We start from the raw sequence: 56,382 nt of genomic DNA, 5'->3' as shown, positions 1-56,382 counted from the left end.
CGCGGTGGCGATCGCGCTGCTGACGTCGCAGATCCTGGCGCACGGCATGACGCGGCCGCTGCGCGAGATGACCGCGGCCGCGCGGGCGATGGCGAAAGGCGACTACACCCGCCGGATCCGCGCCACCGCCCGCGACGAGGTCGGCTCGCTGGCCGCGGCGTTCAACCAGATGGCCGCCGACCTGTCCACCGCGGACCGGCAGCGCCGGGAACTGATCGCGAACGTCTCGCACGAACTGCGGACGCCGATCACCGCGCTGAACGCCGTGCTGGAGAACCTGGTGGACGGCGTCGCCTCGCCGGACCCCGCGACGCTCCGGACGGCGTTGCACCAGACCGAACGCCTGGGCCGGTTGGTCGCCGAACTGCTGGACCTGTCGCAGATCGACGCCGGGACTCTGCCGCTGGACCGCTCGCCGGTCGACCTGGCGGACCTGCTGGCCGAGGTCGCCGCCGAGGCGGAGGCGATGGCCGCGGCCGCCGGTCGCGGGGTCCGGTTCGCCGTCTCGGTGACCCCGCCGGGCGCGACCGTGCCCGCCGATCGCGAACGGCTGTACCAGGTGGTGCTGAACCTGCTGGAGAACGCCGCCCGGCACGGCCCGGCCGGGGGAGAGGTGGCGGTGCTGGCGCGGGTCGAGGCCGGGGAAGCGCGGATCGAGGTGCACGACCAGGGCCCGGGGATTCCGGAAGCCGACCGGGACCGGGTGTTCGAACGGTTCACCCGGGGAGAACGCGCCGGGGGCGGCGGGACCGGCCTTGGTCTGGCGATCGTGCGGTGGGTGGTGGAACTGCACGGCGGGACGGTCGCGGTGGTCGGCTCCGAGCCGGTCGCGGCGGCGCCCGGGGGAGAGACGGCGGCTGGCGGCGGCGGGCCGGGGTGCCGGATCCGGGTGACCTTGCCTGCTTGAGATGCGATGCCCGGAACCTACGGCTGCGTCGCCGGTGCCGGGGCGCCGGATTTGCGGTCCGTGAGGGGACCCCTGAAGCAATCTGATTCCCTCTGGGGTCCCCTCACGGACCTGAAGATGCGGTCAGGCGAGCCGAGCGGACTCGGCTCAAGTTTCTGGTCCGGCACCGATGCTTGCCCGCGGTGGTGCTCCGGCCGCTCCCCGGCCCGGCGCGTCCTTGACTGCCCGTCATCCGCCTGGTCCTAGCTCGCCCTGCCCGTCTCCGCTCATCGGGAACGGCGATCCGTTGCGTGTTTGCTATCGCGAAGAGAGAGGTTTCATGTCCGAGCACGTCGAGGTCCGGCCCGCACACGCTGTTCCGCCCGGGATCGTGGTGATCGACCAGCGGCGTCCGGGACCGCGGCCGTTGTTCGCCAGGGCCGAGGCGGCGGTGCCCGCCGGGGCAAGGCTGGCGGCAGTGGCTGTCGCAGTGGCCGCCGCGACGTTCGTGCCACTGGACCGCCCGGGGATCGGCTGGGTGCTGGCGGCGGCGTCGGCGGGCATCGCGGTGCTGGTCGTGCAGGCGGGACCGGGGCTGCGGTGGCGGCGCGCGGCGTGGGGTGTGCTGGCGATCGCGTTGCTGAGCGTCGGAGCGGTGCGGGCGGCCGACTGGTTGTTCGTGCTGTGCGTGCTGGCAGCGGGAATCGCGGCGTCGCTCGCGGTAGTCGGTCGGCGAACCGTGCACGGCACCACCTACGACGCTCTCGCGATTCCCCTCGAAGCCTTCCGCGCGGTGCCGTGGCTGCTTCGCCGGGTGCGCCGTTCAGGGGGAAGTCAGACGCGGGTCTTCGCGGCGGTACTGGTCTCCGCGCTGGTGGTGGTCGTGTTCCTCCCGCTGCTGATCAGCGCGGATGCGAACTTCGCGCACTTCGTCGGCGATCTCGTCCCGACCGTGCGACCCGATTCCGCCTTCCAATGGGCCTTGGTGTTCGCCGTGGCCTTCGGGGGCACTGCCGGTGTCTTCCTGATCTCCGCGGATCCCTTGCCGGAACGGGAAAACCGGACGGCCACCGCAGGCGACCGGCTACTGTGGACGTCGGCATTGGCCACGCTGGCGGCCCTGTTCACCGTCTACGTCCTGGTGCAGGCGGTAGCCCTCTTCGGTGGCACGGACTACGTCCTCCGCACGGACGGCCTCACCTCGGCGGACTACGCCCGCGGCGGTTTCTGGCAGCTTTGCGCCTGCACGGTCCTGACCCTCGGCATCGTCGCCGCGGCGCTGCGCTGGGCTCCGAAAGCCAGCCGTGCCGACCGGGTCCTGGTGCGGGTGCTGCTCGGCGCCTTGGCGGTGCTGAGCCTGGTGCTGGTGCTGTCGGCGTTGAGTCGCATGTGGACTTACCAGCAGGCTTACGGGTTCACCGTGCTGCGCCTGCTGGTGGAGGTCTGCGAGATCTGGCTCGGCGTGGTGTTTCTCCTGGCGGGCGCGACGCTGGGCACGCTCCGCGCGGCCTGGCTGCCCCGCGCGGCGATCGCGACCGGGGCGCTGGCGCTGCTGGGGCTGGCTGCGGCGAACCCGGAAGCCCTGATCGCCGACGCGAACCTGGACCGGGCGGCGCACGGCAAACCGCTGGACATCCGTTATCTGTCCCGGTTTTCCGCCGACGTCGTCCCGGTGGTGACCGAACGTCGTCCCGACGCGGCCTGCATCCTGCGCCCGGTGCTCAACGCTCTGCCCGACGACGCCTGGCCAGCCTGGAACCTCAGCCGCGCCCGAGCCCGGGAAACCGTCCGCACCGGAACGCCGTGCGATTGAGCACCGCGACTGTGCCGACTGTGTCGGCTGAGTCGGCGGGAACTCGAGCGGCTGTCCTGTCGAGCACCGGCGGCGGGACCGCACCGCCGGCACCCGACGCCGCGAAACCCTGGCCTAGAGCGCGAACACCCCGCTCGACTGGCTGTCCGCCACGCACTTGTTCGGGTAGGTCGCGCGGTACGTCACCCGCGTGCCCCGCCAGTTGCCCAGCGCTGTGACGTCCACCGGGGAGTAGATCATCGTGCACTTCTGCCGATGCGGGGCGATGCGGTCGAAATCGCCGCTGGCCGCGGCGAGCGTCGCGCACGCGGCGTCGCGGTGGCGGTGCGTGCCGCCGGTGGGGTCGCAGGTCAGGGACGCGCTCGTGACGCGGCCGGAGGTCTCGTGCATGGTCAGCTGCATCGCGGACTCCGGGACGTGCGGCGCGGCCAGGCCGCCGAACCCGATCAGGCAAGCGGCGACCGGGGCGAAGGAAGAGAACACCATACGAGGGATATCGGCGCGCCGGACCCGATCACTGTGCTCCACGTCCGGGTGGGTTTTCCTCGCTCGGACGGGTGGCGGCGCCGAGGTCGTGGGCGAGCAATGCCACGTACAGCGACAGCATCGACTCCGGATCTTCCAATCGCACTCCCAGCACCTGTTCGATGCGAGCGAGTTGCTGGTAGTACGCCGTCCGCGAGGTGTGGGCGGCGACGGCTGCGGCGGACTTGTTGCCGCCGTGTGCGCAGTAGTGCCGCAGTGCTGGAACGAGACGGCTGCCTGAAGCGGCGTCTCGTTCCAGGAGCGGGCCCAGCTCTCGGGCGGCGAAGGCGTGTACGCGCTCGTCGTCGGCGAGAAGGTGCAGCAGGCCGCGAAGCCGAACATCCTTGAGACGGTGCAACGGTTGGCCGTCGTCCTCGTCGAGGGCGGCGGCAGCGACGTGCGCGGCTTCGACCAGAGTTCGTTGTGCCTCAGCGGGTCCCGTGACAGTCGTGCCTACGCCGAGGGCGGCGGGAGCGGAAGCACGGGCGTCGTGGATGTCGGTAGCTAGACGTTGGAGTACAGCGTCCGCGTTGGCTTCCGGCGAGAGTGCGAGAAGCGCGCGTACGGCGGTCTCGTCCGTCGACACCAGCGCGGACACTTTCGCCCGGCGCGTCGCGAGTGCGGTGGCCTCAGCCAGTTCGCGCAACAGCGGCGGCGTGGACAGCGTCGGTCGCGTAGTGCTGGTGATGCGCGGCCGTACGGCGAGGCCGACCAGCTGTCGTCCGGTCAGTGGCACAGCGAGCGCGGAAGAGCGGGCGAGGATTTCCGCTGTCGGCGCAGGGGAGTTGAGCAGTTCGGTGATGAGCGCGCGGTGCGCTTGTCGTTCGAGGGTGTCGGAGTCGCGCGCGACGAGGCGGTGCAATGCGAGCGCGGACGCTGCTCGTTCGGCGACCACTTGATACCGGTGCGGCGGGGGCTCGGCGCAGACCAGCACCAGCCGTCCCCAGTCGTGCCCGCGCGCACCGACGACGGTGACCAGCCAGCCCGCCGCCGAGTGGTATCCGGTGCGTTCGCCGACCTGCACCACCCGGGACCGCGCTGGCCAGCCGATCAACAGCTCGCCCGGGTCCGTGCCCGCCGTGTCGTAGGCGAGGACTTCGTGTTCCAGGGTTTCCAGCACGACTGGCTGTTCGGTCAACCGCGCCACCTCGGCCAGCACCGCAGCGGGTTCGGCACCGGCGACAGTCAGCGACGTGAACGTTTCGTGCACCCGTTCCGCCGCCCGAAGCTCGGCGAGCTGCGCGTCCACGATCATTCCGTTCACGGCCTCGGTCACCGCGACATAACGCGTTTCGCGCGACAGCGTCACCAGCGGCAATCCGCGCTGCTCGGCCGCCGCGACGAGGGCACGCGGCAGCCGGTCGTTCCAGTGCCGCACCAGCTCGACCACCAGGCCCGCGGCACCCACTTCGGCGAGATCGGTGACGTACCGGGTCAGCGTCGCGTCGTCATCGGGGAGCGCGACACCGGTGGTGAGCACGAGTTCTCCGCCGCGCAGCAGGTGTGCGATGTCGGCGACCTCGGCCGCGTGCGCCCATCGCACCCGCCGTTCGAGCCCGGTGCTGCCCGCGACCACCCGCGGGCAGCCCTGGCGCAGCACCGGCAACGCGAGCGCCTCGGCGACGGTCGGGTACATCGGTTCCCCCTTGCTGGCCGACAGGGCACAGACTGTACGGCGGAGAGGGGTAGTCCGTACACGTTGTCGATGGCGGACCCGGGCTCCTCGCCCGGAGACTCGTGAGCACCCGACCGGAAGGAGCGGACGTCGTGACCGACCGCATCAGCCATTGGATCGACGGCAAGCCGGTCGTCGGCACTGGACGCACCGGCGACGTGTACGACCCGGCTACCGGCCAGGTCAGCGCGCAGGTGGACTTCGCCGGGCCGGCCGAGGTGGACCAAGCCGTGGCCGCCGCGGCCGCTGCGTTGCCAGGCTGGCGCGGGACGTCGCTCGCCGGGCGCACGCGGGTGCTGTTCGCCTTCCGCGAGCTGCTTCAGGCACGCAAGCACGAGCTGGCGAAGATCGTGACGAGCGAGCACGGCAAAGTCGAGTCGGACGCGGCGGGCGAGGTCGCGCGCGCGATCGAGAACGTCGAGTACGCGTGCGGTGCGGCGCAAATGCTCAAGGGCGGCTTCAGCGAGAACGCTTCCACCGGCGTCGATGTGTACTCGATCGCGCAGCCGCTCGGCGTGGTCGGCGTGATCTCGCCGTTCAACTTCCCCGCGATGGTGCCGCTCTGGTTCGTGCCGAACGCGCTGGCGTGCGGCAACACCGTCGTGCTCAAGCCGAGCGAGAAGGATCCCTCCGCGGCGCTGTTCATCGCCGAACTGCTCGCCGAAGCAGGCTTGCCGGCCGGGGCGTTCAACGTGCTGCAGGGCGACAAAGTCGCGGTCGACGGGCTGCTCGCGCACCCGGACGTCAAGGCGATCTCCTTCGTCGGCTCGACCCCGATCGCCCGCTACGTCTACGAAACCGGCACCAGTCACGGAAAGCGCGTCCAGGCGCTCGGCGGGGCGAAGAACCACATGGTCGTGCTGCCGGACGCCGACCTCGACCTTGCCGCGGACGCCGCTGTGTCGGCCGGTTTCGGGTCGGCGGGGGAGCGGTGCATGGCGGTGTCGGTGGTGGTCGCCGTCGAGCCGATCGCGGACGAACTGGTGGCCAAAATCGTTGACCGGATGCGGAAACTGCGCGTCGGCGACGGGCGCAAGCCGTCGTCGGAGATGGGACCGCTCGTCACGAGGGCGCACCACGAGCGAGTTTCGTCCTATCTGGACACTGGCGTGGCCGAAGGCGCGGAGCTGGTGATGGACGGCCGGGGCGTGGAAGCGGACGGCGCGGACGACGGATTTTGGCTTGGTCCCACGCTTTTCGACCGCGTCACCCCCAGCATGGCGGTGTACACCGACGAAATCTTCGGCCCCGTGCTGTCCGTCGCGCGAACGACGAGCTTCGACGACGCGCTCGCGCTGGTCAACGCCAACCCGTACGGCAACGGAACCGCCATCTTCACCGGCGACGGACGCGCGGCGCGCCGCTTCCAGAGCGAGGTGGAGGTGGGCATGGTGGGCGTCAACGTGCCGATCCCCGTGCCCGTCGGCTACTACTCCTTCGGCGGCTGGAAGGACTCGCTGTTCGGCGACACGCACGCGTACGGGCCGGAGGGATTCCACTTCTTCACGCGGACGAAGGTGGTCACTTCCCGTTGGCCGGACACTTCGCACGCGGGGGTGAACCTGGGGTTCCCGAAGAACTCGTAGACCACGGTCAGGCAGTCACCGGGCACCGCCGTCGAGGACGATGTTGACCAGCTGCCGCCTGTTCTCCAGGACGCAGACGGCAGTGATCCGCTCCGCGACCATGCGGTCCCACTGCGCGCGCTGGATGGGATAAGTGCGCCCGCCCGCGCGCAACTGCCATCGCTCGATCTCGCCGGGTCCGCGCGGGGTGTGCTTGAGCCCGATCGGGTAGTCGTCGGTGATCGGACCGGAGCCGAAGTCGTGTGCTGGCCCGGTGATCACCGTCAGCGGCTCGCGGAACTCGGCGCAGCGCCGCACGCTGAACCGGATCGCGCCCGCGATCGTCACCGCCGCGACCGCCGCCGCCACCAGCGCGGAGGTGGTGAACCCGGATTTGGCCACTGCCACGACCCCGACGGCGCCGATCGCCGCGGCGAACACCCAGATCGCCCAGAACAGCCCGTCGAGGACCACCCCGCGCTGGCTGCGGTGCAGCCGACCGGCGAGATTGGCGGCGGCCACCTCGCCGGGACCGGCCTTCGCGCTCATGCCGCGACCACGTTGACCAGGATCTTGCTCCGGGGCGTGAAGAACGCGGCGTTGGTGCGCCCGCCGAGCACTCGCTGCCGCAGGTCGTGGTCGAGCCGGTAGGTCTTGCCGTGCACGACGAGATAGGTGAACGTCATCCGGTCAGTCATCTCGTACAGGTACATCGCGTGCTGTCCCCGGGCCGGGACTTTGGTGACGTGCCCGTAGTCGTGCGTCCAGCCGGCTACTGCGTCGACCTTGCCGCCGCGCACCTCCGCCAGCCGCCGCCAGGCGACCCGCGCGGGGAACACCGCGAGCGCGAGGAAGAACACCGTCAGCAGGTACACCGGCCAGTTCATCGACCAATACGACACCGGCGCGGTGCCGACGTCGGCGTGGACCGCGTTCAGGCTGCGCAATTCTTCGCCGCTCACGCCGATTCCGAGCGGAGCCGCGACCGCGGCGGCGGCGAACAGCACGATCCACAGGACCGCCATCGAGAAACCGGCGTTCAAGACCGTCGTCCGCTGGGACGGGTGCAGGCGGCCCTCCCGGTTGGCCTGGTCGGCGGCCGCCTGCACGGTTTCGCTGCTCACTCGCCAGCGCCGCCTTCTCCGCCTTCGGCTTTCTCGTGCTCTTTTTCGTAGGCTTCGGAGCCTTCGGCATACCGGTCGTACTGCTCGTTCTCCTGCCGCCGGGCTTCGGTGCCGAGCCCGGCACCGTCAGCCATGGTGAACGGCGGACGGCCGCCCTCCTTTTGCCATTCCTGGAGCTTGAAGAACTTGCGCCCGTCCTCCGAGTAGGTCTCTCCGGCGTGTTCGAAGTGCTCGCGGCCCGGCACCTTCTCCTTGGCCGAGTTGGTCCAGCGCTCGGCCTTCTCCGCGGCGCTCTCCGCCCGGCCCGCCTCCTTCAGGTCGCCCGCCTTCTTCTCCAGGCTGGCAGCGATGTCGACGCTCTTGTCGGTGACCTTTCCCGCCGCCTTGCCGACCTTCCGCAACGCGTTCGCCGCCTGCTCGATCGCGGCCTTCGACTTGCCCGCGCTCTCCGCGAGCTTGTCCAGCTTCTCCACGACCTTCGCGATCCGGGTGCCGATCTTCTCCGCGAGGATTCCGCCTTCGACGACCGTGTCGGCGATGAACGCGGCCACCGTGCCGCCGAAGGTGCACCACGACGACGCGAGCGCGGCGAGGCCCTTGATGATCAGCTCGCCGACGAACGACGAGATCATGTCGCGGATCAGCCCGCGCTCGGTGCCGACCAGCGCGGCGGCGATGTTCATCCCGGTGGACGCGCTGCTCGCGTGCCCGGCCGCGCCCCGCAGCGTGTCCGCGTAGCCCTTCGCGGCCTTCTGGTACGCCTCGCCGCCCTGGCCCTGGAAGCTCGGCGCGACCTTGCCCGCCGCCTGCTCGTACTGGTCCGCGCTTTCGTTCAGCTGCTTCGAGATGTTCGACCAGGTCACCGCCTTGGCCGTGACCGCCTCCGGATTGCCCGCGAGCTGGTCGAGGCCCTCTTTGAGGAAGCTGATGTGCTCGATCAGCCAGCCGACGCCCGCGCTGGCCAGCGTGCCGAGCGGGTCCATCGCCGCGCCGAGCAGGTCGAGGCCGTCGGTGGCGACGTCCACGCCGAAGTTGCCCCAGTCGCCTTTGCGGGCGTCGGTGAGCGTCGCCGCGACGTCGTTGAGCATGCCGGAGCCGGACGTCTGGGCGTTGAGGTTGTCCAGCTCGTTCGGGGACGACCCCATGTTCGCGGTCAGGCCGCTCGGCGCCTCCGCCTTCGCGACCAGCGGGTTCTCCTGGGTCTCGGTCATTCCGGCAGCTCCTTGCCGAGACCGTTGATGTGGCCGACGGTCTGCTTCTCGTGGTTGTCGTAGTGATCGTGCGCCTGCTGCAGCCGGTCCGCGATGTCGTCGGCCGCGCCCGCCACGTCCTGGACGAACGACGTCGCCACCGACATCCAGATCTGCAGCGGTGCCGCGAACACCTGGCCGACGAGGCCGAACGCGTCGTCGCCGAACGACTGGCCGGACTCGGTCGCCTGCGCCGCGGTGTGCACCCCGGCTGCGATGTCCTCGACCTCGCCCTTGTGCGCGCGCAGCGCCGGGAGGTCGACCTTCGATCCGTTCGCCATCAGTCCCTCCCCAGTACCGGGCCGCCGTAGTAGTCGTCGTCGTCCGCCGGGTCCGGAGCCGGGCGCGACGGGCGCGCGGGCCGGGCGGGCGGCGGTGCGGCGGAATCTTCCTGATTTTCCTGAGCGTCGAAGAATTGCGGCTGCGGCGGCGAGGGCGGTGCCGTTTCCTCCGGAATTTCCGGTTCCGGAATCTGTTCTTCGAGGAATTTCATCGCGTCGCTGTGCTCGCCGATCACCGGTGCCATGATCGCGGTCAGCTGCTGCGCCGCCTGGGCCTGGGCGCGCCGCGCGGTGGCCAGCACGGCGGCCGCGAGGGCGGCCCGCGGCATCTCGTCCGCGCGGGAGCCGAACTGGAGTTCCTGCAGCGCACCGGCGGTGTTGACGGTCGCGGTGACCGCGCCGTCCTGGCTCGTCGCGGTCGCCGACACGTGTTTCAGCCGTTCCTGTGCCTCCGCGGCCCGCTGCCGGATTTCGGCGATTTCGGGAGAAAGTGCGTTCATGTCGGACACTGCTTTCGGAGGGAGTGGTTCACGGGTGTTCCGAGGCAGAAAACCGGGTTCCGGTTCCCGGTGCAAGCGAAGTTCCGAGTTGCCCGGTTCGTCGCTATTAAAAATTGTTTGCCTGTGTTTTACCCGGGGGCGGCGGGACCGGAGGGGGCGCCGGGCACTGCCGGGTCCGTAAACTCGTTGTGAGTAGCAGGAGGACCGCGAAGGAGGTGCCGGTGGCGAACACGGACGAGCGTCGCTTCGAGGTGCTGCGCGCGATCGTCGCCGACTATGTTTCGAACCAGGAGCCGGTCGGCTCGAAGAGCATCGTCGAGCGGCACAATCTCGGCGTTTCCAGCGCCACTGTGCGCAACGACATGGCTGCCCTGGAGGAAGAGGGGTACATCGCCCAGCCGCACACCAGCGCCGGGCGGATCCCCACCGACAAGGGGTACCGGCTGTTCGTCGACCGGCTCGCGGAGATCAAGCCGCTGTCGAGCGCCGAACGCCGCGCGATCACCAGCTTCCTCGACTCCGGCACCGACCTCGACGACGTGCTGCGCCGGTCGGTCCGGCTGCTCGCGCAGCTCACCCGCCAGGTCGCGGTGGTGCAGTACCCGATGCTCACCAACACCGTGGCGCGCCACCTCGAAGTGGTCCCGCTCACGCCCGCGCGGCTCATGCTCGTGCTGATCACCGACTCCGGCCGGGTCGACCAGCGCACCGTCGACCTCGGCGACGTCGTCACCGAGGAGAACGTGCTGCGGCTGCGCACCGTGCTCAACGGCGCGCTCGCCGGGCGGCGGCTGGCCGACGCGGCGGCGAACGTGGCGGAGCTGCCCGAAGCCGCCCCCGCGGACCTGCGCGACCACCTGACCCGGATCTGCACCACCCTGGTCGAATCGCTGGTCGAGCACCCGGAAGAGCGGATCGTGCTCGGCGGCACCGGCAACCTCACGCGCAACGTCGCGGACTTCCCCGGATCGCTGCGCCAGGTGCTCGAAGCGCTCGAGGAACAGGTGGTGGTGCTGAAGCTGCTCGCCGCCGCCCGCAACCCCGGTGCGGTCACCGTGCTCATCGGTGAGGAAAATGAAGACGAGCAGATGCGCAGCACCTCGGTCGTGTCCATCGGCTACGGCCGGGACGACATGCTGCTCGGGGGGATGGGCGTCGTCGGGCCGACCAGGATGGACTACCCGGGCACGATCGCGGCGGTCCGAGCGGTCGCCAACTACGTGGGGCAGATCCTGTCCGGCCGCTGACCGGCGGCAGGCCGGGGACGCGGCGGAACACGAAGGAGAAGGCAGAGCAACGTGGCGAGGGACTACTACGGGATCCTCGGGGTGGCCAAGAACGCGAGCGATCAGGAGATCAAGCGCGCGTACCGCAAGCTGGCCCGTGAGCTGCACCCCGACGTGAACCCGTCGGAGGACGCCCAGCACCGCTTCGGCGAGGTGACCACCGCGTACGAGGTGCTCTCCGACCCGCAGAAGCGCAAGATCGTCGACCTCGGCGGCGACCCGATGGACGCGAGCGGCCGCGGCGGCGGGGGCGGCGACCCGTTCGCCGGCTTCGGCGGGCTGGGCGACATCATGGACGCCTTCTTCGGCGCCGCCGGCGGGGGCGGCGGACGGGGCCGCGGGCCGCGCAGCCGCGTGCAGCCCGGCTCCGACGCGCTGATCCGGCTCGGCCTCACCCTCGAGGAGTGCGCGACCGGCGTCGACCGCGAGATCACCGTCGACACCGCCATCGTCTGCGACCTGTGCCGGGGCGCGGGAACAGCCGAGGGCACGAGCACCAAGACCTGCGACACCTGCGGCGGGGCCGGCGAGGTCCAGTCCGTGCAGCGGTCGTTCCTCGGCCAGGTCGTCACCGCGCGCCCGTGCCCGGTGTGCCGCGGCTTCGGCGAGGTCATCCCCGACCCGTGCCGCCAGTGCGGCGGCGACGGCCGGATCCGGTCGCGGCGCGGCGTCACCGCGAAGATCCCGCCCGGCGTCGGCGACGGCATGCGGATCCGGCTGTCCGGCCAGGGCGAGGTCGGCCCCGGCGGCGGCCCGGCCGGCGACCTCTACGTCGAGATCGACGAGGCCCCGCACGAGGTGTTCGTCCGCGAGGGCAACGACCTGCACTGCAACTTCCGCATCCCGATGACCACCGCGGCGCTCGGCGCGACGGTGCCGATCGCCACGCTCGTCGACGGCGACTACGAACTCGACATCGAACCCGGCACCCAGCCCAACACCGAACTGGTGCTCACCGGCAAGGGCATGCCGCGGCTGCGCTCGTCCGGCCGCGTCGACGGCCGCGGCGACCTGCACGTGCACATCGACGTCGTGGTCCCCACCAAACTCGACGAGGCCCAGCGCGAACTGCTCGTCGACCTCGCCCAGCAGCGCGGCGAAGAAGTCCCGACGCTCGCCGCCAACGGCAGCAAGCACGGCGGCCTGTTCTCCAAGCTGCGCGCGAAGAACCGCTGACTGTGCCGGACACCACACTGCCGGTCTTCCTCGCCCCGGACGTGCCCGCCGAAGGCCGGGCGCTGCTCGACGGCGAGGAAGCCCGGCACGCGGCCACCGTGCGCCGGCTGCGCGTCGGGGAGCAGCTCGTGCTCTCCGACGGCGCCGGCGCGATGGCCCGCTGCGCCGTCGACGCCGTCGAAGCGGGCCGGGCCGCGTCGGTCACCCTCACCGTTCTCGAACGCTGGCAAGAGGAACCGCCCGCACTACGCGTCCACGTCGCCCAGGCGCTCGCCAAAGGCGACCGCGGAGAATTGGCAGTCGAACTGGCCACCGAAGCCGGCGCGGACGCGATCGTGCCCTGGCGCGCCGCCCGCAGCGTCGCCCGCTGGGACGACGGACCCCGCGGCGAAAAAGCACTCGCCCGCTGGCGCGCGACCGCCCGCTCCGCCGCGAAACAAGCCCGCCGCGCCCACGTGCCCGCCGTCGCCGAACCAGTCGGCACCCGCGAACTCGCGCAACTCGCCGGCACCATGTCCGCGACACTCGTCCTCGAATCCGGCGTGACCAGCAAACTCACCGACCTCGACCTCCCCGACGGCGGCGACCTCCTCCTCGTCGTAGGCCCCGAAGGCGGCATCACCGACGACGAACTCGCCACCCTCGAAAACGCCGGAGCCACCACCATCCGCCTCGGCCCCACCGTCCTCCGCACCTCCACCGCGGCCGCCGTCGCACTCGGCGCACTCGGCGCCCTCACCGGCCGCTGGCACTGACCCGAACCCGGAAAACCCGGCAGAACCCCTCAACATCCGCACCAGGTGATGGCGCACCGCACCCCCGCCAGCTACTCTGCTCGGCAACGTGCGAACGCGAGGGTTTCAACCCGCCCCCAACCGGGCATTACCCTCGAGTACGAACCAGAACCCCGCCGGGCACCTCCCCCCTCGGTCCGGCGGAGCCGCGGCGGCGGTGGAGCGACCCCCAGGCTCCACCGCGCCGCGGCGTCTTCGTATCGCCTGGCGGCGATCCTTCGCCGCCGCTGGTTCCGCCATTACTCCCGGGGGGCCGAGCCCCCCGGACCCCCACGGTGCGGTGGTTGCGTGTGGTGCGTCGGTCGCCTGAGTGCCGTGGTGGGTTGCGTGTAGTGCGTCGGTCGCCTGGGTGCCGTGGTGGGTTGCGTGTGGTGGGGCGGTTGCCTGAGTGTCGTGGTGGGTTGCGGTGCGTGGGTTCGTCGCCTGGGTGTGTCTCCCTTTGTAGGGTGTCGTCTATGAGCGATGCGGCGGAGACGTTGTTTGAGCGGATTGTTGCTGGGGAGATTCCGGCGGACGTGGTGTATCAGGACGACACCACGTTCGCGTTTCGGGACATCAATCCGCAGGCGCGGGTGCATGTGCTCGTGGTGCCTCGGAAGAGGTATCGCAATGTGGGGGAGTTGGCGGAAGCCGATCCGCAGTTGTTGAGCGACGTGCTGCTGGCGGCGCGGAAGGTGGCGGAGATCGAGGGGATCGCCGAGAGCGGGTATCGGGTGGTGTTCAACACTGACGGTGACGCTGGGCAGACGGTGTTTCATGTGCACGCGCACGTGTTGGGCGGGGAGCAGCTGGGGTTGTTCGGGCGGCCGCAGGACTAGGGGCGCTGAAACCGGGCTGCGGGCCAGGGATCAGGACAAGTAGCATCTGTGGGGTCCCTGTACGTTGACTTGCGAAGTGCGCAGAAAGCAGGACCGAGGCCACGTGGCCGGAACTGAGACGGGTGGAGCCGCCCGACCTGACAATCGGGTATCGGCCGAGGCAACTGCTGCCGGAACGGCACAGGTCCGATTCCCGATCCCGGAGGCGGCTCAGCTGAGCCTGCTCGGATCCCGGGACGAGAACTTGCGAGTGGCCGAGGAACTGCTGGCCGCGGACGTGCATGTGCGCGGCAACGAGGTCACGCTGACCGGGACCGCCGCGGACGTGGCGTTCGCGGAGCGCGTGTTCACCGAGCTGGTGCAGCTCGCCGGCGGCGGGCAGCAGGTCGGGCCGGACACGGTGCGGCGGACCGTGGGAATGCTGTCCAGCGGGGACGCGTCGCCCGCGGAGGTGTTGAGTCTCAACATCGTTTCGCGGCGCGGCAAGACCATCCGGCCCAAGACGCTGAACCAGAAGCGGTACGTGGACGCGATCGACAAGCACACGATTGTGTTCGGGATCGGGCCCGCGGGCACCGGCAAGACGTATCTGGCGATGGCGAAAGCCGTACAGGCGTTGCAGGCCAAGCAGGTCACGCGGATCGTGCTGACCCGTCCCGCGGTCGAGGCGGGCGAGCGGCTCGGATATTTGCCGGGAACGCTGAACGAGAAGATCGACCCGTATCTGCGGCCGCTCTACGACGCCCTGCACGACATGGTCGAGCCGGAGTCGATTCCGCGGCTCATGCAGGCGGGGACGATCGAAATCGCACCGCTCGCGTACATGCGCGGCCGGACGCTGAACGACGCCTTCATCATCCTCGACGAGGCGCAGAACACCACGCCCGAGCAGATGAAGATGTTCCTCACCCGGCTCGGGTTCGGCGCCAAGATCGTCGTCACCGGCGACATCACCCAGATCGACCTCCCCGGCGGCCAGCGCAGCGGGCTCCGCGTCGTGCGCGACATCCTCGGCGGCGTCGAGGACCTGCACTTCGCCGAACTCACCAGCCAGGACGTCGTCCGGCACAGACTGGTCGGCGACATCGTCGACGCGTACGAGAAGTGGCAGGCCGTGCAGGACGCGCAAGAGCAGCAGGCCGGCGGCTGGAAAGGCACCCGCCGATGAGCATCGAGATCGCCAACGAATCCGGCGTCGACGTCGACGAGGCGTCCATCGTCTCCGCCGCGCGCTACACCCTCGAGAAAATGGAGGTCAGCCCGCTCGCCGAGCTGTCCATCCTGTGCGTCACCCTCGAGGTGATGGAAGACCTCCACGAACGCTGGATGGACCTGCCCGGGCCCACCGACGTCATGGCCTTCCCGATGGACGAGTTCGACTCCTCCCGCCGCCCCGACGCGCCCGACGCGTCCCCGGCGCTGCTCGGCGACATCGTGCTCTGCCCAGCCTTCGCGAAAGACCAGGCCAAAACCGCCGGCCACCGGCTGATCGACGAACTGCACCTGCTCACCGTCCACGGCTGCCTCCACCTGCTGGGCTACGACCACGCCGAACCCGCCGAGGAACGCGAGATGTTCGGGCTGCAGAAGCGGATCCTCGGCGAATACCAGGCCGCGGTCGCCGCGCACGAGGCCCGCCACGCGCAACGCGACGTCGACGACCGCGTGCTCGGCATCGCCGGGCTCGACGCGCCGCGGCCCGGGGAAACTCCCTAGGCTCCGACCATGGGAAACCCCCCGGCACAGGTCGTCATCGCGGTGACGCTGGTGCTGCTCGCGGGCGTGTTCGCCGCCGCGGACGCCGCGGTCGGCACAGTGTCGCAAGCACGGGTCGACGGCCTCGTCCGCAACGGCCGCGTCGGAGCCCGCCAGCTCGCCGCGGTCGTCGCCGAACGCCGCAGGCACATCAACCTGCTGCTCCTGCTGCGGCTGGCCTGCGAAATCACCGCCACGGTGCTCGTCACCGTGTCCTTCGTCGCCTGGTTCGACCGGCTGTGGCTCGCGATCCTGGTGTCCGCGGTCGTCATGGTCGTGGTCAGCTACGTGATCATCGGCGTCGGCCCGCGCACCATCGGCCGCCAGCACCCGTACCGCGTCGGCACGATCGTCGCCGGGCCCGTCCGCGCCCTCGGCACGGTCCTCGGCCCGCTGTCGCGGCTGCTGATCGTGCTCGGCAACGCGATCACCCCCGGCCGCGGCTTCCGCGAAGGCCCGTTCACCTCCGAAGTCGAACTGCGCGAACTGGTCGACCTCGCCCAGGAACGCGGCGTCGTGGAGGACTCCGAACGCGAGATGATCCACTCGGTGTTCGAACTCGGCGACACCGTCGCCCGCGAAGTCATGGTGCCGCGCACGGAAATCGTGTGGATCGAGCGCACCAAGACCGTCCGCCAGGCTCTCGCGCTCGCCCTGCGCACCGGCTTCACCCGAGTCCCGGTGATCGACGATTCGGTGGACGACATCGTCGGCGTGGTCAACATCAAAGACCTCATGCCCGAGTACATGGGCCCGGACGGGCCGAGCACCGCGGTCGGCGCCGTGATGAACCCGGCGAGCTTCGTGCCCGACTCCAAGCGGCTCGACGAGCTGCTCAAGGAAATGCAGCGCACGCACAACCACATGGCGATCGCGGTGGACGAGTACGGCGGCACCGCCGGCCTGCTCACCATCGAGGACATCCTCGAGGAGATCGTCGGCGAGATCACCGACGAATCCGACGCCGACGAGCGCCCCGAGGTCGAGGAGCTCGAGGACGGCTCGGTCCGGGTCTCGTCCCGGCTCGGCGTCGACGACCTCGGCGAACTGTTCGGCATCGACCTCGAAGACCACGACGTGGAGACCGTGGGCGGGCTGCTCGCCGAGCGACTGGGTAGGGTCCCGCTGCCGGGGGCCGAAGCCGAGGTCGCCGGTCTTCGGCTGTTCGCCGAAGGGGGCAAGGACCGCCGCGGCCGGATGCGCATCACCTCCGTGGTCGTCCGGCCGTCGTCGGCGCGCCCGCGCACCCGCCCGCCCCAGCCCGAAGAGCACGACAGGAGAGTCGAACATGCCTGACCTCGACGCCGAGGACCAGAAACTGGTCACGCTGGCCCGTTCGGCCCGCGCGCGCACCGGCGCGGACGAAGGCGCCGCGGTCCGCGACACCGACGGCCGCACCTACGCCGCGACCACCGTCGACCAGCCGTCGTTCCAGCTCACCGCGCTGCAGGCGGCCGTCGCCGCCGCTGTGTCCAGCGGTGCCGAAGGACTCGAAGCCGCCGCTGTGGTCACCGCCGACGCGCTGGTCGCCGAGGCGTCCGTGCAAGCGGTCCGCGACGTCGCGAAGACGGCGCCGATCGTCCGCGCCGACCCGTCCGGTGCCGTCGTCGAGGTGCAACGCCCGTGACCGAGCCGCACCGTTCCGGTTTCGCCTGCTTCGTCGGCCGCCCCAACGCGGGCAAATCGACCCTCACCAACGCGCTCGTCGGCACGAAGGTCGCGATCACCTCCAGCAAACCGCAGACCACGCGGCACGCCATTCGCGGGATCGTGCACCGCGAGGACGCGCAGCTGGTGATCATCGACACCCCCGGCCTGCACCGTCCGCGCACGCTGCTCGGCCAGCGGCTCAACGACATCGTGCACGAGACCTGGTCCGAAGTGGACGTCGTCGGGTTCTGCGTGCCCGCCAACGAGAAAATCGGCCCCGGCGACCGGTTCATCGCCGCCGAGCTGAAGAAGATCGCCCGGCGCACCCCGGTGATCGGCGTCGTCACCAAAACCGACCTGGTGAAACCGGAGCAGATCGCCGAGCAGCTGGTCGCGCTGCAAGAGGTGATGGAGTTCGCCGACCTCGTGCCGGTGTCCGCTGTGGACGGTTTCCAGGTGCGGACGGTCGCCGACCTGCTGGTGAAGCGGCTGCCCGAAGGGCCGCAGCTGTACCCGGGCGGCGAACTCACCGACGAGCCCGAGCAGACGCTGGTCGCCGAGCTGATCCGCGAAGCCGCGCTCGAAGGCGTCCGCGACGAACTGCCGCACTCCATCGCGGTGACCGTCGAGGAGATGCTCCCGCGCGAAGACCGCGACGACCTCATCGACATCCACGCGCTGCTGTACGTGGAACGGCCCAGCCAGAAGGGGATCATCCTCGGGCACAAGGGCGAACGGCTGCGGGAGGTCGGCGCGACCGCGCGCAAGCACATCGAACGGCTGCTCGGCACGAAGGTGTATCTCGATCTGCACATCAAAGTGGCCAAGGACTGGCAGCGGGACCCGAAACAGCTGCGCCGGCTGGGTTTCTGACCGGTCGCGGCACGCCCGGCGGCACGGGCGGGTAGCGTCAGGCCGAACCGTATCCGATTTGTCCAGGGGGATCCCATGTCCGGCCCGTATCCGCCGCAGGACCCGCAACCTCCTTCGTACGGGTACCCGCCGCAGTACCCGCCGCCGCCGGACAGCAACCTGGTGTGGGCGATCCTCGCCACGGTGTTTTGCTGCCTGCCGCTGGGGATCGTCGCGATCGTCAAAGCCAGCCAGGTGAACACGTTGTGGTATCAGGGATACGCGGCCGAGGCGCACCGCGCGGCGGACGAGGCGCGCAAATGGGCGATGTGGTCGGCGCTCGCCGTGGTCATCCTGATCGGGCTGGGCATGATCGTCGGGCTCCTCGTGCCGCTGATCGCCGGAGGAGCGATCTGGTGGCTGCGTTGAGCACCGTCTACACCGGACTGCCGGCGCGCGGAACCCGTGCGGTGGCAAGGGCTCTCGCCGGTCCGGCGGCCGCGGCCGGAGGGATCGGCCTCGCGTGCGTCGCGGTGTGGTTCGGCGATCCGACCACCCCCGGCGGCCCGCTCCCGGTGTGCCCGACGAAGCTGCTCTTCGGGATCGACTGCCCCGGCTGCGGCGGGCTGCGGATGGCCTACAGCGTGCTGCACGGCGATTTTCCCGCGGCAGTGCACTACAACGCGGTGGCTTTGGTGTTCGTCGCGCTCTTCGCGTGGAGCGGCCTCGCCTGGACGCTGGGACGGCTGCGCGGCCGGACGATGCGGTCCTGGCTGCACTGGCGCTGGACGCCGCACGTCGTCGCGGTCGTGTTCGTCTTCTGGTTCGTGGTGCGCAACATTCCGTTCGCCCCGTTCACCAGCCTGTCCGTCTGAGTTAGCCCCGTTTTCGCAGTCCCGGAACCGGTCCGGCGGCGGTCGCGTCCAACGCGTGGCCCAATGCGGACACCTGCGCGGCCCCTCCCCGCCGCACGAGGTACGCTCCCGCGCACCGACGTGTCCGCAAAGGCCACGATTTTGCTCGCCCGCCGAGCCCGCGAACGAGGGGACACCCGATGACCTATCCCTACGGCCAGCCCGGGGGCACGCCGCAAGGCGGACCGTCGTTCGGCGCGCCGCTGGGACAGGTGCCGGGCGGCTACCCCCAGCCCGCCGGATACGGCGGTTTCGGCCAGCCGAACCCCTACGGCCCTGGCCCGGTCTACGCGGACTGGGGCAAGCGCGCCGGCGCCTACCTCATCGACTTCGCCCCGCTGCTGGCCGGGCTGCTGCTCTCCGTGCTCCTGTCGCTGGCGTCGGGGGTCGCGGGCACGATCGTCCTTCTCCTCGCGATCCTCGGCAATCTCGCCTGGACGGTCTTCAACCGCTGGATCAACGGCGGCGGCACCGGACAGTCGCTCGGCAAGCGGATCGTTGGCATCAAACTCGTCAGCGAGGCCACCGGCGAGCCGATCGGAGCGGGGACGGCGTTCGTCCGCGACGTCGCGCACGCGTTGGACAGCGCCGCGTTCGCCCTCGGCTTCCTGTGGCCGCTGTGGGACGACAAAGCGCAGACGTTCTCGGACAAGATCCTGAGCACGATCGTGGTGCCCGCTGATCCGGCGCCCGCGGTTGTGCCGGGCGCGGGATTCGGGCAGCCGGGCGGATTTCCCGGTCAGCCCGGCGGTTTCGGGCAGCCGGGCGGATTTCCGGGGCAGCCGGGCGGTTTCGGCCAGCCGGGGCCCGCGCCGCAGCCGGTTTTCGGGCAGCCGGGCGGGTTTCCCGCACCACCGCCGCCGAACGCCGGACCTCTCGGATTCGGGGCTCCGCAACCGGGATTCGGCCAGCCGCCGGTCCCGGGAACCCCGCCGCGGCAAGGATTCGCCCAGCCGGGCGCCGCGCCGCAGCCCGCCTTCGGGCAGCCGGGCCCCACGGCGTTCGACCAGCCCGAGCCCACCCAGGTCGTGCGCCCTCCCGCACCCCAGCAGCCACCGTCCGAAGCGTTCGGCTCCGCCGAGCGCACCCAGGTCGTGAAGCCGGCGCTCGAGCCGGAAGCGACGCAGATGATCAAGCCGGAAACACCGAAGCCCGATCCGGCACAGTCCTGATCCGCACCGGATCACAGCAAGTAACGAGGAACTCGGGGGAACCCAGATGACCAACCCTTACGGCCAGCCCCAGCAGCCTTACGGCGGCCAGCCGCAGCAGCCCTACGGCCAGCAGCCGTACCCGCAGTCCGGTGCGACGCCGGCGCAGCCGTACCCGCAGCAGCCCTACGGCCAGCCCGCGCCTTACGGCCAGCCCGGCTTCGGCGGCGCGCCCGGCGGCGACATGAGCGCCATCAAGGACTACAAGGGCTGGGCGATCGGCTGCATCTTCCTGATGTGGATCCTCGCGATCTTCGCGATCATGAAGTCGAACGAAGTCCAGACGTACAAGATGCAGGGCAACTACGCGATGGCCCAGCAGGCGTCGCAGACGACGAAGACCCTGTGCCTCATCGCCACCATCCTCGGGGCGCTCGGCTGGGTCGTGGCGATCATCCTGATCATCGTCAGCCTCGTGGCCGCGTCCGAGGTGCACAGCTACTACTGCACCGGCAGCTACTGCTGAACCGGGGAGTCCCGCCCCGGCATCGTCTCCGAAGTGGGACGATGTCGGGGTGGTGAACCTCTACCGCGACACCGGGGTGGTGCTGCGCACGCACAAGCTGGGCGAGGCCGACCGGATCGTCACCCTGCTCACGAGGCGGCACGGCAAGGTCCGGGCCGTCGCGAAGGGCGTGCGGCGCACGTCGTCGCGGTTCGGGGCGCGGCTGGAGCCGTTCGGGCACGTGGACGTGCAGTTCTACCCCGGCCGGTCGCTCGACGTCATCACCCAGGTCGAGACCGTCGACGCGTTCGCCCTTCCGCTGGTGGCCGACTACCAGCGCTACACCGCGGCGAGTGCGATCGCCGAAACCGCGGACCGGCTGTCCGCTGAAGAGGGCGAACCGGTCCTGAAGCTGTACCTGCTGGTCGTGGGCGCGTTGCGGGCACTGGCCGGCGGACAGCGGGACGCGTCGCTGGTGCTCGACGCGTTTTTCCTCCGGGCCATGTCCTACGCGGGCTGGGCCCCGGCGATCACCGAATGCGCCCGCTGCGGGCTGCCCGGCCCGCACGCCGCGTTCAACGTCGCCGCGGGCGGCTCGATGTGCCCGGACTGCCGCATCGCCGGTTCGGTGCATCCCGCGCCCGAGGTGCTGACCCTGCTGGACGCGCTGCTGCAGGGGGAGTGGACGGTCGCCGAATCGGCTCCCGGGATCACCCGCCGGGACGCGTCCGGCCTGGTCGCGGCGCATCTTCAATGGCATCTGGAGCGGCAGCTGCGGTCGCTTCCGCTCGTGGAGCGGCGTGCCCGGGAGACCGCCGGGCCGGGCCCAGTAGGGTCGGCCGGGTAGGAAATCCATTCTTCAGGAGGCCGAGAGTGCTGCGCAGGGGACGGGAGACCCGCTCGGCGGGGTACGAGCTGCGGGCTCCGGAGCCGCACGTCTCCGGGGCGAAACCGCCGGACATCCCGTTGGACCTGCTGCCGAAGCACGTCGCGCTCGTCATGGACGGCAATGGCCGCTGGGCCAACCAGCGCGGCCTGCCGCGGATCGAGGGCCACAAACGCGGCGAGGCCGTGATGATCGACGTCGCGAGCGGCGCGGTCGAGATCGGCGTGAAATGGCTGTCGGTGTACGCCTTTTCGACGGAGAACTGGAAGCGCAGCCCCGAGGAAGTGCGCTTCCTGATGGGCTTCAACCGCGACACCATCCGCCGCCAGGTCGACTACCTCGGCTCGATCGGCGTGCGCATCCGCTGGGCAGGGCGGCGGCCGAAGCTGTGGGCGAGCGTGATCAAGGAACTGCAGGTCGCCGAAGAGAAGACCAAGAACAACACCAAGCTCAACATGACGATGTGCGTCAACTACGGCGGCCGCGCCGAACTGGGCGACGCGATGCGCCGGATCGGCCAGGACGTCGCGGCCGGGAAGATCAACCCGGACAAGATCGACGAGCGCACCATCGGGAAGTACCTGTACCAGCCGGAAATGCCGGACGTCGACCTCTTCCTGCGGCCGTCGGGGGAACAGCGGACGTCGAACTTCCTGCTGTGGCAGTCGGCATACGCGGAGATGGTCTACCAGGACACGCTGTTCCCGGACTTCGACCGGACCCACCTGTGGCAGGCCTGCCTCGACTTCGCGAAGCGCGACCGCCGGTTCGGCGGCGCGGTGGACCAGGCAGGGAGCACGAAATGAGCACCGCGGAAGCCGCCGAGACCGGCGCACTGCTCACCCGGGCGCGCGAAGCGCTGGAACGCTACCTGGAAGTCCACGTCGACGACGACGGCGCGATCACCTTCTCCCACGCGGACGTCCCGTGCGTCGTCCAGGCGACCCGCCTCGCGGACGGCCTGACGGTGCTCAGCCTGACCTGCGTGGTGGCCTGGGACCTGCCCGACGACCCGGCCTTGGCGGTGGCGGTCGCGGAGCGGGCCGGACAGGGCCTGTTCGGGACGCTGGGCGTCGGCCACACGGAGCGCGGGATGGACGTGACGCTGCGGTACGCGTTCCCGGCGGAGGGGATGGACCCGTCGCCGCTGGGGACGTTGCTGATGCTGGTGGTTTCGACTGCTTCGCAGCTGCGGACGGAACTGCCTGGCGTGGAGGCTTGAGCCGGGTTTCTTCGCGGCTGTCGGGGTTTTGCCTGGCTTGGGCCTGCGGCGGCGTCGCCGGGCGGTGGTGATTTCGCCGGTCCTGATGGTTCGCGCTGTGGCGTCGAATGCTCTGTGGCTGTTCGCGGGGATCCACAGTGGCCTCACCGAGCGGTGGCGATTCCGGGGATCTTGGCCGTCTGCGTTGCTGCCTCGGCTGCTTGACGATCCCGCCGCAAGCGAGTGCGGTCACTCACTGCCTTCGCCTCGGCGTTGGGCGGTCGCCGGTGAGTTTTCCTTCCTCCTCGGCTGATTCGCCGGAGTCGTGCCGGGTTCGCCGCTGTCCACGCATCACGCCGCCCCTGCGGATCCGGGTCGCACCCACCTCGGCCGAAAGCGTCTCCGATCGCCGCTGTCGCTCCTTCGCCAGGCACCCCTCCCGGCCAAACCGCCCCATCGCCCCCGCCGCTCCCACTCCCCGTCCCACGCGCCTCCACCTGCCCGATCCCCCCGCTTCCTCCCTCCCAATCGGGTGACATTCCGGCAAAACCGGCGCGAGAGGTCCCCTCGCGACACCGGCGGCTGGGGTTCTGTCGGACCCGGCTGGCATCATCGCCGTCGTGGAAACCCTTTCCAACAACGCCGCCGAGGAGCGCCCCCGCACTCGGCGGTTCCGGATCAGCTCCATCGAGATCCTGTGCGCCGTGCTGCTCGTCGCTGTCCTCGCGCAGAGCCGGCTCCAGGACCTCTTCGACGTGCCCGCGCTGCGCACCGGATCCACTGTCTTCGTCGCGGTGTGCGTGCAGGCGCTGCCGTTTCTCGTGCTCGGCGTGCTGATCAGCGGCGCGATCGCCGCGTTCGTGCCCGCCCGCGCGCTGGAACGGGTTCTGCCGAAGAAAGCGTCGGCCGCGGTCGGCGTCGCCGGGCTGGCCGGAGTCGCCTTGCCCGGCTGCGAATGCGCGTCGGTTCCCGTCGCGCGGCGGTTGATCGGCCAAGGCGTCGCACCCGCCGCCGCGCTCACCTTCCTGCTCGCCGCGCCCGCGGTGAACCCGGTGGTGCTGGTGGCCACCGCCGTCGCGTTCCCCGGCCGTCCGGAAATGGTGTTCGCCCGGTTCGCCGGTTCGCTCGCCACCGCGATGGCGATGGGCTGGATCTGGGCCCGCTGGGGCAAACTCTCCTGGATCACCGAGCGGGCGCTGCGCCGCTTGCCCGATGTCCAACCGGGACAGCGATGGCGCGTGTTCGCCGAAACCGCCCGCACCGATCTCGTGGAAGCCGGTGGGTTTCTGGTGCTGGGCGCGCTGATTTCCGCGTCCCTCAACGTTCTCGTGCCGGCGAAGTGGTTCGAAGTGCTGTCCGGGCAGATCATCGTCGGCGTCGTGGTGATGGCGGTCCTGGCCGTGGTCCTCGCGCTGTGCAGCGAGGCCGACGCGTTCGTCGCCGCTTCCCTCACCGCTGTGCCGTTGCTGCCGAAACTGGTGTTCCTGGTGGTCGGCCCAGCTGTCGACGTCAAGCTTTTCGCTCTGCAGACAGGAACTTTCGGCCGCTCCTTCGCCGCCCGGTTCGCCCCGGTCACCTTCGTGGTGGCGATCGCCTGCGGCACTGTAGCGGGCCTGATCTTCCTGGGAGGCGTCCGATGAGGCGCGAAACCCAGAACGTGCTGTTGATCCTGCTGGGCGGCGCGCTGGTGAAGATCGCGCTCAACGGCGACTACCTGCGCTACGTAAAACCAGCCCAGCAACCATGGATCATCGCGGGCGGCGCGGTGATGCTGCTGCTGGGCGCGACAGCCATCGTCCGAGACATCGTGTCCGCGCGCGCCGCAGCTAAAGCCGCCCAAGAAACCGAAGCGCACGCCGGACATCCAGACGCACACGGCCACCATCATCACCCCGCGCGTTCAGCCTGGTTGCTGGTCGTCCCAGTGCTCGCGGTGTTCCTGGTCGCCCCGCCCGCACTCGGCGCGGATTCGGTCACCCGCACCGAAGCACGCCTGCCCGCCAGCGCCGCGACCACGTCGGCAGCCGCGTTCCCGCCGCTCCCCGCCGGAGCAGTGGTTCCGATGGCGATGAACGAGGTCGTCACGCGCGCGGGCTGGGACGCCAACGGCACGATGAACGGGCGCACCGTTGAAGTCTCCGGCTTCGTCGTGCACACCGGAGGCCAAACCCTGTTGGCCCGTTTGGTGATCAGCTGCTGCGCGGCCGACGCGGCCCCCGTCACCGTGCACCTCAAGGGCGGCGGCGCCGACCGCTTCCCGAGCGATACCTGGCTGCGGGTCGCCGGTCAGATCGTCCCCGGCACCGCGACCGAGGCCAACGGCTACACGCCGGACCTGGTCCCGGCGACGGTCGAGCGGATCACCGCGCCGAAGGATCCGTATGAATACTGAACGGAGCGACGCCCCCGGCTCCGCGGCCTCGACCGCGTCGGAACGCGGACCGCCGCGGCCGCCCGCCCGGTGCACCTGAGTTTCGTCGGCAGGCCCCGGCGTTCTGCTTCGGCTGCTCGCTCAAGCCCCGCGACTTGAGACAGCTCCCGAACAGTTCCTGACCGCGATCGGTTCCACGGTGCTCAGCGTTGCGAAACCCAGCGGCCCGACGGCCTCGCTGCGGCTCCGCCTGCCCGAAGCCCTCTCCGCCCCGCGACGAACCCGCCGCGCCTGCCCGCCCCGGAACGATTCCGCCGCCGGATCGAGGCGGTTCACCTGCTCAGCGGACCGAGGTGCTCCAGCCGCCCGAGACGGAGGGTCACGGCGGCCCATCTGCTCAGCGAGCCGGAGCCGCCGCGGACCTCCGCGGAGCCTTTGCCGTCCGGGCGAGGTCAGCTCGCGTGCTCGGCGCAGGTGCCGGTGATCTCCACGGTGTGGCTGATCTCGGTGAACCCGTGGTCCGCCGCGATTTTCTCCGCCCAGCGTTCCACCGCGGGACCCTCGACCTCCACCGTGCGCCCGCACACGCGGCACACGAGGTGATGGTGGTGGTGCGACGAGCACCGCCGGTAGATCGCCTCGCCGGAGTCGGTGCGCAGCACGTCGATCTCGCCCGCCTCGGAGAGCGACTGCAGCGTCCGGTAGACCGTGGTCAGGCCGATGCCGTCGCCGCGTTTGCGGAGTTCGTCGTGCAGCTCCTGGGCCGAGCGGAAGTCGTCGACGGTGCTGAGCAGGTCTACCACCGCCGCACGCTGCTTCGTGGAACGCCGGCCGGGCACCGGGGCCGGTTTGGGGGCCGGGGACGCCGGGGACATCGTCACTTCCCTTCCTGCACGTGGGCGACCGCGTCGACGACGATGTGCGCCAGGTGATCGTCCACCAGCCGGTAGACGACCTCGCGGCCGCGCCGCTCGCCCTGGACCACCCCCGCGGTCTTGAGAACGCGGAGGTGCTGGCTGATCAACGGCTGGGCGACGTCGAGTTCGTCCACGAGTTCGTGCACGCACCGGTCCGCCTCCCGCAACTGCAGCACGATAGCGATCCGCACTGGAGCAGCGAGCGCCCGGAGCAGTTCGCCCGCGTCGGCGAGCACGCCCGGGGGCAGCACCGCCGGTCCGGACCCGGCGGGCCGGTCTGCCGGGCCGCCCGCGTCGACGGGGTGCGGCGGGTCCGCGGGCAGCTCCGCCTGCGCGTCGCCGGCGATCGGCTCGGCCGCGGCGGAAGCGAGCTCCGGAGACGTCCCGGGGTTCCAGTCCGCGGCCGTGCTCGCTGCGGCCGACTCGTCCGAGGCGGGGTTCTTCACTGAGGCCTCGATGTTCCTGGTAGTTGCCGGATCCGGGGCGGCCGAGCTTGCCCCTGCCGGAGCGATTCGTTCAGAGGAAGCCCCTGCCGGGCCGGTGTCTTTCGCGGAAGTCTCCGCCGTCGTGGAGCGCGGCGCGGCCGAGCTTGCTGCGGCTGCCCTTGCTGGGCTGATGTGTTCTGCGGAAGTCTCCGCCGTCGTGGAGCGCGGCGCGGCCGAACCTGCTGCGGCTGCTCCTGCCGGGCCGGTGTGTTCCGCAGAAGTCTCCGCCATCGCGGTGCGCGGCGCGGCCGAACCTGCCGCGACTGCCCCTGCCGGGCCGATGTTTTCCGCAGAAGCCTCTGCCATCGCGGAGCGCCGAACGGCCGAACCCGCTACGGACTCCCCACCTGCCGCACCGCCGCCGGTCACCGCCGAAACTGGCGCGGCCGCCCCGGCAGCCGCCAGGCCAGCGTGGCCCCCGGCCGCAGCCGAGCCCGAACTTCCCGCCGACGAGCCGTCCAGACCCGCCGCGGCCGGGCCCGGGGACCCGGCCCCCGAACCGGTGGACAGGGCGCTCGAAGGTGCCGATGTCATCGCTGCCTCCACTCGCGTCCCGTCGTCCTGCCTCGTCCCGTCGCCGTCCGCAGCCCGCTCGACCAGGGGGCGGCGTTTCCGAAGCCGGATGTCATTGCCGATAACCTTCGCCGCCATCGTAGTGTTCCCTTCCCCGGCCGCGGCGATCACCGGGTCCCGGGGGACCCGCGTTCCGGATTGACCCGATCGGGTGAGTTCGTGAAGATTTGGCTTGTCGGCTTCGCAAGTCGTGGCGGACGGTGCAAGGTTGTCGCGGGGGCGTTTCGTCGCGTCTCGTACAGTGGCGGATCGCTCGGGGTTGCCGGAGGGCAGTGGGGAGACATGACTCGTTTCGTGACGAAGGCCGCGGTGGCGGTCCTGGCGGCACTTCCGGCGCTGGCTCCGGCCGCCGCGGCGCAGACCTCGGCCGCGCAGGCCGTCGACGAGAAGACCGGGCCGGTGTCGTTCGCCAACGTGGCGTCGATCCGGCTCGGCGGCGACCCCCAGCACGGCGGCGCGTTGATCACCGAGACCCAGCGGTCCCCGCTCACCCCCGGCCAGTCGCAGCTCGGCACGGACCGGGTGGCGGTGCCGAAGAACGACGGCGAGCGCAACACCTTCGGCCCGCATTACGAGATCGACCTCGGCAAGTACGCGGACGCCACGGCCAGCCCGTACCCGGCGGGCATCGCGAGCCGCGACCACCAGGTCGTCGCCGCGCTGCAGACCACCCAGGTGCCCACTGCCGTCGCGGAGACCAACTACGCGCTGCGCGACAACGGCCGCAACAAGCCCAAGGCGCTCGACAACACGATGCTGGTCCTCGAAGGCGCGCGCAGCTCGGTCGACTGCGCCGGTCCCGGCAAGGTCGCCGGCGCCACCACCGCCGCCCGTGTCTGGGTGCGCGGGGAGGACGACGCGCTGAAGCAGGTCGCGATGCCCGCCAGCGGGACGCTCAGCGTGACCGGCCTCAAGATGGGCGCGCCCACGGACGTGCCGCAGACCGACCCGGCGAAGACCACCTCGGACCTCGTCGTGTCCCGCGTTTCGGCGTTCGACCAGCTGATCAAGCAGGACGGCTGGCGCTCCGGCGACGTCACCGCGCAGGCGGGCTGGCGCGTCGAAATCACCACGCACGCGCGCGACGCCAAGGACACCAAGCTGAGCGACGTCCAGACCACCATGGTGCTCGGCGGCGTCAGCTGCTCGATCCCGAAGAACTTCGCCGCCGCGGCCGGCAACGGCTCGGGCAGCGGGGGCACGGTGCAGCAGCCGTCGGTGCCCACCGAGGTCCCGGCCGGCTACCTCGGCGCCGCGGCCGCCGCGCAGCCGGACGATGTGCGCCTGCCGCTCGGCTTCGGGCTGCTCGGCGGCGGCCTGCTCTTCGGCGCGGCCGCGATCGTGCTCGGCCGGCGCCGCGCGGCGCGGGTCGTCCGCTCCCGCGGCGAATAGGCCGTGCCGCGCACCGTGCTGACGGTCGCGTCAGCGGTGATCGCCGTCCTGGCGATCGCGGCCGGCGTGATCGTCCTGACCTGGGTGCCCGCCCCGGTCCCGGTCGCCGTCGCCGATCCGCCGCCCGGTTCGCTGCCGGGCGAGGACGGCGCGCCCGCCGAACTGCCCTCGGACGGCCAGGCGATCGGCCTGCAGCGCCCCGGCAGCATCCGGCTGCCGGACGGCTCCGAGGCCCGGCTCAAACGCACCGAGATCACCCAGAAAGGCATCCTGCCGATCCCGCGCGGCCTCGGCGACGCGGCGTGGTGGGGCGCCCGCCTCGGCGCGAAACAGGGCGCGGCGGTGCTGTCCGGCCACGTCAACTGGGCCGGCGCGAAGGGGCCCTTCGACGACCTGTGGCACGTCCGCACCGGCGACAACGTCAGCATCGTCGACGCTTCCGGCGGCCGCTGGCTCTACCGCGTCACCGGCGCGACCACGATCCCGAAGGAGCAGCTGCCCGCGCAGGCCCCCGGCTGGTTCGCCCAGACCGGCCCGCACCGGCTGGTCCTGGTCACCTGCGGCGGCGACTACGTCGGCGGCACCGAGGGCTACGACGAGAACCGGATCGTCACGGCGGACCTGGTTTCCCGGCCGGACTGAGCCGGCCGCGAAAACCCCCGCCCGGCGGAAAAAAATCCGTGCAACCCCGGCTCGCCCCCACCGCATGTCTCCCCAGAGAAACCTCCGGACCAGGGAGCACGATGCAGGGGACACAAGCACAACCAGCACGCAAACGCGGCGCAGTGATCGTCGTGGCTGCCGTCGTAGTGGCAGCCGTCGTCGCCGCGGTGCTGGTTTTCTTCACCGGCAAGGACACCGCCGATTCGGCGCAGCCGCAGCAGCAGACCGGCACCTCGCAGGTCGGCACTGGCCAGGCGGGAAGCAGCCAAGCCGGAAACACCCAGCCCGACCCCGGGCAGACCCCCGGCACCGTCAAGCTGCCCGGCGGCGGGCAGGCGAAGCTGATCCCCGAGGAAGTCGGCGCGGACGGCGCGCTGCCGATCCCGAAGAGCCTCGGCGAGGCGGCCTGGTGGGGATCCGGCGTCGGGGCCGCGCAGGGCGTCACGCTGCTGTCCGGGCACGTCAACTGGGCGGGCAAAACCGGGCCGTTCCAGGAACTCTGGCGGATGAAACCCGGCCAGGTCGTCACCGTCACCGACGCCGCGGGCAAGCAGTGGGAGTACAAGATCGACGAGGCGCGCACGATCCACAAAACGGACCTGGCCGCCGAATCCGCGAAACTGTTCGACCCCGACGGCCCGCACCGGCTGGTGCTCGTCACGTGCGGCGGCGATTACGTGGGCGGCCAGGAGGGCTACGACGACAACCGGGTCGTCACGGCGTCGCCGGTCACCCGTTCGTGACCTCCGACCTGCGCGGAGGCCCCGGGGACCGGCCGGATACGCTGGACCTTCAAGTCCGATAACCGTCCCCGCATGCGTCCGGAGCGTGGAGTGCCCGCCAATACCATCGAAACCGTCGTCAGTCTGTGCAAGCGCCGTGGCTTCGTCTTCCCGTCGGGAGAGATCTACGGCGGCACCAGGTCGGCGTGGGACTACGGGCCGCTCGGCGTTGAGCTGAAGGACAACATCAAGCGCCAGTGGTGGAAGACCGTCGTGCAGGGCCGCGAGGACGTGGTCGGCATCGACTCCTCGGTCATCCTGCCGCGCCAGGTGTGGGTCGCCTCGGGGCACGTGAACGTGTTCACCGACCCGCTGATCGAGTGCCTTTCGTGCCACAAGCGGTTCCGTGCCGACCAGCTCGCCGAGGACTTCGAGGCGCGCACCGGCAAGACCACCACCGAGGACGACCTGTCCGAGGTGCCGTGCCCGAACTGCGGCACCCGCGGCAAGTACACCGAGCCGCGCGACTTCAACATGATGCTGAAGACGCACCTCGGCCCGGTCGAGACCGAGGAAGGCCTGCACTACCTCCGCCCGGAGACCGCGCAGGGCATCTTCGTGAACTTCCTCAACGTGCAGACCGCCTCGCGCAAGAAGCCGCCGTTCGGCATCGGCCAGATCGGCAAGTCCTTCCGCAACGAGATCACGCCGGGCAACTTCATCTTCCGCACGCGCGAGTTCGAGCAGATGGAGATGGAGTTCTTCGTCGAGCCGGGCGAGGACGAGACCTGGCACCAGTACTGGATCGACGCGCGCACCGAGTGGTACAAGGACCTTGGCATCAAACCGGAGAACCTGCGCCACTTCGAGCACCCGAAGGAAAAGCTCTCGCACTACGCGAAGCGCACCGTCGACATCGAGTACCGGTTCGCGTTCAACGCCGGGCAGGAGTGGGGCGAGCTGGAAGGCATCGCCAACCGCACCGATTTCGACCTGACCACGCACTCGAACCACTCGGGCGTGGACCTGTCGTTCTTCGACCAGGCCTCGGGCCAGCGCTACCGGCCGTTCGTGATCGAACCGGCCGCCGGCGTCGGCCGGTCGATGATGGCGTTCCTGGTCGACGCGTACGACGAGGAGGAGGTGCCGAACGCCAAGGGCGGCACCGACAAGCGCACCGTGCTGCACCTCGACCCGCGGCTCGCGCCGTTCAAGGCCGCGGTGCTTCCGCTGTCGCGCAACGCCGACCTGTCGCCGAAGGCGCGCGACCTGGCCGCGCGGCTGCGCAAGCACTGGAACGTCGACTTCGACGACGCCCAGGCGATCGGCCGCCGGTACCGCCGCCAGGACGAGATCGGCACGCCGTACTGCGTCACGGTCGACTTCGACACGCTCGAGGACAACGCCGTGACGGTTCGCGAGCGCGACAGCATGAGCCAGGAGCGCATCTCGATCGACCAGGTCGAGTCGTACCTGGCCGGGCGCCTGCTCGGCTGCTGACCGACGCGGAAACCCTTTCCGGACGGCCCTTTCCCGCACTGCGGGGGAGGGCCGTCCGGCGTTTCCGTCCCGGATACCCCTGACACCTGTCATGGCCGGGTCGTGACGCTCGGCCTGCGTCTCGGTCCCTGCGGCGCGGCACGCTTCAACGCATGGACAACACACAGGAAATCGCGGCGGGGGCGGCGATCCGGCTGGGCGGGATCGCCAAGCGCTACGGGGACGTGCGCGCGGTCGGCCACGTCGACCTGACCATCGCTCCGGGGGAAGTGGTGGCGCTGCTCGGGCCCAACGGGGCGGGCAAATCGACCACGGTCGACATGATCCTGGGGCTCACCGAACCCGACGAGGGCGCCGTTTCGGTGTTCGGCCGGACGCCCTCCGACGCGGTGCGCGCCGGGATGATCGGGGCGATGCTGCAGGGCGGCACGCTGCTGGACGACCTGACCGTGCGCGAAACCGTCGGTCTCGTCGCGAACCTGCACCGCCGTCCGATGCCGGTGCGGGACGCGCTGCGCGCCGCCGGGGTGGAGGACATCGCCGACCGGCGGGCCAACAAGCTTTCCGGCGGGCAGAAGCAGCGCGTGCGGTTCGCGGTCGCGCTCGTGTCGGACCCCGATCTGCTGGTGCTCGACGAGCCGACCGCGGCGATGGACGTCGGCAGCAGGCGCGAGTTCTGGAAGTCGATGTACTCGTTCACCGAGACCGGCCGCACTGTGCTGTTCGCGACCCACTATCTCGAAGAGGCCGAGGAATTCGCCGACCGGGTCGTGCTGATGCGGGCCGGGGAGATCGTCGCCGACGGGTCCGTCGCGCAGGTCCGCGCCCTGGCCGGCGGCCGCACCATCCGCGCGGTGCTGCCCGCCGGGGTCGACGACCAGCTGGTCTCGACGCTGCCCGCGGTCACTTCCTTCGAACTGCGCGGCGAGCGCGTCGCACTGTCCAGTTCGGACTCCGACACCACCCTGCGCGCGCTGCTCGCCGCTGTCCCGGCTGTGCACGACATCGAGATCGGCGCCGTCGGCCTCGAAGGCGCGTTCCTTTCCCTGACCTCCGACGAAACGGAAGAAGCAGTCCGATGAACCCCGCCTACCTGGTCGTCGAAACCCGCAGGCTGTTCCGTTCGCCGCGGTTCCTGATCTTCGTCGTGGCCTTCCCCGTCTTGATGTTTTTGTTGCAGGCCACGGTGTTCACCAATCAGTCCGCGCCGGACCACGTCGCCGTCGCGGGCGTGCTCATGGTCAACATGATGACGTTCGGCACCTTCGCCGCGGCCACCACGAACGGCGCCCGGCTCGCCATCGAGCGGGCGTCCGGCTGGCAGCGGCAGCTGCGGCTGACCCCGCTGTCCGGCGCGGGCTACCTCGGCGGCAAGGCACTGTCCGGGATGCTCGCCGGGCTGCCCGCGCTGATCCTGGTGCCGGTCATCGCGGCCTTTTCCCAGGGCGTCCACCTCGACCCGGCGGGCTGGCTCCGGATCTTCCTCGGGATTTTCCTCGGCACGATTCCGCTGGTGCTGCTCGGACTGCTGCTGGGCCAGTTCGGCACGCCGGAGTCGATGCAGCCGATCAGCATGATCGTCACCCTCGGCGTGGGGTTCCTCGGCGGGCTCTGGATCCCGCTGGAGGGCATGCCGTCCTGGATGCACGACGTCGCGCAGCTCATGCCGACCTACTGGGTCCTCGGGCTGGTCCGCCCGGTGGTGGCGAACCAGCTGCTGGTGAGCTTCCCGGTCGCGGCGGGCGTGCTCGGCGCGTGGACGCTGGCGCTCGGGATTGTCGTGGTCAGGCGTTACCGTAAGGACAGCGCCCGGGTTTGACCGGGCGGGGAGGGGACAAGGACGTGTGGCCACTCGGCCGTGAGGCGACGACCGGCAAGCCGGCCCCGCGCCGGTACTCGCTCACCGACCGGGCGGCGTGGTGGGACGACCCGTTCCCGGAAACGCGGCGCGGGCCGAGCAAACCCGGCTGGGTGTTCTTCTCGGCGGCGTTCCTGCTGCCCTTCCTGATCCCGGCGACCCGCGGGCTTATCGAGGGCTCCGCACCGCTGTGGGCCCGGATTCCGCTCGGGGCGGTGGTTTACGCCTACGCCGTCTGCTACGCGGTGTTCCCCGCGGTCTTCGGCAAGTCGCGGCGGGTGAAGCTCCAGTTCGGCGGGGCGATGCTCGTGCTGGGCCTGTTGTGCGCGCTGTTCACCGACTCGAGTCCGTACATCCTGCTCTACGCCACCGCGACGCTGGCCTTCCTGTTCCCGGCGGCCTGGGCGGTCATCTTCGACGGGTCGGCTTTGGCCCTGCTGGTGCTGGTGCTGCACCTGCGGGGCGAGCTGGCGGACCGGATCAGCGACGTGATCACGGTCGCCTCGGTCACGCTGGCGATGTTCTTCATGTCCAACCTGATCCGCACGATCCGCAGGCTGGAGCTGGCGAACCAGGAGATCGCGACGCTCGCGGTCGCGAGCGAACGGGAACGGGTCGCCCGCGATCTGCACGATCTGCTCGGGCACAGCCTCACCACGATCACGGTCAAGTCCGGTCTGGCGCGCCGGGTGCTGGAAAGCTCCGGCGACATCGACCGGGCGGTGCGGGAGATCCACGAGGTCGAGGGCCTGAGCCGCTCGGCGCTGTCGGACGTGCGGGCGACCGTCACGGAGTACCGGGAGGTGTCGCTGCCCGCGGAGATCGCGGGGGCGCGGGCGGCCCTGCGCGCGGCCGAGATCGACGCCGAGCTGCCGCACGCGGTGGACACCGTGCGCGCGGAGCTGCACAGCACGTTCGGTTACGTGCTGCGCGAGGCGATCACCAACGTGCTGCGGCATTCCGGCGCGAAGCAGGTGCAGGTGCGGATGGGCCGCGACTGGCTGGAGATCGCGGACGACGGCCGTGCCGCGGAGGACGTCGTCGCGGGCAACGGTTTGCGGGGATTGTCCGAACGGCTGGCCGCGGTCGGGGGCACGTTGACGACGCGCGTGCGGCCCGGGGGAGGATGGGTGGTCCGGGCCGAGGTCCCGGAGCCGAGCCCGGACGGATCCGCCGTCGCGGTGCGGGCCGAACCCGCTGGAGGACTGGCGTGATCCGGGTGCTGCTGGCCGACGACCAGGCGATGGTGCGCGGGGCGCTGGCCACCGTGCTCGGCCTGGAAGCCGACATCGAGGTGGTGGCCCAGGTCGGCGCCGGCGACGAGGTGGTGGCCGCGGCGAAGGAAACGAAGCCGGATGTCGCGCTGCTCGACGTGCAGATGCCCGGCATGGACGGGCTCACCGCGGCGGCCGAGCTGAAGACCGCGCTGCCGGGATGCCGGGTGATCATCTGCACCACCTTCGGCCGCCCCGGCTACCTCGCGCGGGCGATGGCCGCGGGTGCGGCGGGGTTCGTGGTGAAGGACGCGCCGCCGGAACAGCTCGTCGAGGCCGTGCGCCGGGTCCACAGTGGACTGCGCGTGGTCGATCCGGCGCTGGCCGCGGAATCGCTCGCCACCGGAACGAGCCCGCTGACCGCCCGGGAACGCGACGTGCTGAGCGCGGCGAAGGACGGCAGCACCGTCGCGGACATCGCGAAATCCCTTTTCCTGTCCGACGGAACGGTGCGCAACCACCTGTCCTCGGCGATCGGCAAGACCGGCGCGCGCACCCGCGCGGAGGCGGTGCGGCTGTCGGAAGAACGCGGCTGGCTCTAGGCCCGGGGCCGTGCTGGAGAATGCGGCATTGGGTGCGCTCAACGGACCGGACGCCACGGTGGGATTTTCTCAGTAGGCGTTGCGCGCGCGGCATGCACCCAACGCCACTTCGGGCCGCAGATCGCCTCAAACCCCGCTCCGGGGTGCCTTCCCAGCCCCGGACAACGGCTCTGGGAAGATGGCCGCCATGGATGCGTGGACAGGTCCCACAGCGGGAAACTGGGTGCGCCGCCTCGTTTTCGGTGCGGTGCTGGCCCTCGTCGCGGTCGTCGGGGGCACCGCGTTCCGCGTGTGGCAGGTCGCGCGCGAGAACGACCGGACCCCGGCGGACGCGATCGTCGTGCTGGGCGCCGCGCAGTACAACGGCAAGCCCTCGGAGATCTTCACCGCGCGCCTCGAGAAGGCTCGCCAGCTTTACACCGCGGGCGTCGCGAAGACCGTCATCACCGCGGGCGGCAAGAAAGCGCACGACAACTTCACCGAGGCCAAAGCCGGGGCGCGATGGCTGACCAAGCACGGCGTCCCGGAGGCCGCGACGCTGCCGGTCGGCGAGGGCAACGACACCCTGCGCAGCCTGCGCGCGGTCGCCGATCAGGTGAAGGCGCGCGGCTGGCGTTCGGTGGTGCTGGTCAGCGACCCGTGGCATTCCTACCGGTCGCGGACGATGTCCGAGGACCTCGGGCTGGAGGCGTGGACCGCGCCGACGCACAGCGGGCCGATCGTCCAGGAACGCTCGACGCAGGTCCGCTACATCTTCCGCGAAACCGGTGCGCTGCTGTTCTACGAGCTCACCAAGTCGCCCGCGGACGACCTGTTCGGCACGACGATGGGCTGAATTGTCGGTCCCCGCGCCTAAGCTGGCGGGGTGAGTGACGGCTACCGCGAGCACGACCGCGCCCGCGTGCTGGCCGAGGAACCCAAGGGCGCGGCGCTGGCCGGTGCGCGGCCGGACGGGCGCAGCGCGTTCGCCCGCGACCGCGCGCGGGTGCTGCATTCCGCCGCGCTGCGCCGGCTGGCGGGCAAGACGCAGGTGGTCGGGCCGGGCGAGGGCGCGGAGGTCAGCGGCGCGCCGCGGACCCGGCTCACGCATTCGCTGGAGGTCGCGCAGATCGGCCGCGGCATCGCCGAGGAGCTGGGCGCGGACCCGGACCTGGTCGACACCGCCGGGCTGGCGCACGACATCGGGCACCCGCCGTTCGGCCACAACGGCGAACGCGCGCTCGACCAGGCGGCCCAGCCGTGCGGCGGCTTCGAGGGCAACGCGCAGACGCTGCGCATCCTCACCCGGCTGGAGCCCAAGGCGGTCGCGTCCGACGGCGCGACGGCCGGGCTGAACCTCACCCGGGCGTGTCTCGACGCCGCCACGAAGTACCCGTGGCCGCGCCGCTCCGGGGAGCCGAAGTACGGCGTGTACCCGGACGACACGGCGGTGTTCGGCTGGATCCGCGAGGGCGCGCCGGGCCTGCGCCGGTGCCTGGAAGCGCAGATCATGGACTGGGCGGACGACGTGGCGTACTCGGTGCACGACGTCGAGGACGGGGTGCTGGCCGGGCGGATCCGGTTGCGGCTGCTGGCCGATCCGGAGGAGCGCGCGGCGGTCGCCGAGGCCGCGGCGCGGCATTTCTCCACGCTGTCGGCGTCCACTTTGGAGGGTGCGGCGAAGGAGCTGCTCGACCTGCCGGTGGTCGCCGAGCTGGTGCGCGCGGAGCCGGACGGTTCGCTGCGCGCCCAGGTCGCGCTGAAACGGCTCACCAGCGAACTCGTCGGCCGGTTCGCCTCGGCGGCGGTCACCGGCACCCGCGCGGGCTACGGCGAAGGCCCGCTCACCCGGTACGCCGCGCGGCTGGCGGTGCCGGAGCAGGTCGGGGCGGAGGTGGCGCTGCTCAAGGCGCTGGCGTTGCGGTACGTGATGAGCGATCGCCGCCGGTTGGCGATGCAGGACGGGCAGCGGGAGGTGATCACCGAACTGGTCGCGGCGTTGTGCCGGCGCGCGCCGGAGGCGCTGGACCCGTTGCTGGCGCCGGCGTGGGAGGCGGCGTCGGACGACGCGGCGCGGTTGCGGGTAGTGGTGGACCAGGTGGCGTCGCTCACCGACGCGCAGGCTTACGAATGGCATCGATGGCACACCGGACAGCACGGAACGGCGCCGCCTGCCGAACCGTGAACCGAGGAACCACCCGTTCCGGTACGGTCGCCGCATGGCCCTGGACAGCCACCTCACTTTCACCCTGGCGTTGCACGGTGCGACCGCGACCCCAGGAACCGACGCATGCCTCTCGCCGTACTCGGCGGCGAGCGCGCTCGGTCTCGCCCATCTGGCCGCGCGCGGCCGCACCGCGGACGAACTCGGCGCGGTGCTGGGCGACGACCAGGGCGAGCTGCTGCGCGCCGCCGCCGAGCTGGGCGACGACGTCAAGCTGGCCGTCGCGAACACGCTCTGGGCTTCGGACCGGATCACCGTCGAGGACAGCTTCCAATCCGAACTCGTGCGCTGGCCCGGCGGCAAAGCCGAGACCGCGCCGTTCGCGACCGACCCCGAGGGCGCGCGCGAGCGGATCAACGCCGACGTGGACCAGACCACTCACGGCCTGATCCCGGAGCTGCTTCCCGGCGGCGCGATCCACGAGAACACGCGCGCCAGCCTGGTCAACGCGCTCTACCTGAAAACCGCCTGGCGGCGCCCGTTCCCCGAGCAGGCCACGGCGGACGCGGATTTCCACACGCCCGACGGCGTACGCCAGGTGCCGACGATGCACCTGGACGAATCCGTCGGCTACGCGCACGAAGACGGCTGGCAGGTCGTCCGGCTGGCGGCCGAGGGCGGCGTCGAGACGGTGATCCTGCTGCCGGACGGCGACCTCGAGAGCGCCGAAGCCGCGCTCGACGGGCAGTCGTTGCGCGCGCTCGTGGAAAGCCCGAAGCAGCGCAAAATCCAGCTGTCGCTGCCCAAGATCTCCCTTGACGTGCGCGCGGACCTCGAACGGGCGTTGCAGGGCCTCGGCGTCCGCGAGCTGTTCACCGACGACGCGGACCTCACCGGTCTCACGCCGGACCGTCCACTGTGGGTGGACAGCATCCTGCACCAGGCCGTGCTGCGGCTGGACGAACAAGGCCTCGAAGGCGCGGCCGCCACCGCGATCCAGATGCGGACCATGTCGCTCATCTCCGGCGAACCGCTCGAGGTCCGGGTGGACCGGCCGTTCCTGCTGCTGGTGCGCCACGCCGAAACCGGCGCGGTGTACTTCTTCGCCCGGGTGGTGCGCCCCGCGTGAGCGTGTTCCAGCCCGAAGCGAACCCCGACGCGAAACCCGAAGCACCGCCCCGCGAACCCGCGGCGACAGCCGTCGCCACCGGCGAACCGCGGATGCGCCGGTCTTGGGCCGACGCCGGGATCATCGGCGCGTACCTGGCGTTCTCGGTGCTCCTGTTCGGCGGCCTGTGGGCCGACCTCGGCCAGGGCTATCTGTGGAACAGCGCGTCGGACCAGAACCTGTGGGAATGGTTCTTCGCGGTCACCGCGAAATCGGTGCAGCATCTGGAAAACCCGCTCACCAGCGGCCTGCAGAATTACCCGCTCGGCGTGAACATGATGGCCAACACGGCCATGCTCGGCGCCGGAATCCCGCTCACCCCGATCACGCTCGCCTTCGGCCCCACCGCGACCTGGGCGATCGCGCTCACCGGCAGCCTTGCCGGCAGCGCGGCGGCCTGGTACTGGGTGTTCTCGCGGCATCTCGTGCGGCACCGGGTGTCCGCGGCGATCGGCGGCGCGTTTGCCGGTTTCGCGCCTCCGATGATTTCGCACGCCAACGCGCATCCGAACTTCGTCGCGTGGTTCCTGCTGCCGTTCATCGCGCTCAAGGTGATCCAGCTGGCGCAGGGCCGTCGTCCGGTCCGCAATGGGATCTGGCTCGGCGTACTCACCGCGTACCAGATTTTCCTCGGCGAAGAGCCGCTGCTGATCTTTGCGCTCGGCTTCCTGATCTTCGCGGTCGCGTACTGCGCTTCACGGCCGCGAGAAGTCAAAGCGATGGTGCGGCCGGTGTTGCTCGGTGGCGGCATCGCGGTGGCGCTGACCTTGGTCGTCGTCGCGTTCCCGTTGTGGTGGCAGTTCTTCGGCCCGGACAGCTACACCGGGCTGGAGCACGGCCAGGTCGGCAACGACACCGCCGCGATGACCCGGTTCGCGACCCAGTCGGTGTCCGGGCAGCCGGAGGCGGCGGCCGCGGTGTCGCTGAACCGCACCGAGGAGAACGCGTTCTTCGGCTGGCCGCTGATCGTGCTGATGGTCGTGGTCGCGGCGTGGCTGTGGCGCGAGGTCGTGGCCCGGTCGCTGGCGATCTCGATGTTCCTGATGGCCTGGCTTTCGCTCGGCTCCGAGATCACCGTGCTGCACGAGAACACCGGCGTGCCCGGTCCGTGGAAGCTGCTGGCGGACCTGCCGTTGTTCGAATCGCTGCTGGAATCGCGGCTGGCGATGGCGTGCGTGCCCGCGATCGGCGCGCTGCTGGCGATCGCGACCGACCGGGTGTTCGCCGCCGCCGGGAGGGGCGAGCTGAAACTCCCGGTGCGGCTGATCTGGCTCGGTGCGGTCGCGGCCGTGCTGCTGCCGATCGCGCCGACCCAGCTGCTGGTGCAGAAACGCCCGCCGACGCCCGCGTTCTTCGCCGACGGCAGCTGGCAGACCTACGTCGCGCCCGGCGGCACCGTCGTGCCGGTGCCGCTGCCGAGTTCGGGGGAGTCGGAGCCGCTGCACTGGCAGATGGACGCCGGTCTGCGGTACGCGATGCCCGAGGGCTATTTCGTCGGCCCGCAGGGCCCGGACGACAAACGCGGCCGCTACGGCGCCTACCAGCGGCCGACCTCGATGCTGTTCGACCGGGTCCGCGACTCCAAGCAGGCGCAGGAGATCACCGACGCCGACCGGGACCAGGCGATCGAGGACCTGCGCTACTGGAACGCCAGCGTGCTCGTGCTGATCCCGCGCGAGCACAGCGACGCCTACCGCGCCACTGTCGATCTCTTGCTGCGCAAACCCGGGCAGTTCGTGGACGGCGTGTGGATCTGGGATGTGCGCCCGATCACCGGGCGCCGCTGACGCTGTCACATCTCGCGCGGCTGTCCCGTTCCTCCTCCGAACCACTCAGAAGGAGGACCCGACATGCCTCGCATCCCGGTCAAACGAGCCGCTGACGGCGGTCCGGTGCTGAAGCTCTTCTACCGGATCGCCGGGAAGCGGTACGGCGCCGTGCCGGAGCCGATGGCGGTCGTGGCGCACCACCGCGGGCTGCTGCGGACCAGCATCGCGCACGAGCTGATGGCTGAGAAGGCGTCCAAGCACCTGCCCGCCAACGTGCGCGAACTCGCGGTGTACCGCGTCGCGACGCGGATCGGCTGCTCGTGGTGCGTCGACTTCGGCACCATGCTGCAGCGGCACGACGGACTCGACATCGACCGGCTCAAGCACATCGACGAGTACGCGACGTCGCCGTTGTTCACCCGCCAGGAGCGGCTGGCGCTCGCGCTCGCGGACGCGATGTCCGGCCCGTCGGTCACGGTCACCGACGAGCAGATCGCCGAGCTGGTGGCGGAATTCGGCGAGAAAGGCGTGGTCGAGCTGACGTATCAGATCGGCCTGGAGAACTCGCGGGCGCGGATGAACAGCGCGCTCGGCATCGTCGACCAGGGCTTCACCTCGGGCGACGCTTGCCGGGTGCCGATGCCCTGACCTACGGAAAGGTCCGTGAAGGACTCCTTGAGGGAATCTGATTCCCCCAAGGAGTCCTTCACGGACTACTGGCCGGGGCGCGTGATCCGGGCGAGCTTCTCGGGGTTGACCTGGTCGTAGACGCCGACGATGCGGCCGTCGCGCACGCTGAAGGTCTGCACGCGCTCGTCGAGGGCCAGGTAGCCGTCGACCGCGGGCAGCTGCGGCAGCCACAGGCCGAGGTCGCCGTTGACCAGCACCGGCCGTCCGTTCTCCATCGTGCCCGGCGCGTACTTCGCCAGGACCCCGAGCACGAACCGGGCGACCTTGTCCGGTCCGACGATCATCCGGCGGCTGGTGCGCGAGCGGCCGTTGGAATCGCCGATCATGACCACGTCCGGGTGCAGCAGTTCGGTGACCGCTCGGATGTCGCCCGCCAGCAGCGCGACCACGAACTTCTCCAGCACCGGCTGCTGCTGCGCGAGTTCGAGCCGGGCGGGCGGGTCGGAGTCCTCGACCGCGCGGCGGCCGCGGGAGGCGTGCTGGCGCGCGGCCGCCGCGCTGCAGCCGAGAACGCCGGCGATTTCCGCGAACGGCACCGAGAACGCGTCGTGCAGCACGAACGCCACCCGCTGCTCTGGCGTGAGCCGGTCGAGCACCACCATCGCGGCCATGCGCAGGCCGTCGTCGCGCACCGCGGCTTCGAGCGGGTCCTCGCTCGCCGGCGCGCCGAGCGGAGTGACGATCGGCTCGGGCAGCCATTCGCCCACGTACTTCTCGCGCTGCACGGCCGCCGACCGCAGCCGGTCGAGGCAGATCCGGCCGACCACGGCGGTCAGCCAGCCGCGCAGGTCGCGGATCCCGGCGCGGCCGGCGTCGTCGAGCCCGGACAGCCGCAGCCAGGCCTCTTGCGCCGCGTCCTCGGCGTCGGCGCGGGTGCCGGTGAGCCGGTAGGCCGCCGCGATCAGGTGCGGCCGGAGGGCGGCGAACTCGGCGGCGTAGCCGTCCAGCGCGGTCGGGGTGCTCATGTCCCGAGTGTGCCGCACGGCCGGGGAGGGGGGAGAACTATTGTGGTGTCGTGGCAGGACTGATTCGGGAGAGCGATATCGCGGAGGTGCGTGAGCGCAACCGGATCGACGAGGTCGTGGGGGAGTACGTCGCGCTGCGCCGTGCCGGCGGGGGCAGCCTGAAGGGCCTGTGCCCGTTCCACAACGAGAAGACCCCGTCGTTCAACGTGCGCCCCACTCACGGGACCTTCCACTGCTTCGGCTGTGGCGAGGGCGGCGACGTCATCAAGTTCATCCAGAAGATCGACCTCGTGTCGTTCGTGGAGGCGGTCGAGCGGCTCGCCGACCGGGTCGGGATCCGGCTGACCTACGAGGGCGGCGGCGCGTCGGTGCAGCGCGACCGGGGCACCCGGTCCCGGCTGATCGAGGCGCACCGTGCGGCGGCCGAGTTCTACATCGAGCAGCTGGGCACCGACGAGGCGCGGGCGGCGCGGGACTTCCTGACCGAGCGCGGTTTCGACGCCGCGGCGGCCAAGCAGTTCGGCTGCGGCTTCGCGCCCGGCGGCTGGGACAAGCTCACCAAGCACCTGCTCAACCGCGGGTTCGAGGTGAAGGAGCTGCTCGCGTCCGGATTGTCGAAGGAGGGCCAGCGCGGCCCGATGGACCGGTTCCACCGGCGGCTGGTCTGGCCGATCCGCGATGTCGGCAACGACGTGGTCGGCTTCGGCGCGCGGCGGCTGTTCGACGACGACCGGATCTCGGCGAAGTACCTCAACACCTCCGAAACGCAGATCTACAAGAAGTCGCAGGTCATGTTCGGCCTCGACCAGGCCAAGCGGGAGATCGCGAAACGGCATCAGGTCGTGGTGGTCGAGGGCTACACCGACGTGATGGCGATGCACGCGGCGGGCGTGCCGACGGCGGTCGCGTCCTCGGGCACCGCGTTCGGCGAGGACCACATGAAGGTCCTGCGGCGGCTGATGATGGACGACGACGCCTTCCGCGGCGAGGTGATCTTCACCTTCGACGGCGACGAAGCGGGGCAGAAGGCGGCGCTCAAGGCGTTCGAGGGCGACCAGACGTTCGCCGGGCAGACCTACATCGCGGTCGCGCCGGACGGGATGGACCCGTGCGAGCTGCGCATCGCGAAGGGCGACACCGCGGTGCGCGACCTGGTGGCCCGGCGCACGCCGCTGTTCGAGTTCGTGATCAAGAGCATGCTCAAGCAGTTCGATCTGGATTCGGTCGACGGCCAGGTCGCCGCGCTGCAGAAGACGGTGCCGATGGTCGCCGCGATCAAGGACCGCGCCAGCCGGGACGGCTACGCGTCGAAGCTCGCCTGGTGGGTCGGCTGGCAGGACGTCGCGCAGGTGGTCAACCGGGTGCGCGGCGCGGCCGGCGCGGCGGCCCGGCGCGGCCCGGCCGAACCCCAGCCCCGGCGGTTCGCGGCCCGCCAGGAAGCTCCCGCGCCCGAACCGGAAAAGCAGGACCTGCCGCGTCCCGCGCCGAACGACCCGAGGTTCGTCGGCCAGCGCGAAGCGCTCAAGGCCGCGCTCCAGCAGCCCGCGATCGCCGGTCCGGAGTACGACTCGCTGCCGGAAGAAGCGTTCACGCATCCGGTGTACGTCGCGGTGCACCTGGCCGTGCTGAAGGCGGGCGGGGCGGCGTCCGGGCTCACCGGGCCCGCGCTGCTGGACGCCGCGGCGGCGCACTGTCCGGAAGGGACGGTCCGCCGGGTGCTCAGCGAACTGGCGGTGGAACCGTTGCGCGCCTTGGGGGAAGTGGACTCGCGCTACATCTCCGGCGTGCTCGCGGGCGTGCAGGAGAACCTCGTCGGCAGGCAGATCGGCGAGATCAAGTCGAAGCTGCAGCGGCTGTCGCCGGTCGAGGCCCCGGACGACTACCGGGCGCTGTTCGGCGACCTGGTGGCGCTGGAGCAGTACCGGAAGTCGCTGCGCGAGCAGGCGGCGAGCGGGTGGGAGTGACGTGGGACTGCTGAACCGGTTCTTCGGCGGCGGAGTGCCCGCGGGGTTCCCCGGCGAACTGGCCGAGGGCGAGGACCCGGTCGCCGCGGCGGCGGTCGAATCCGGCGGGCACCTCCTCGTGACGTCGCTGGGCCTGTGGATCCCGTCCGGCGACGGCGCGCGGCGCGTCGGCTGGCACCTGGTGGGCAAGGCGACCTGGGGCGAGGGCGTGTTCACGCTGACCGAATCGGAGGAGACCGGGCGGGCGGGCGCGGTCGCGGTGCTGGCCGACCGCGAGCCGGTGCGGTTCCGGCTGCCGCAGCCGGGGAAGGTGCCGCAGCAGGTGCGCCTGCGCGTCGACGGTTCGGTGCGCGGAAGGCACCGGCACGAGTTCCCCGAGGGCGGCGCGTGGTTCGTCCAGCGGAAGGTCCCCGGCCGCGACGGCGTGGAACTGCAGGTGCGCCCCGATCCGGGCACCGACCCGGCGCTGGTCGAGGCGGTCGCGGCCGAGGTCGCGGAGAAGCTGGCCAAGCTCGCGGAGTAGCAGTACGCTCGTACTCAGTACGACTGTACTGTTTACTGGCGGGAGGCTGCTCGTGTGGGATCCGGCGAAGTACCTCGACTACTCCGACCTGCGCGGCCGGCCGTTTTATGACCTGATCGGGCGAATCTCGGCCGAGGCGCCCCGTCGGGTGGCCGACCTGGGCTGCGGCCCCGGCACGCTGACCCTCGACCTGGCGCTCCGCTGGCCCGACGCAGTCCTGGAGGCGATGGACAGCTCACCGGAGATGGTCGCCGCGGCCCGGGAACGCGGGGTGGCCGCCGAGGTCGGCGACGTCCGGACCTGGACGCCGAAACCGGACACCGACGTGGTCGTCTCGAACGCGGTCCTGCAGTGGGTGCCCGGGCACGAGGACCTGCTGCGCCGCTGGGCCGCGGAACTCCCCGCCGGGGCTGTGCTGGCGGTGCAGGTCCCCGGCAACTTCTCCGCCCCGTCGCACGCCATCAGCCGTCAGCTGGCAGCTTCGCCGGCGTGGGCTTCACGGTTGTCCTCGGTCTCTCTGCGCGCCGAAGACGCAGTCGGCGAACCCCGCGACTACGCGAACCTCCTCGCCGACGCCGGATGCCTGGTCGACGCCTGGGAAACCACGTACGTGCAACGGCTTTCCGGCCCGCGAGCCGTGCTGGAGTGGATCACCGGAACCGCACTGCGCCCCATCCGCGCGGCTCTCGGCGACGCTGATTGGGCCGAGTTCCAGGACGACCTGGCCCCGCTGCTGGACGAGGCCTACCCGCCGCGTCCGGACGGCACCACCTGGTTCGAGTTCCGGAGGATCTTCTTCGTCGCCCAGATCCCCGGTTGATGTCCCGCTGGAATACCGCCGTCGCCCGGCATCCTCCGCGCGGTGCCCGCCGGGTGCGCGACCGCGCTGGACGTCGGCCGCGGAGACGGCCTGCTGGCGCGGAAACTGGCTGAGATGGTGCCCGAGGTCACCGGCATCGACAAATCCGCGGAGATGGTCGCTCAGGCCCGTTGCCGCCTTGGCCGAGAGCGACTTTCTCGCGGCTGACCTCGGTACTTACGATCTGCTCCGTGGCCACCACCTGGATTTCGAGCCAGCTCTGATGCGGGGCCTGCTGCGCCCGTTGGTGGTCGTCGGCCTGGCCCGCAACGACGGTCGCGGCCGCGCCGATCGTGAAGACGCTGCGCCGCTCGCGCGTCCCGGAGGGCATGCCGAGGATGAGCTACCGGCCGCGCGGCGGTCGGTGCGCTACCGCAGGCACGTGCTGCGACGGTACTCGCTCACCTGGCAGAAACCGACCTGAGCTGGGCTTTCTCAGCGGTTCCCGCGCCCGAACCGCTCGCCCAGCTTCGCCCGCGCCACCCCGGCGGCGCCCTGGACCATCGGATGGTCGGCCAGCCTGCGGTAGGTGCGCACGATCTGCTCGTACCGTCCCCGGCCGGCCTTGGTGCCCAGCACGTACCCCAGGCCCACGCCCAGCAGGAACTTCTTCATCGGTGGTTACACCTCTCGTTGGCAGGACTTCCGACTGTCCATTGTCCAGCACAACCGGCTTCCGTGCGGGGCCGCCGAAAACCCACCCCCCCCCCTGTGCGGGGGCGTAAGGGCATGGGCTAAAGTTCTTTCCGTCAGCCCGGAGAGATCCGGACCGGCGGAGCACGATCCCCTGTAGCTCAACTGGCAGAGCATTCGGCTGTTAACCGGAGGGTTCTTGGTTCGAGTCCAAGCGGGGGAGCCCAAAGCCCAGGTCAATGACCTGGGCTTTTTTACTACCCGTAAGTAGGGGCGATTTAGTGCCGATTTTGCCGGTCGTCCACTGGCCCCGGCGGGGGCATCGCTGGAAGTTCGGCTATGCCACTGACGGTTCGCCGGCCGGGGACGATGCGCTTAGGTCTCATTCTCTGTGTAGCGAACCGCGCTCGAGCAGCGACTCCTGCGGCGTGGACACGATCATCGAATCATTCGTACTCGCGAGCCTGCGCCTGTCATGACGTGGGAGTATCTCGGGAGCGCCCCGAACCCCTGGGGCCAAGTCCCGGTCAGCGGCGGCGGGCAGAGTCTGGTGCCAAGGGTGCAGGCCTACATGGACCGTATCGCCTTGGTCGCGCAGTCGAGGACTGGCAAGTCGAAGCGGCACCACTATGTGCCGAAATCCTACTTACGGGCGTGGAGCTTCGACAAGCGGCGAGTGCGTGTGCTGAGCACGCTGGACGGGTCGGATCGGCCCTTGGGGCTTAGTGACGTTTGCGTCAAGGAGAACTTCTATCGAGTTGTCGACGATGCCGGCCAGCGGCACAACCAGGTCGAGGACATGCTTTCCGTGCTCGACGACGAGTGCGCGAAGCTTCTGCGCGTCCTGCGGGGTTGGGTGCCTGGCGACGACTTCGAGTTCGACGACTTCATGTCGCTTGCCGTCATGATGGCTGTGCAGAGGAACCGCACGCCTCAGACGCGCCGCCATATCCAGGAAATGTCCGAGTGGGCTCATCGGCGCCTCAAGCGGCCGGAGGAGGTGCTGACCAACGACTACCACGTCGACATGCTGTTCCGGAGCATGCATGAAGCGGCAGACCAGTTGTCGGTCCGGCAGCTTGAGGTCTGGGACGATCCCCGAGGTCGGTTCATCACCTCGGACCAGCCGGTGCTCTTGTCTTCTGGCGATCCTCAAACACCGCCGTCGACGATTGATTGCGAGTACATCTGGTGGCCGATCAGCCCGACGAGGTTGATCGCGCTGGGCCTGCAATGGGCAGGAGAGAAGGTTGTGCACCGTACGATCGGGCGAGGCGAAGTTGATCGCGTACGAACGGCTTTTGTGCGTCAAGCCGAGTCGGTCATTATCGCATTGCCAAACGATCGTGAATTGCCTGCGGGTAAACGGCTCAAGCGCAGACCGCAACTTCAGGTGGACTGTCAGACCGTGGACGAGCGTCAGCGCAAGTGCCGCATACGCTTCGGTTGGAGTTACGGGTCAGGTCTTCTTGACCACGTCTGTGATCCGGTTTGTGCTTTGGCGAAGACGTCCGAGCAGGAGTCTTCGAGCCCGAAACCGTATTTCGGCCCACGCCGGCCGAGATGAGTCAATTCTGGACTGGCCGCTGAATATGCAAATGATGGCGTTCGGGGTTGAGTCGCTGGGTGCCCAGAGCGGAGCCGCAGGTGCAGCGTCGTATCGGGACCCGCTGTGTCCTGGCTCGGCGCCAAGCGTGCGTACGGGTAGCGGACGCGGTGGTCTCCAGGGATGTCGCAGCCTTTGATCGAACGCGTCGGAATTTAAGGGTTGAATAAACGAAAAGTGAGTTCTTATTCCTGCCTCGTGGTCGAGCGGCCCCTGAAGAGCTGACGCGGGTCGGCTGTGTCGGGCCATATAATTGAATGATTCGATGAAGTGTGATCGCCGATTTATTCAGTGTGCCTAGCGGCCTCGGCGCTGCCTGCGCCTTCGAGGCCATGCTTCCCGGACGCCTCTGAGCTGCGAGAGCAGCACTGCTGACCCCCTCACTGCCAGAATGGGCTGGGCGCGCCCTTGACCTGCGGTTATCGAGAACCCGCAGGACGGACGCCGCAGTTGACCGCACCTGAGAGCGGTTCAACGCGGTTCGGCGTCATTGGAACCATGGCCCTGCTCCAGATCTGCTCCACGAAAATTCGCATGAATGCGCATTGCGCGTTCATGGCCACCCGCGTTGTCTCGCGGTGCGGACGTGTTGTCCAGAGCCTGGGCGACGAGGAAAATTTGGTGTTCGGTCGTCGGTCGAAGAGAGATCGAAGATGTCAACCTAAGTTCGAGCACGGGCACGTCGATGACGTGCTCCGCCGCGTGGTCCAGCCGATGGTTATCGCCGCACGCGGGGCAGACGCATCGGGCGGCATCGTCATCGTGATCGAGCTGGAACCCTCGCAACGCGGTGAAGACCCGAGGTTCGGCTGTCGTGTTCGTCGTGTTGGGACACCCGCACGCGCTGGGAAGACCCGCGCTGCCGGGGGCTGGCCGGGTTTATGCGGACACCCGCGCCCGCTGGGGGAGAACGGCCTCAGCCTGCCCGGCTGACTGGGCTTGCTGGGACTGCTCCCGCTTGCACGGGGAGAACGGCAGGCTGACGGAGATCACCGAAGTCCTCGACGGATCCCTGCCTGCTGGGGAGAACGCCGACGAGGTCCTGACCTCGGACTCGTCCCGGGGATCGCCCCTCGCTGGCGCAGGGAGAATCCGCAGCCGTTCGAATGCGTGATCGCCGCTAGCGGCCCATCCCCGCTCGTGCGGGGACAATGGAGGGCGCGAAGGGCGTAGTCTCGGCACAGCGGAACCACCCCCGCACGCGCGGGGACAACTCTTCCTGACCTGGGATTTTGCCACGCTGAGGTTGCTTTTTCGTTCACTTCTGTCTGAGGGCGTTGTTGAACGGGCTCAGGGCCGGTGCGGTGCTGCGATGGGAGCAGAAGGACGAGCGGCGTCGGATAGTGAAATGGCGTGTGCTCTATGTGCTGGCTGTCGGAGCTGTAAGCGTCCCGGTGGCAGGTGTCGTCGCCGAGTTCTACGTGATCCCGGCAAGCGGAGCCGACCCGGCGTTATCTGGTCGGAGTCCGCGCCGCCGGTGCGGGTGTAGCTGTAGCTGGTCTGCAACAGCTGGAACAACCGACCCGGGCACCGAGCCGGGAAGGCGGCATCCGGTTTCCTGATCGGTCGATTGCGAAAAGCAGCCGAACTGGTTGTTCCGGCAGCTTTACCTCACCTGAAGAGGTGACGGGTGTTCCGTGTACTTGCCTGATTCCCGGCATCTGGTGAGGCCGCTTTCTTGGCTCCCGTGGGGCCAGGAAGCCGGATGCCCTCTGCGGGGGCGACGCGGCGACGGGTGGAGCGTATGCTCGGCACTCCTCGGGAAACCTGCTGTTCGCCGCACGAGCGCCAACGCTGGCGGAATAGCATATTCGCGAATTCCTCGGCAAAATTTGGAATATTCACGCCAGTCCCTCGAATTTCGATCACCGTGGGTTATTTCACCGGCTACTCGTTGAAGTAGGGGCTGGCTGGCGCGTTCGTTGATTGCGGTTTTGCCTACGTGCGGATCGGTCTTCGCTGCTCCGACGGCGTCGAATGGCAGCCCCCTTTCCGCGACGACACGAGTTACGATGCACAGACAGATGCACGTGCATCTGTCTGTGCACCACCAGTGCACTGGTACCCAGGGGAGGATCGGCTGCGAGCGCGTAGTCGCCGCTTGCGCGGTCTCGTGCGAGCCGTGTTTGTGTCGCAGCCAGGAAAGGAGCATCAGGAGTTCACCGGCGCCGTTGGCGAGCGCCCGGCCGCAGTGCGGTCGTGGCCTGCGCCAGTGTCGGCGCGGCAGGCGGCACTGCGGGGGCGGGTGCGCCTGAACTGAACTCGTTCTGTCCGCGGACCCGTCGCGCCCGCCGTTGAGGAGACGCGGCTCCCTCTTGCGCAGGGAAGCCGCGCCGACGCTGCACCGACCCGTCCGGCCAACGACATCGACAAGGAGTGCAACATGACCATTCTAGGCGCCGGCTTCTTCGGCCGGCGGCGCCAGACGCGACCGCCCGCCTCCGGCGCGCCGGTCGCGGTCGACGCCGAGGCGCGTGCCGATCCGCACCCCGGGTCCGGCGGGCGCGGGGCCGGCTTCCCGGGACAGCGTCAGGTGCTTGTCGTGGCGGGGTCTCCGTCCTGCCGGAGGCACAGCGGGACCGAGTCCCACGCGTGGCGGACCTTGCTGGCCATGGTCATCGGAAGCTGGGGGTGGACCGTCCGCGCCAGCGTCCTGGTCTGCGTCGCCAGTCTCGTCCTGCTGGCGATCCTCGTCGTGGTCTTGCACGGCGTCGCCGAGAGCGTCGGCATGCTCGGCGGCAGTGCCGCCGCCTGGCTTTTGTTGTCGGCGCGGCGGCGCCGGTCCGGCAATCGCGGCGAGTAGGCCCCGGCATACCGGTCGCCTCGCGAACACCGGATGATGCTGGCGACGCCCGGCATCATCCGGTGTTTCTTCTCGGCGGCCGGGCCGAGCGGATCCGGCGTTGGCCGGGGAGTGGCTGACCGCGCGGGCGGCAGCCGACACTCGCGGGGCCGATGAACGAAAGACGCGAAACCCGCAGCATCGTTCCGCCGCGGTTGCACTTTCCTCGTTTTCGGTTGAACCGATGCGCGATGCGAAATCGGGAAATTCCCGCATCGGCAGACGGCTCGGCGCCGTCGCGGCCACACGGAGGGTTCGCCGCGGTCCTCTGGTGCGGCTGCCGGTTCGACCGGGCGACCGCATGCGCTCTGTCGCTGCGCGCGACGCGGAAACAGCTGATTCGGGTGCTTTGCCTGTCGCGGCCGGATGAGGCGGCAGCACTCGACCGATCGGGAGAAGGGGTCTCGACGGCATTCCTGTCGTACCATAGAGCGTCCCCCTTTCCCCCGATTGGACGGCACTGCCCTCGTGAAGCGGTTCGGCACGGATCCCCGGCGCGTGCAGCTGGGGGAGATGCTCCGCGGCGCGCGCCTCAAACTGGGAATGAACCAGGCGGAACTCGGGAAGATTCTCGGCTATTCCCAGTCGAACGTGAGCAAAGTGCAAAGCGGCAAACTCGGAATTCACCCGGACCAGCTCGAAAAGTGGATCGCCGCGCTGAAGGTGCCGGATGCGCAGGCGGCGGAAATGCGCCGCCTCAACGAGTCGTCCCCGGCGGAGCGCGACTGGAACCAGCAGCGGCTCGAGGCGACCCCGCGCTGGTTTCATCAGGTGATCGCCGCCGAACGATCGGCGATCGTCCTGCAACGGTGGACGGGGGAGCGCATCAGCGGGATGCTGCAGTGCGAAGGCTTCATGCTGGAGCAGTTCCAGGCATACGGGCGGACCGACGTCGACAACGCTGTCTACGACCGCCGCTCGCGCGCACGGATCCTGTCCGCTCACCCGGAACGCAGCTTTCAGTTCCTTCTCAGCGAAAGCGCCGTCGACCGTCTCACGGCCGCGCCGACGGTCAACCCCTTCGTCGCACTCGACCAGTTGCGGCACATGCTGCGCCTGGGCCAGGAGTTCCCCTGGGTCAAAATTCGTGTCGTGCCGCGCAACGGGCCGCTGACCGTCTGCTCGGATTTCACGATCATGCAATTCCCCAACCCGCGGGACAACTGCTCGTTCATCGAAGGAACCAGCGTCGTGTTCCGTTCACCCGCGGACTCCGAGAATTACCAGACCGACCTGCAGGCGTGGGGTTCGTTGTCCAGTGCTGCTTTGTCCGTAGAAGAAACTCGCGGTCTTCTCGAACGGGCCGAACGCGAGGTCGCGGACCGTACCCGGGCACCGGGTGCGATCCGCGACGACCCGCAGCTACCCTGAGGCTTTCGCGCCGTCGACCACGCGAGGAGAGGCCCGTGACCGGTTCGGACGAGGAAGCTTTCCCGCCACCGGGCATCGACCTCAGCCGCCCCAGCGTGGCACGAATCTACGACTACTACCTCGGCGGAGACGCCAACTGGGAAATCGACCGGCAGTTCGCCGAACCGATTCTGCGGCAGTACCCCATCCTGCGGCCCATCACCCACGCCAATCGCATGTTCCTCCACCGCGTCGTCCGCCACCTCGTCCGGCTCGGGATCCGCCAGTTCGTCGACCTCGGATCCGGTGTCCCCACCATGGGACACGCGCACGAAATCGCCGAGCAAGTCGCGCCGAACGAAGTAAAAGTCGCCTACGTCGATTACGAACCAGTCGCTGTCGCTCATTCCAACGGCCTGTTGCGCGACACCGGAGACCCGCGCCGCCACGTAGCCATCCACGCCGACATGCGCGATCCGCAGCGGCTCTGGTCGCGCATCGCGGACACCGGCGTCATCGACCTCGCCCAGCCCGTCGCGCTGATGCTGATCGCGGTCCTGCACGTCCGGCAACCCCCCGTATCCGACAGCGACAGCACTGACGACCTCGGGGCCAGCTTCGTCGCGGACTACCGCGACCTGCTCGTTCCCGGGTCGTACTTGGCTTTGTCGCACGCCACCGACGACGGCGTCCCGCCGCGCCAAGCCGCGATGATGGCAGACCTCAAACACCTCTACGACACCTTGTCGAGCCCGGTCATCTGGCGCGGCCGCCGCGAGTTCACCGAACTGTTCGGCGACTTCACCCTCCTCGAACCAGGCGTGACCTGGACTCCGGAATGGCATCCCGAAGAGGCCAGCGACGAGGATCAAACCCTCCGCCTCGCCTCCCCCAACGAGTCCGTCGCGTTCGCCGGCGTCGCCCGGAAGTAGACGACGATCGACGGCATGGGCATCGCTGGTCAGGAACGAATGCCTGGTTCGGACTCGTGTCCTCCGATCAGCCTGCCGGCGGGCGTCAGCCAGTCCTTTGCTCAGTCGACCGCGTTGGCTCGTTGAGTTCGTGGACCAGCTTGACGACCTGGTCCAGCGTCGGGTTAGCGATCACTTTCTCGCTGGCGCCGACGAAATCCGTGCCTGGGTCGCGCACCAGTTGGCGAGACACCGACGCGAGCATGGCCAGCAGCGAGATCGAGTCACCGCCGAGCAGGTTGAAGTCTCCCTGACGGATCACCTCGGCGATGCCGATCCCGAGAGTGTCGGCCCAGATTCGGGCGACCTGGGCCGCGATGTCGTCGAGCGGCTCGGTCTGGCACTCGGCGTCGTCCTTCGCCGGATAGGGGTCGGGCAATGCTTTGACGTCGATCTTGCCGTTGGCGATGCGGGGGAACTCCGGCAGCGTGAGCACGACCGACGGGACCAGGTGCCGTGGCAGCAGGGACGCGGTGTGCGCGATCAACTCCGCGGACGGCACTGGCCGGGACAGCACGACGTAGCCGCACAGCGTGGTTTGTTCGTGCCCGGTGTCCCGGGTGTGCGGCACGACCAGCGCCTGAATCACCGCGTCGTGCTTTTCCAGCGCGGCTGCCACTTCGGTGGGCTCGATCCGGTGGCCGAGGATCTTGATCTGGTCGTCGACGCGTCCCATGTGCTCCAGTTCGCCGCTGGGCAGCACCCGGGCCAGATCGCCGCTGCGGTAGGCGCGGGTTCCGTCGGCGAGTTGGACGAAGCGTTCGCTGTTCAGCTCCGGGCGATCGTGGTAGCCCCGGCACAGCTGCAAGCCCGCGAAGTACATCTCGCCGACCTCGCCTTCGGGCACCGCGACACCGTTGGGGTCGTGGAGGGTGATGGCGGTCCCCCGCACCGGACGGCCGATCGGCACCGAACGCGCGGGATCGTCCAGGTCGGGGTCATACCGATGCAACGTGCAGCCGCCGCTCATTTCGGTGAGACCGTCGGCGTTGAAGATCCGGCATTCCGGCCCGAAGATCTCCTGGGCCCGCGCTGCCACCGAACTGCGCAGGCGCTCGCCCCCGAACACCGCCAAGCGGATGCCGTCGGCCCGCACGTCGAGCCTGTCGATCAGTTCGAGGTGCGACGGTGTCAGCTTGAGGCAGTTCACTCCGCGCTCGCGCAGCAGCCGGCGCAGGGTCACGTGATTCGGTTCGCCGGTCGCCAGCTCGATCCGGCCACCGGCGAACAACGGCAGGAACACCGCGGTGTACGGCCCCACGTAGGCGAGGGAGCTGAACATGGCGAAGCGGCAGTCCGCGTCGATCCCGAGTGCCTCGATGGCCCAGCCCGCGTAGCCAGCCAGGTTGCGGTGCTCGAGTTCGACACCCTTCGGCTGGCCGGTCGAACCGGAGGTGTAGAACACCGCCGCGAGGTCTTCAGGTGCGACCGCGATGTCGACGGTCTCCTCGGTCGTGGTGGGCAGGTCCTCCAGCACGAGCGCCGCACAACCCTCCGGGACGGCGGGCCGGCCGGCGTGTGCCCGCTCCACCACGCACACCCGCGCCGCCGCGGTCGTGAGCAGAGCGGTCAGGCGCGCATCGGGGTGCTCGGTGTCCAACGGCAGGAACGCCGCACCGGCCCTGAGAATGCCGAAGATCGCCGCGATCGCGGCGATCGAACGACCGGCCATGACGCCGACGACGTCGCCCGTCCGGACGCCGCGCTGGCGCAGCTCGGCCGCCACCGCGGTCACCCGCAGGTCGAGTTCGGCGAACGTGACCTCGGAGTCGTCGGTGGCCAGTGCGATCGAGTCAGGGTGGGCGGCGACGGTCGCGCGGAACAGGCTGGTCAGTGTGCCGTGCTCGTATCGCGGGTCCGGCGTGCCACCGGACAGACGACTTTCCGAGGGCGACAAACTGTCGACGATGCTGTCCAGCAACTGCTCGCCCCGGGCGGTCAGCGCCGGATCGTCGTCCATGCTCAGCACGATCTCGGTGCGCCGGTCGGACTCGATGATGCTGATCGTCGGCGGCACCAACAGGCCGCGCCACGGCGCGGAGTACACGGTCCGCGCCTGAAAGTCCGCGGTGCTGAACTCGGCCAGCTCAACCTGGCCGAAATGGGTGATCGCGAAATGCCACGGTGCCTGACCGCGCCGGCCCAGCGTCGCGTCGGCCAGCAGGCCGGTCGCCCGGTGCAGTCCCAGGGGCAGGCGCATGATCGACGCGGCCGCCTTCGCCGTCGGCAAGCTGGCGAGTTCCTCGTTGCGGCTCAAGGCGAGCAGCACGCGCTGGTGGATCTGCTGCCAGGTCGCCGACGCACTGATCGGCAGGGTGAGCCCGCCGGACAGATTCGCGGTCAGCCTGGCCTCCGGCCGGTGGCGACGCAGGTCGACCGGGATCAGGCAGATCAGCTCGTCGGCGTCGTGCTGCCGGACCAGCGCTTCGGCGATCTTGGCGGTCAGCGCCGGATGGTTCCCGCTGACACTGCGCCGCAGGCGCACCCCCGTCCTCCGGCTTGCCGCCGCGCGACCTTGGAGGACCACATCGACGAAGCGGCGAGCGGGAGGTTCGGGCTCGACACCGGACTGCGCCAGCAGGTCGGCTTCGGTCAACGCGTCCACCGCGGGCCGGCCCTGCTCGCCACGCAGCGCCGCGAACACCTCGGCCACCCAGATGAGTGCGCCTCGACCGTCCATGAGGGCGTGATGCGTGCGGAACACTATCGTCGGCGCCGGACCGGTGAACAGCACGACCTCGGTCATGGGCCGTCCCCGGTCGCCCCGGAGCGGGCGGGCCAGCTCCGGCGAGTTGATCGGGTCCGGCACGCCTGCCGCGCGGCCCGCCACGACCCGAACTTCCGGAGCGATACCGGAGTCGACCCACCGGCGCCCGCGACGTACGAGGCGTGCGCCTGGACAGGCATCGCCCGCCGCCGCCACCGCGTGCCGGAGCCGTTCGACATCCAGGGAACCGGTGCCTTCGACGACGATCTGGATGGCCATCGAGTCCGGTGGACTGGCCAGCCGCATCCATTCCAACGGCGATATCGGCCTGGTGAACACCTCGCTGACGGCCACGAGACGCTCCTTCCCTGGTGATCGTTTCGATGATGGATTCGTTGAGCTGCCGGGCGTGCCTGTCCAGGCAGAAGTGCCCACCGGGGCAGACGGTCATGGCGAAGTGCCCGGACGTGTGCTCGCGCCAGGTGCGGGCTTCGTCGAGCGAACACAGGGGATCGAGATCACCGACATGCACGTGGATCGGCGTTGCCAGGGCGGGGTGCGCCAAGGGTGATCATGGTGGCGATGCGGGTCTGGCTCGCGGCTGTGACCTGGTCCTCGATACCGCTGGTGAGGTTGAGCCGAATATTGTTGACGCGGCGAAATTCGGCCTCCGCTTCGCGCGGAATACCAAGCGCGACAGAGACGATGCGCAGCGGTAACGGGTTCGCGAACGCCTCGACGAGATTCGCCGGATTTCCGCCGGATTCCAGCAGGTCCCATTGCTGGTCGGCCAGGACGCCGATCATCGGCCGCAACTTGTTGATCTGCCCAGCGGGGAAATAGGGCCGTAGGAGACGTCGGATCTCCGCGTGGACAGGTCGTCGCCCAGAACTGTGGTGACATTCTCGAACCGGGTGATCAGCCACGCGTCGGGTGGCAGATCCTGATCTCTCATGGGAATCCTTCGCGTCCGCACGGTATCCCTCCGGCTCATGCCGAACGGCCGTGGCAGGATGTCACCGCGAGCACGATGCCACCAAGTGCACGTGTACGACTGCTGGAAATGAAAAGTTGAACGCGGCAATCGGGCTCGACCGTGATTCGCGCATTCACTTACGCTCCAGGGTCAAGATTCCCGTCAGGAAGACCTCTTGAATCCGCCGTTCGCAACGGTTTGGGCAGTCGGGCTCGGCACGGTCGGTTCGGCGATCGCGGCCATGTTCGCTGAACACGGCTGTCGCGTGGCCGGTTATCGAGAAGGATATTGCCACCTTTTCGGACAAATAGA

Annotated in this window: 58 protein-coding genes and 1 tRNA gene (2 of these 59 running past the window's edge); 45 read left to right on the top strand and 14 right to left on the bottom strand. The window is 69.9% G+C overall.

What is annotated here, in order from left to right; genetic code table 11:
* Both ACWGIC_RS02840 and ACWGIC_RS02835 read left to right on the top strand, forming a co-directional pair.
* Positions 1-907, top strand: partial view of a HAMP domain-containing sensor histidine kinase gene (locus ACWGIC_RS02840; RefSeq protein WP_452074174.1) — the 3' portion only. It extends 164 nt beyond the left edge of the window; the window shows 907 of its 1,071 coding nt (coding positions 165-1,071); the start codon falls outside the window, past its left edge; the stop codon is at positions 905-907.
* 319 nt (positions 908-1,226) lie between these two features.
* The gene (locus ACWGIC_RS02835; RefSeq protein ID WP_452074173.1) at positions 1,227-2,699 is read left to right on the top strand and encodes a DUF4153 domain-containing protein; all 1,473 of its coding nucleotides are present in this window, start codon (positions 1,227-1,229) and stop codon (positions 2,697-2,699) included.
* Positions 2,700-2,813: 114 nt separating this feature from the next.
* Here the strand turns inward: ACWGIC_RS02835 and ACWGIC_RS02830 are convergent, their stop codons facing one another.
* Both ACWGIC_RS02830 and ACWGIC_RS02825 read right to left on the bottom strand, forming a co-directional pair.
* Positions 2,814-3,185 (bottom strand): SSI family serine proteinase inhibitor, encoded by a 372-nt coding sequence (locus tag ACWGIC_RS02830; protein WP_452074172.1) that lies wholly within the window; start codon positions 3,183-3,185, stop codon positions 2,814-2,816.
* A gap of 28 nt (positions 3,186-3,213) precedes the next feature.
* Positions 3,214-4,860: a PucR family transcriptional regulator gene (locus ACWGIC_RS02825; protein ID WP_452074171.1), complete on the bottom strand. Its 1,647-nt coding sequence runs from the start codon at positions 4,858-4,860 to the stop codon at positions 3,214-3,216.
* A 131-nt stretch (positions 4,861-4,991) separates the two neighbouring features.
* Between ACWGIC_RS02825 and ACWGIC_RS02820 the strand changes: the two genes are divergently transcribed.
* Positions 4,992-6,485 (top strand): CoA-acylating methylmalonate-semialdehyde dehydrogenase, encoded by a 1,494-nt coding sequence (locus ACWGIC_RS02820; protein ID WP_452074170.1) that lies wholly within the window; start codon positions 4,992-4,994, stop codon positions 6,483-6,485.
* A gap of 15 nt (positions 6,486-6,500) precedes the next feature.
* Here the strand turns inward: ACWGIC_RS02820 and ACWGIC_RS02815 are convergent, their stop codons facing one another.
* The 5 genes from ACWGIC_RS02815 to ACWGIC_RS02795 are packed head-to-tail and all read right to left on the bottom strand — an operon-like array spanning position 6,501 to position 9,619.
* Positions 6,501-7,013 (bottom strand): hypothetical protein, encoded by a 513-nt coding sequence (locus ACWGIC_RS02815; protein WP_452074169.1) that lies wholly within the window; start codon positions 7,011-7,013, stop codon positions 6,501-6,503.
* The gene (locus ACWGIC_RS02810) at positions 7,010-7,588 is read right to left on the bottom strand and encodes a hypothetical protein (RefSeq protein WP_452074168.1); all 579 of its coding nucleotides are present in this window, start codon (positions 7,586-7,588) and stop codon (positions 7,010-7,012) included. Before ACWGIC_RS02810 ends, ACWGIC_RS02815 begins: the two co-directional genes overlap by 4 nt.
* A complete protein-coding gene (locus ACWGIC_RS02805) occupies positions 7,585-8,799 on the bottom strand; it encodes a PPE domain-containing protein (protein WP_452074167.1) in 1,215 nt (404 codons plus the stop codon). Before ACWGIC_RS02805 ends, ACWGIC_RS02810 begins: the two co-directional genes overlap by 4 nt.
* Positions 8,796-9,119, bottom strand: coding sequence for a type VII secretion target (locus ACWGIC_RS02800; protein WP_452074166.1), 324 nt, complete (start codon positions 9,117-9,119; stop codon positions 8,796-8,798). Before ACWGIC_RS02800 ends, ACWGIC_RS02805 begins: the two co-directional genes overlap by 4 nt.
* Positions 9,119-9,619, bottom strand: a complete 501-nt coding sequence (locus tag ACWGIC_RS02795) for a YbaB/EbfC family nucleoid-associated protein (RefSeq protein ID WP_452074165.1) — start codon at positions 9,617-9,619, stop codon at positions 9,119-9,121. The genes ACWGIC_RS02800 and ACWGIC_RS02795 overlap by 1 nt, the downstream gene beginning before the upstream one ends.
* A gap of 221 nt (positions 9,620-9,840) precedes the next feature.
* On the opposite strand from ACWGIC_RS02795, the gene hrcA reads away from it, so the two are divergent.
* The 18 genes from hrcA to ACWGIC_RS02705 all read left to right on the top strand — a co-directional run bounded on the left by hrcA (position 9,841) and on the right by ACWGIC_RS02705 (position 24,999).
* On the top strand, positions 9,841-10,866 hold the full coding sequence (gene hrcA / locus ACWGIC_RS02790; RefSeq protein ID WP_452074164.1) for a heat-inducible transcriptional repressor HrcA: 1,026 nt from the start codon (positions 9,841-9,843) through the stop codon (positions 10,864-10,866).
* Between the two features lie 51 nt (positions 10,867-10,917).
* A complete protein-coding gene (gene dnaJ / locus ACWGIC_RS02785; protein ID WP_452074163.1) occupies positions 10,918-12,081 on the top strand; it encodes a molecular chaperone DnaJ in 1,164 nt (387 codons plus the stop codon).
* 2 nt (positions 12,082-12,083) lie between these two features.
* The gene (locus ACWGIC_RS02780; RefSeq protein ID WP_452074162.1) at positions 12,084-12,836 is read left to right on the top strand and encodes a 16S rRNA (uracil(1498)-N(3))-methyltransferase; all 753 of its coding nucleotides are present in this window, start codon (positions 12,084-12,086) and stop codon (positions 12,834-12,836) included.
* Between the two features lie 494 nt (positions 12,837-13,330).
* Entirely contained in the window at positions 13,331-13,693 is a 363-nt protein-coding gene (locus tag ACWGIC_RS02775; RefSeq protein WP_452074161.1) for a histidine triad nucleotide-binding protein, read from the top strand.
* 103 nt (positions 13,694-13,796) lie between these two features.
* The gene (locus ACWGIC_RS02770; RefSeq protein WP_452074160.1) at positions 13,797-14,861 is read left to right on the top strand and encodes a PhoH family protein; all 1,065 of its coding nucleotides are present in this window, start codon (positions 13,797-13,799) and stop codon (positions 14,859-14,861) included.
* Positions 14,858-15,409, top strand: a complete 552-nt coding sequence (ybeY, locus tag ACWGIC_RS02765; RefSeq protein WP_452074159.1) for an rRNA maturation RNase YbeY — start codon at positions 14,858-14,860, stop codon at positions 15,407-15,409. Before ACWGIC_RS02770 ends, ybeY begins: the two co-directional genes overlap by 4 nt.
* Positions 15,410-15,418: 9 nt before the next feature.
* Complete coding sequence (locus ACWGIC_RS02760) at positions 15,419-16,744, top strand: hemolysin family protein (RefSeq protein WP_452074158.1); 1,326 nt, start codon at positions 15,419-15,421, stop codon at positions 16,742-16,744.
* Positions 16,737-17,075 carry a cytidine deaminase gene (locus ACWGIC_RS02755; protein ID WP_452074157.1) on the top strand — a complete coding sequence of 113 codons (339 nt, stop codon included), beginning with the start codon at positions 16,737-16,739 and terminating at the stop codon, positions 17,073-17,075. The genes ACWGIC_RS02760 and ACWGIC_RS02755 overlap by 8 nt, the downstream gene beginning before the upstream one ends.
* Entirely contained in the window at positions 17,072-17,971 is a 900-nt protein-coding gene (gene era, locus ACWGIC_RS02750; RefSeq protein ID WP_452074156.1) for a GTPase Era, read from the top strand. Before ACWGIC_RS02755 ends, era begins: the two co-directional genes overlap by 4 nt.
* A 75-nt stretch (positions 17,972-18,046) precedes the next feature.
* Positions 18,047-18,379 carry a CD225/dispanin family protein gene (locus tag ACWGIC_RS02745; RefSeq protein WP_452074155.1) on the top strand — a complete coding sequence of 111 codons (333 nt, stop codon included), beginning with the start codon at positions 18,047-18,049 and terminating at the stop codon, positions 18,377-18,379.
* A complete protein-coding gene (locus ACWGIC_RS02740; RefSeq protein ID WP_452074194.1) occupies positions 18,376-18,825 on the top strand; it encodes a DUF2752 domain-containing protein in 450 nt (149 codons plus the stop codon). The genes ACWGIC_RS02745 and ACWGIC_RS02740 overlap by 4 nt, the downstream gene beginning before the upstream one ends.
* A gap of 179 nt (positions 18,826-19,004) precedes the next feature.
* Positions 19,005-20,036: an RDD family protein gene (locus tag ACWGIC_RS02735; RefSeq protein WP_452074154.1), complete on the top strand. Its 1,032-nt coding sequence runs from the start codon at positions 19,005-19,007 to the stop codon at positions 20,034-20,036.
* 46 nt (positions 20,037-20,082) lie between these two features.
* Positions 20,083-20,541 (top strand): CD225/dispanin family protein, encoded by a 459-nt coding sequence (locus ACWGIC_RS02730; RefSeq protein ID WP_452074153.1) that lies wholly within the window; start codon positions 20,083-20,085, stop codon positions 20,539-20,541.
* Positions 20,542-20,590: 49 nt separating this feature from the next.
* Positions 20,591-21,367, top strand: coding sequence for a DNA repair protein RecO (gene recO, locus ACWGIC_RS02725; RefSeq protein ID WP_452074152.1), 777 nt, complete (start codon positions 20,591-20,593; stop codon positions 21,365-21,367).
* 26 nt (positions 21,368-21,393) lie between these two features.
* Positions 21,394-22,212 carry an isoprenyl transferase gene (locus ACWGIC_RS02720; RefSeq protein ID WP_452074151.1) on the top strand — a complete coding sequence of 273 codons (819 nt, stop codon included), beginning with the start codon at positions 21,394-21,396 and terminating at the stop codon, positions 22,210-22,212.
* Positions 22,209-22,628: a YbjN domain-containing protein gene (locus tag ACWGIC_RS02715; RefSeq protein ID WP_452074150.1), complete on the top strand. Its 420-nt coding sequence runs from the start codon at positions 22,209-22,211 to the stop codon at positions 22,626-22,628. The genes ACWGIC_RS02720 and ACWGIC_RS02715 overlap by 4 nt, the downstream gene beginning before the upstream one ends.
* A 599-nt stretch (positions 22,629-23,227) precedes the next feature.
* Complete coding sequence (locus ACWGIC_RS02710) at positions 23,228-24,247, top strand: permease (protein ID WP_452074149.1); 1,020 nt, start codon at positions 23,228-23,230, stop codon at positions 24,245-24,247.
* Positions 24,244-24,999, top strand: coding sequence for a TIGR03943 family putative permease subunit (locus ACWGIC_RS02705; protein ID WP_452074148.1), 756 nt, complete (start codon positions 24,244-24,246; stop codon positions 24,997-24,999). The genes ACWGIC_RS02710 and ACWGIC_RS02705 overlap by 4 nt, the downstream gene beginning before the upstream one ends.
* A 431-nt stretch (positions 25,000-25,430) precedes the next feature.
* On the opposite strand, the gene ACWGIC_RS02700 is transcribed toward ACWGIC_RS02705, so the two are convergent.
* Together ACWGIC_RS02700 and ACWGIC_RS02695 are read right to left on the bottom strand one after the other, a co-directional pair.
* Positions 25,431-25,853: a Fur family transcriptional regulator gene (locus ACWGIC_RS02700; RefSeq protein ID WP_452074147.1), complete on the bottom strand. Its 423-nt coding sequence runs from the start codon at positions 25,851-25,853 to the stop codon at positions 25,431-25,433.
* 2 nt (positions 25,854-25,855) lie between these two features.
* A complete protein-coding gene (locus tag ACWGIC_RS02695) occupies positions 25,856-26,218 on the bottom strand; it encodes an ArsR/SmtB family transcription factor (protein ID WP_452074193.1) in 363 nt (120 codons plus the stop codon).
* A gap of 1,017 nt (positions 26,219-27,235) precedes the next feature.
* Between ACWGIC_RS02695 and ACWGIC_RS02690 the strand changes: the two genes are divergently transcribed.
* The 13 genes from ACWGIC_RS02690 to ACWGIC_RS02630 all read left to right on the top strand — a co-directional run bounded on the left by ACWGIC_RS02690 (position 27,236) and on the right by ACWGIC_RS02630 (position 40,632).
* Complete coding sequence (locus ACWGIC_RS02690) at positions 27,236-28,345, top strand: hypothetical protein (protein ID WP_452074146.1); 1,110 nt, start codon at positions 27,236-27,238, stop codon at positions 28,343-28,345.
* Positions 28,346-28,348: 3 nt separating this feature from the next.
* Positions 28,349-28,987 (top strand): class F sortase, encoded by a 639-nt coding sequence (locus ACWGIC_RS02685; RefSeq protein WP_452074145.1) that lies wholly within the window; start codon positions 28,349-28,351, stop codon positions 28,985-28,987.
* A gap of 101 nt (positions 28,988-29,088) precedes the next feature.
* Positions 29,089-29,751 carry a class F sortase gene (locus ACWGIC_RS02680; protein ID WP_452074144.1) on the top strand — a complete coding sequence of 221 codons (663 nt, stop codon included), beginning with the start codon at positions 29,089-29,091 and terminating at the stop codon, positions 29,749-29,751.
* A gap of 90 nt (positions 29,752-29,841) precedes the next feature.
* Positions 29,842-31,230, top strand: coding sequence for a glycine--tRNA ligase (locus tag ACWGIC_RS02675; RefSeq protein ID WP_452074143.1), 1,389 nt, complete (start codon positions 29,842-29,844; stop codon positions 31,228-31,230).
* A 152-nt stretch (positions 31,231-31,382) separates the two neighbouring features.
* Entirely contained in the window at positions 31,383-32,312 is a 930-nt protein-coding gene (locus ACWGIC_RS02670) for an ABC transporter ATP-binding protein (protein ID WP_452074142.1), read from the top strand.
* Positions 32,309-33,049, top strand: a complete 741-nt coding sequence (locus ACWGIC_RS02665; RefSeq protein ID WP_452074141.1) for an ABC transporter permease — start codon at positions 32,309-32,311, stop codon at positions 33,047-33,049. The genes ACWGIC_RS02670 and ACWGIC_RS02665 overlap by 4 nt, the downstream gene beginning before the upstream one ends.
* A 23-nt stretch (positions 33,050-33,072) precedes the next feature.
* A complete protein-coding gene (locus ACWGIC_RS02660) occupies positions 33,073-34,302 on the top strand; it encodes a sensor histidine kinase (RefSeq protein ID WP_452074192.1) in 1,230 nt (409 codons plus the stop codon).
* Entirely contained in the window at positions 34,299-34,904 is a 606-nt protein-coding gene (locus tag ACWGIC_RS02655) for a response regulator (RefSeq protein ID WP_452074140.1), read from the top strand. The genes ACWGIC_RS02660 and ACWGIC_RS02655 overlap by 4 nt, the downstream gene beginning before the upstream one ends.
* A gap of 187 nt (positions 34,905-35,091) precedes the next feature.
* The gene (locus ACWGIC_RS02650; RefSeq protein ID WP_452074139.1) at positions 35,092-35,739 is read left to right on the top strand and encodes a YdcF family protein; all 648 of its coding nucleotides are present in this window, start codon (positions 35,092-35,094) and stop codon (positions 35,737-35,739) included.
* Between the two features lie 30 nt (positions 35,740-35,769).
* Positions 35,770-37,068 carry a deoxyguanosinetriphosphate triphosphohydrolase gene (locus ACWGIC_RS02645; protein WP_452074138.1) on the top strand — a complete coding sequence of 433 codons (1,299 nt, stop codon included), beginning with the start codon at positions 35,770-35,772 and terminating at the stop codon, positions 37,066-37,068.
* Positions 37,069-37,102: 34 nt separating this feature from the next.
* Positions 37,103-38,176, top strand: coding sequence for a serpin family protein (locus tag ACWGIC_RS02640; RefSeq protein WP_452074137.1), 1,074 nt, complete (start codon positions 37,103-37,105; stop codon positions 38,174-38,176).
* Positions 38,173-40,002 (top strand): glycosyl transferase, encoded by a 1,830-nt coding sequence (locus ACWGIC_RS02635; RefSeq protein ID WP_452074136.1) that lies wholly within the window; start codon positions 38,173-38,175, stop codon positions 40,000-40,002. Before ACWGIC_RS02640 ends, ACWGIC_RS02635 begins: the two co-directional genes overlap by 4 nt.
* Positions 40,003-40,065: 63 nt before the next feature.
* The gene (locus ACWGIC_RS02630) at positions 40,066-40,632 is read left to right on the top strand and encodes a carboxymuconolactone decarboxylase family protein (RefSeq protein ID WP_452074135.1); all 567 of its coding nucleotides are present in this window, start codon (positions 40,066-40,068) and stop codon (positions 40,630-40,632) included.
* 65 nt (positions 40,633-40,697) lie between these two features.
* On the opposite strand, the gene sigJ is transcribed toward ACWGIC_RS02630, so the two are convergent.
* A complete protein-coding gene (gene sigJ / locus ACWGIC_RS02625) occupies positions 40,698-41,639 on the bottom strand; it encodes an RNA polymerase sigma factor SigJ (protein ID WP_452074134.1) in 942 nt (313 codons plus the stop codon).
* A 50-nt stretch (positions 41,640-41,689) separates the two neighbouring features.
* Here sigJ and dnaG point away from each other — a divergent pair, with 50 nt between their 5' ends.
* The 5 genes from dnaG to ACWGIC_RS02600 are packed head-to-tail and all read left to right on the top strand — an operon-like array spanning position 41,690 to position 45,409.
* On the top strand, positions 41,690-43,603 hold the full coding sequence (gene dnaG, locus ACWGIC_RS02620; RefSeq protein ID WP_452074133.1) for a DNA primase: 1,914 nt from the start codon (positions 41,690-41,692) through the stop codon (positions 43,601-43,603).
* Position 43,604: 1 nt separating this feature from the next.
* A complete protein-coding gene (locus tag ACWGIC_RS02615; protein WP_452074132.1) occupies positions 43,605-44,126 on the top strand; it encodes a hypothetical protein in 522 nt (173 codons plus the stop codon).
* 52 nt (positions 44,127-44,178) lie between these two features.
* Positions 44,179-44,946 (top strand): trans-aconitate 2-methyltransferase, encoded by a 768-nt coding sequence (locus ACWGIC_RS02610; RefSeq protein ID WP_452074131.1) that lies wholly within the window; start codon positions 44,179-44,181, stop codon positions 44,944-44,946.
* A gap of 42 nt (positions 44,947-44,988) precedes the next feature.
* Positions 44,989-45,153 (top strand): class I SAM-dependent methyltransferase, encoded by a 165-nt coding sequence (locus tag ACWGIC_RS02605; RefSeq protein WP_452074130.1) that lies wholly within the window; start codon positions 44,989-44,991, stop codon positions 45,151-45,153.
* Positions 45,125-45,409 carry a hypothetical protein gene (locus ACWGIC_RS02600; protein WP_452074129.1) on the top strand — a complete coding sequence of 95 codons (285 nt, stop codon included), beginning with the start codon at positions 45,125-45,127 and terminating at the stop codon, positions 45,407-45,409. The genes ACWGIC_RS02605 and ACWGIC_RS02600 overlap by 29 nt, the downstream gene beginning before the upstream one ends.
* An 11-nt stretch (positions 45,410-45,420) precedes the next feature.
* On the opposite strand, the gene ACWGIC_RS02595 is transcribed toward ACWGIC_RS02600, so the two are convergent.
* Positions 45,421-45,600 carry a hypothetical protein gene (locus ACWGIC_RS02595; protein WP_452074128.1) on the bottom strand — a complete coding sequence of 60 codons (180 nt, stop codon included), beginning with the start codon at positions 45,598-45,600 and terminating at the stop codon, positions 45,421-45,423.
* A gap of 168 nt (positions 45,601-45,768) precedes the next feature.
* On the opposite strand from ACWGIC_RS02595, the gene ACWGIC_RS02590 reads away from it, so the two are divergent.
* The 6 genes from ACWGIC_RS02590 (at position 45,769) to ACWGIC_RS02565 (ending at position 52,348) form a co-directional block, all read left to right on the top strand.
* Positions 45,769-45,841: transfer RNA gene (locus tag ACWGIC_RS02590), tRNA-Asn, on the top strand.
* Between the two features lie 348 nt (positions 45,842-46,189).
* Complete coding sequence (locus ACWGIC_RS02585) at positions 46,190-47,185, top strand: DUF4238 domain-containing protein (protein ID WP_452074127.1); 996 nt, start codon at positions 46,190-46,192, stop codon at positions 47,183-47,185.
* Between the two features lie 489 nt (positions 47,186-47,674).
* On the top strand, positions 47,675-48,157 hold the full coding sequence (locus ACWGIC_RS02580) for a hypothetical protein (RefSeq protein ID WP_452074126.1): 483 nt from the start codon (positions 47,675-47,677) through the stop codon (positions 48,155-48,157).
* 1,450 nt (positions 48,158-49,607) lie between these two features.
* Positions 49,608-50,027 carry a hypothetical protein gene (locus tag ACWGIC_RS02575; RefSeq protein WP_452074125.1) on the top strand — a complete coding sequence of 140 codons (420 nt, stop codon included), beginning with the start codon at positions 49,608-49,610 and terminating at the stop codon, positions 50,025-50,027.
* A 507-nt stretch (positions 50,028-50,534) separates the two neighbouring features.
* Entirely contained in the window at positions 50,535-51,437 is a 903-nt protein-coding gene (locus tag ACWGIC_RS02570; RefSeq protein WP_452074124.1) for a helix-turn-helix domain-containing protein, read from the top strand.
* Positions 51,438-51,472: 35 nt separating this feature from the next.
* A complete protein-coding gene (locus ACWGIC_RS02565) occupies positions 51,473-52,348 on the top strand; it encodes an SAM-dependent methyltransferase (protein WP_452074123.1) in 876 nt (291 codons plus the stop codon).
* Positions 52,349-52,433: 85 nt separating this feature from the next.
* Here ACWGIC_RS02565 and ACWGIC_RS02560 read toward each other — a convergent pair whose 3' ends face one another.
* The 3 genes from ACWGIC_RS02560 to ACWGIC_RS02550 form a co-directional block, all read right to left on the bottom strand.
* Positions 52,434-55,448, bottom strand: a complete 3,015-nt coding sequence (locus tag ACWGIC_RS02560) for an amino acid adenylation domain-containing protein (RefSeq protein WP_452074122.1) — start codon at positions 55,446-55,448, stop codon at positions 52,434-52,436.
* Between the two features lie 164 nt (positions 55,449-55,612).
* Positions 55,613-55,900, bottom strand: a complete 288-nt coding sequence (locus ACWGIC_RS02555; protein WP_452074121.1) for a hypothetical protein — start codon at positions 55,898-55,900, stop codon at positions 55,613-55,615.
* 303 nt (positions 55,901-56,203) lie between these two features.
* On the bottom strand, positions 56,204-56,382 hold the 3' portion of the coding sequence (locus ACWGIC_RS02550; protein WP_452074120.1) for a hypothetical protein. 166 nt of this gene lie beyond the right edge of the window; the window shows 179 of its 345 coding nt (coding positions 167-345); its start codon lies beyond the right edge, outside the window; the stop codon is at positions 56,204-56,206.

Source organism: Amycolatopsis sp. NPDC054798 (genome assembly GCF_053611505.1).
The sequence above is the reverse complement of the archived record's forward strand: the minus strand, read 5'-3'. Positions and strand labels throughout refer to the sequence as shown.

Coding starts and splice junctions, on each gene's coding strand:
- ACWGIC_RS02835 (WP_452074173.1), top strand. CDS start 1,227: ATGTCCGAGCACGTCGAGGTCCGGCCCGCACACGCTGTTCCGCCCGGG.
- ACWGIC_RS02830 (WP_452074172.1), bottom strand. CDS start 3,185: ATGGTGTTCTCTTCCTTCGCCCCGGTCGCCGCTTGCCTGATCGGGTTC.
- ACWGIC_RS02825 (WP_452074171.1), bottom strand. CDS start 4,860: ATGTACCCGACCGTCGCCGAGGCGCTCGCGTTGCCGGTGCTGCGCCAG.
- ACWGIC_RS02815 (WP_452074169.1), bottom strand. CDS start 7,013: ATGAGCGCGAAGGCCGGTCCCGGCGAGGTGGCCGCCGCCAATCTCGCC.
- ACWGIC_RS02805 (WP_452074167.1), bottom strand. CDS start 8,799: ATGACCGAGACCCAGGAGAACCCGCTGGTCGCGAAGGCGGAGGCGCCG.
- ACWGIC_RS02800 (WP_452074166.1), bottom strand. CDS start 9,119: ATGGCGAACGGATCGAAGGTCGACCTCCCGGCGCTGCGCGCGCACAAG.
- ACWGIC_RS02795 (WP_452074165.1), bottom strand. CDS start 9,619: ATGAACGCACTTTCTCCCGAAATCGCCGAAATCCGGCAGCGGGCCGCG.
- ACWGIC_RS02775 (WP_452074161.1), top strand. CDS start 13,331: ATGAGCGATGCGGCGGAGACGTTGTTTGAGCGGATTGTTGCTGGGGAG.
- ybeY (WP_452074159.1), top strand. CDS start 14,858: ATGAGCATCGAGATCGCCAACGAATCCGGCGTCGACGTCGACGAGGCG.
- ACWGIC_RS02760 (WP_452074158.1), top strand. CDS start 15,419: ATGGGAAACCCCCCGGCACAGGTCGTCATCGCGGTGACGCTGGTGCTG.
- ACWGIC_RS02755 (WP_452074157.1), top strand. CDS start 16,737: ATGCCTGACCTCGACGCCGAGGACCAGAAACTGGTCACGCTGGCCCGT.
- ACWGIC_RS02745 (WP_452074155.1), top strand. CDS start 18,047: ATGTCCGGCCCGTATCCGCCGCAGGACCCGCAACCTCCTTCGTACGGG.
- ACWGIC_RS02735 (WP_452074154.1), top strand. CDS start 19,005: ATGACCTATCCCTACGGCCAGCCCGGGGGCACGCCGCAAGGCGGACCG.
- ACWGIC_RS02730 (WP_452074153.1), top strand. CDS start 20,083: ATGACCAACCCTTACGGCCAGCCCCAGCAGCCTTACGGCGGCCAGCCG.
- ACWGIC_RS02715 (WP_452074150.1), top strand. CDS start 22,209: ATGAGCACCGCGGAAGCCGCCGAGACCGGCGCACTGCTCACCCGGGCG.
- ACWGIC_RS02705 (WP_452074148.1), top strand. CDS start 24,244: ATGAGGCGCGAAACCCAGAACGTGCTGTTGATCCTGCTGGGCGGCGCG.
- ACWGIC_RS02700 (WP_452074147.1), bottom strand. CDS start 25,853: ATGTCCCCGGCGTCCCCGGCCCCCAAACCGGCCCCGGTGCCCGGCCGG.
- ACWGIC_RS02690 (WP_452074146.1), top strand. CDS start 27,236: ATGACTCGTTTCGTGACGAAGGCCGCGGTGGCGGTCCTGGCGGCACTT.
- ACWGIC_RS02680 (WP_452074144.1), top strand. CDS start 29,089: ATGCAGGGGACACAAGCACAACCAGCACGCAAACGCGGCGCAGTGATC.
- ACWGIC_RS02670 (WP_452074142.1), top strand. CDS start 31,383: ATGGACAACACACAGGAAATCGCGGCGGGGGCGGCGATCCGGCTGGGC.
- ACWGIC_RS02665 (WP_452074141.1), top strand. CDS start 32,309: ATGAACCCCGCCTACCTGGTCGTCGAAACCCGCAGGCTGTTCCGTTCG.
- ACWGIC_RS02650 (WP_452074139.1), top strand. CDS start 35,092: ATGGATGCGTGGACAGGTCCCACAGCGGGAAACTGGGTGCGCCGCCTC.
- ACWGIC_RS02640 (WP_452074137.1), top strand. CDS start 37,103: ATGGCCCTGGACAGCCACCTCACTTTCACCCTGGCGTTGCACGGTGCG.
- ACWGIC_RS02630 (WP_452074135.1), top strand. CDS start 40,066: ATGCCTCGCATCCCGGTCAAACGAGCCGCTGACGGCGGTCCGGTGCTG.
- sigJ (WP_452074134.1), bottom strand. CDS start 41,639: ATGAGCACCCCGACCGCGCTGGACGGCTACGCCGCCGAGTTCGCCGCC.
- ACWGIC_RS02595 (WP_452074128.1), bottom strand. CDS start 45,600: ATGAAGAAGTTCCTGCTGGGCGTGGGCCTGGGGTACGTGCTGGGCACC.
- ACWGIC_RS02585 (WP_452074127.1), top strand. CDS start 46,190: ATGGACCGTATCGCCTTGGTCGCGCAGTCGAGGACTGGCAAGTCGAAG.
- ACWGIC_RS02575 (WP_452074125.1), top strand. CDS start 49,608: ATGACCATTCTAGGCGCCGGCTTCTTCGGCCGGCGGCGCCAGACGCGA.
- ACWGIC_RS02555 (WP_452074121.1), bottom strand. CDS start 55,900: ATGATCGGCGTCCTGGCCGACCAGCAATGGGACCTGCTGGAATCCGGC.